The following is a 57671-nucleotide window of genomic DNA, read 5'->3' on the forward strand; positions in this document are numbered from 1 at the left end:
GATAGTCGGCGAAAAAGGCCAGGAAGGCAGCGCCGTCGTCGCGGCCGTTCGCCAGCGCCACCCATTCGCGCAGCAAGGGGCGCTGCTGCTCGTCCTGGGCGAACAGGCTGCCGACCGGGACCGCCAGTTCGCCCGGCGCGAGGCGGCTCCAGGGATTGTCGCGATAGAGCACCCCCAGATGCCGAGCGCGCTCGTCGTCCGCCGGCTGCGGCTGGTAATGCAGGCCGAGTCGCTCGGGAATGATGTCCAGCTGGCGATGCAGCTCGGGTTCGCGCAGCAGGATCTGCAGCAGCAATTCGCTGACCCGTGGCCCCATGCGTGCCGAGCGCGGTGAAACGGTGCGCTGCACGCTGGTCAGGCGCAGGGATACCGGCAGCTTCAACATAGGCGCCGTACGACTGGCCGCGGGCAGTACGGTGCGGAAGGACATGGTAGGCGCCGCTTCGCAGGCGGGGATATCGGTCAGGACCAGCAGGCGATCGGCGATCTCGTCGGCGAATTCCCGCGGCAGCACATCCTCGACCTGCCAGGGATGCACCGGCAGCGGCCAATAGTCGTCACTGTCGAGACCCCGTTCGACGAGATGCCGGCGCAGGCGGGCCGCGGCCTCGGGAAAGCGCTCTTCCCACCAGGTCTGGTAGTCGGGCGTACCGGGCAACCGCTGCACATGGGCGCACTGGCGATGCAAGGCGCACAGGCGGATCTCGATGCGGGCCGCGAATTCGGGCGCGTAGCTGATCAGGCGGGTGGTATCGAGGCCGAGCTTGGTCTTGTAGTTCGGGTGCCAGGGATGGCCCAGGGTGCCCCACTGTTCCAGCTGCAGCGTCGGATTGGCAGGGGCCCTGGCCGCGCGCATCCCGGCCAGCAGGCCCTGGCCGGGATGCTGCGCCTGCAGCCTCGCGCTCCAGTGAGCGTTGAAGGCCAGACAGAGAGTGTCGTTGACCAGGCTGTCGTCCAGCTCCTCGGCCAGACGCTGCAAGGCCTCGCGGCCAGGTGGCTGGGCCAGGTGCTCGCTGAGGCGGATCAACAGTTGCGAAGGCCAGAGGATTTCCTCGCTCGCCGCGCCGGGACGCTGCAGCCAGACCGCGCCGCGCAGGTCCCAGCTGTCCATCCGCCCGGGCACCAGATGCTCGACCCTCAGTCGGGCGCCGTCAGGCAGCAGCAGGCTCGCGGCTCCGGCTTCACCCGGCTGGAAGTCGGCCTCGATCAGCGCCTCCCTGAGCACGGCCTGTAGTAGGCGCTGCAGACTGCGTGCCCGCGCGGGCGCCAGGGTGGCTCGCAACTGTACGAGATCGATGCCCGCGTCCTGAAAGGCCGCGGAGGCGAGCGCCTGCTGCCAGCGCAGCTGCAGGCGATCTTCCTGATTGAGAGACGATAACGACATGCAAAGCTCCTCGGTACCCGGCTGAAAAGTCCGGCCTAGAGCTTATGCAGGTCATCCATCCATGTAAATGAGAATTTATATCAAACGAAATAAATTCACATACGAGATTATTTCCTTTCGACTGTCAGGCGTGCTGCCGCCCGCGCCACCAGTAGCCCAGGCCCAGCAGCAGGAACCACAGCGGACTGGCCAGCAGCGCCTGCCGGGTGTCGTCCTGCAGGGTCAGCAAGACCAGCACCGCGGCGAAGAAGGCCAGCACCCCGTAGCACACCCAGCGCCCGCCAGGCAGCCGAAAGGCCGAGGCGGCGTACTGCTCCGGCCGGTTGCGTCTATAGGCCAGCCAGGCCAGCAGGATCAGCGACCAGACGAACATGAACAGCACCGCCGCCAGGGTGGTGACCAGGGTGAAGGCGGTGACCAGGTTAGGGATCAGGTAGATCAGCACCGTGCCCAGCAACAGGCACAGGCAGGACAGCAGCAGCCCACGCGCCGGCACGGCCGCCCGGGAAAGACGAGTGAGGCCCCGGGGCGCATGGCCTTCGCGGGCCAGGCCATAGAGCATCCGGCTGGTGGAGAAGATACCGCTGTTGGCCGAGGAGGTGGCCGAGGTCAGCACCACGAAATTGATCAGGCTGGCGGCCATGGGTACGCCGGCCAGCACGAAGAGTTCGACGAAGGGACTCTTGTCCGGCACCACCTGGCGCCAGGGCGTCACCGCCATGATCACCACCAGCGCCAGCACATAGAAGACCAGGATGCGCACCGGAATGGAGTTGATGGCGCGGGGCAGGTTGCGCCGGGGATCGGCGGTCTCGGCGGCGGTGGTGCCCACCAGCTCGATGCCGACGAAGGCGAAGACGGCGATCTGGAAGCCAGCGAAGAAGCCACCCAGGCCCATGGGGAAGAAGCCGCCGTCGTTCCACAGATTGCTCAGGCTCGCCACGTTGCCCGAGGGCGACTGGAAACCCCAGAAGACCAGGCCGAAGCCGGTGACGATCAGCGCGCAGATGGCGACGATCTTGATCAGTGCGAACCAGAATTCCATTTCGCCGAAGAGTCGCACCGTGACCAGGTTGAGGCCCAGCAGGAGCAGCACGCAGAGCAGCGCCGGGATCCAGGGCGCGAGGCTTGGAAACCAGAACTGGGCATAGGCGGCGATGGCGATGACATCGGCGATGGCGGTGACGATCCAGCAGAACCAGTAGGTCCAGCCGCAGAAGAAACCGGCCCAGGGCCCGAGCAGGTCGGTGCAGAAATCGATGAAGGACTTGTATTCCAGGTTCGACAGCAGCAGCTCGCCCAGGGCGCGCATGACAAAAAACAGCGCACTGCCGATGATCAGATAGACCAGCAGGATCGACGGGCCGGCCAGGGCGATGGTCTTGCCGGAGCCCATGAACAGGCCGGTGCCGATGGCGCCGCCGATGGCGATCAGTTGCAGATGACGATTGGACAGGCTGCGTTGCAGCCCCTCGGGCGGGGTGGATGACGCGGACATGACGAGCGGATACCTGACGGCGACAGCGGGGGCCACAAGGTAAGAGATGCACGCCGCGGGTGCCAGTCGTTTCACCTGGACAGCATGCCGCAGGGCCGCTGCCGCTGGTGGACGGCGCCACGCCGTCGATCACCCGCAAGACTGGTAAGGTGCCTTTGAACCCGCCTATCATGAGCGTCTGGGCTCATTGCTGAGAGCCTGGGCGGCCACCAGATCCGTCAGCGCCTCTGCCAGTGAGTCGTCCTTTGTCCTACCTTGAAAGCTTTGCTTGGGAAACCACGCCACTGGGCCATCGCACCTGCTGGCCTGTTGCTCTCAGGACCACCTACGACCTGCTGATGGCTTCGCCCTTCGCCATGTGCGCGACCTGGGGGCCCGAGCAGACGTTGATCTACAACCAGGCCTATGCCCCCTTTCTCGGGGCCCGGCATCCCGCGGCGCTGGGGCAACCGATCCACGAGGTCTGGGTGGAGTTGTGGGCCGAGATCGCGCCGCTGATCGAGCGGACGCTGGCCGGCGAGGCGCTGCATTTCGTCGACAAGCACTTCGTGATGACCCGCAACGGCTATCCCGAGGACACCTACTGGAGCTTTTCCTACAGTCCGCTGCGTGACGGCGAGACCATCGTCGGGATGCTCAACATCACCACCGAGACCACCGCCAGCGTCCAGGCCCATCGTCAGCGCGACGTGGCCGAAGCCGCGCTGCGCCGCCATAACCTGACGCTCGAACAGGAGCTGTCAGCGCGCATCGACGAACGCGACAGCGCCCGTGCCGCGGAGAGCAGCGTGCTGGCGGCCGCCGAACGGGTGCAGCTGGCCCTGGCCGCCGGCGCCATCATCGGCACCTGGTACTGGGACCTGCCCACCGATAGATTCACCGTCGACGAAGCCTTCGCCACCCACTTCGGCCTCGATCCGGCGCTGGGCCGCGATGGCCTGAGCCTGGCCCAGGTGGTCGCCAATGTCCATCCCGATGACCAGGCAGGCCTCGCCGCCGCCATCGCCGACGTGCTCGAACGCGGCGGACGCTATGCCCATCAGTATCGCGTTTGTCATCGCGATGGTCGCTACTACTGGGTGGAAGCCAACGGCCATGTCGAACTGGCGCCGGACGGTACCCCGCTGCGCTTTCCCGGCGTGCTGCTGGACGTGGATGCCCGCCGCGCCCTGGCCGATGAACGCGATCGCGCCCTGGCCGAGCTGCGCGACCTGACCGCGACCCTGGAGCAGCGGGTCGAGGAGCGCACCGAGGAACTCCGGCGCTCGGAAGAGGCCCTGCGTCAGTCACAGAAGATGGAGGCCGTCGGCCAGCTCACCGGTGGCCTGGCTCACGATTTCAACAACCTGCTGGCGGGGATCTCCGGCAGCCTCGACCTCATGGGGCTGCGCATCGACCAGGGGCGCTTCACCGAGCTGGAGAAGTACCTGCTGGCAGCCCAGGGCAGTGCCAAGCGCGCCGCGGCCCTGACCCACCGGCTGCTGGCGTTCGCACGTCGCCAGACCCTGGCGCCGGAACCCACCGACGTCAACCAGCTGATAGGCGGCATGCTCGATCTGGTGCAGCGCACCGTGGGGCCGGCCATTCAGGTGCAGTTCATCAGCCTGCCGGACAACCAGCCGCTGCTGGTGGATCAGTCCCAGTTGGAAAACGCCCTGCTGAATCTGTGCATCAACGCCCGCGACGCCATGCCCGGCGGCGGACGCATCCTGATCGAGGCCGATCATCATCAGGTCGATACCCACAGCGCGCCCGATCCTGAATTGGCCGAAGGGGACTATCTGCATCTGAGCGTGACCGATACCGGCAGCGGCATGACCCCGGATGTCGCCGCCAAGGCCTTTGAGCCCTTCTTCACCACCAAACCCATGGGGCAGGGCACCGGTCTCGGGCTGTCGATGATCTACGGCTTCGCTCGTCAGTCGGGTGGCCAGCTACGGCTACGCTCGATCCCGGGCGAGGGCACCACCGTCTGCCTCTATCTGCCGCGGCGGCCGGCCGAGCGGTTGTGCGAGGTCGCCACGGAGGATGGCCGGCCCTGCACGCTGGAAGGCGCCAACGCCACCGTGCTGGTGGTCGATGACGAACCCACGGTGCGCATGCTGGTGACCGACCTGCTGCGCGAACTGGGCTACGTCATCATCGAAGCCGCCGACGGTGCCGGCGGGCTGGAAGTCCTGCACTCCGATGCCCGCATCGACCTGCTGGTCACCGACGTTGGCCTGCCCGGCGGCATGAACGGCCGCCAACTCGCCGACGCCGCCCGCGTCCACCGTCCCGCACTCAAGGTGCTGTTCATCACCGGCTTCGCCGAAACCTCGCTGCTCAGCGACGGCCACCTGGAACCCGGCATGGCGATCCTGACCAAGCCCTTCGCGGTGGAAGCCCTGGCGCAGCGGGTGAAGGGGTTGGTGGCGGGGTAGGAAGGATGCTCGCAAACCCCGCAGCAGGGCCCGGAAACGCAACGGCCCCCAATCAGCTGGTCCGCAAGGACTGATTGGAGGCCGTCTGGAATTTGGAGCGGGCGAAGGGAATCGAACCCTCGTCATGAGCTTGGGAAGCTCAGGTAATGCCATTATACGACGCCCGCGTGGGGTGCCTTTGTACCAGAAGCCTGCGTCCGGGTGAAGAGGCGGGAGCCGTCTGGTCGTTTCGTGGTCCAACGAACAGGACCGCATGCTGCGGTGATCGGGGGCTCTGTCCCCCACAGGAGGAGGGCGCGCATGTCTCGTAACCAGGGCACCTACCAGGGGGTTATTCCCCCCTACATTCTTGGCCGCATCATCGATCATGGCGACGAACACCAGCGTTCCTGCGCCCTGACTACCCTGAGTCATGTGCAGAGTCTGCTGCACAATCCCGGTCGGCCCGGGGTGCGCCAGGCACCGGTCGGCGCGCTGCCGCGGACCGACGATGCCAGTCCGCAACGCAGCATCTTCGATGCCGGCAATGCCATGCAGCTGCCCGGGCGCCTGGTGCGCCAGGAAGGGCAGGCGCCCGTCAGCGACGTGGCGGTGGACGAAGCCTACGATCACCTGGGCGCTACCTTCACCTTCTTCAATGAGGTGTTCGGTCGTAACTCCATCGACGGCCAGGGCCTGCCGCTGGCCGGTACCGTCCACTATGGCCAGGAATACCAGAACGCCTTCTGGAACGGCGAGCAGATGGTGTTCGGCGATGGCGACGGCGAGATATTCAACAGATTCACCATCGCCCTGGATGTCATCGCCCACGAACTGGCGCATGGGGTGACCGAGAGCGAAGCGGGCCTGGTGTACTTTAATCAGTCCGGCGCGCTCAATGAATCGGTATCCGACGTCTTCGGCATCCTGGTCAAGCAGTACCAGCTCAAGCAGACCGCCGCCGAGGCGGACTGGATCATCGGCGCCGGGCTGCTCACCGACCGCATCAAGGGCAAAGGCCTCAGGTCCATGGCCGAGCCGGGTACGGCGTACGACGACCCGACCCTGGGCAAGGATCCGCAACCCGGCCATATGCGCGACTACATCGAGACCCGCGAAGACAACGGCGGCGTTCACCTCAACTCGGGCATTCCCAACCGCGCCTTCTACCTCGCGGCCGTGGCCTTGGGTGGCTATGCCTGGGAAAAGGCCGGGCCTATCTGGTACGACACCCTGTGTGACAGTCGCCTGGCCAACGATGCGGACTTCGCCGCCTTCGCCCGGCTGACGGTTTCCAACGCTGGTCGCCGTTTTGGCGCCGAGTCGGCGGAGGTTGGCGCTGTCCAGGAGGGCTGGGCCGGCGTGGGCGTTACCCTTATCTAGAGGAGCATGGCGATGCGCGAACTTCCCCCGCTGGGCAAGGACACCGTGGTGCGGCTCTCGCGGCAGGGAGGCTTCGCGCCCCTGCATGCGTTGAGCAAGCCACGGGAGATCGAATTCGGCCAGTACGACAGCACCCAGCGTGGGCGCATCTGCTCGGTGCTGGAGCGCTGCCTGCCGGAATCCGGCGAACCGACCCAGGTCGGCCGTGGCGATCAGCGCTACTTCAAGGTGGAGCTGCGCTTTAGACCGCAGCCCGCCGAGCAGGAAGGCGAATTGACCCTGCTGATCCCCGAGGACCGGGCGCCCAGTGAGCTGGTACGCCTCTGGGACAAGGGGTTGGTGGAGTAAGCCCTAGGGCACCGACCAGGCCTCACCGGGTGCCAGCGTCCTGAACGCCTCATCCGCCAGGCCATGCAGCGCCCGGGCATGGGCCAGGTCGCGGGGCGGGGCGAATTGCGCTTCGTCGCTCAGTGGAAAGGTGCCGAAGTGGATACCCAGGCTGCTGCCTGCTCCGAGCGTCTGGTGCGCACGCACGGCGTCGTCGGGATTGAGGTGGCTGTCCTGCATGAACCAGCGCGGTTCATAGGCGCCAATGGGCAGGGCGGCAAAACGTGGCGCGCCTAGGCGTTCACGAATCTGCGCGAAATGCGGTCCCCAGCCGGTATCGCCGGCGAAATAGACCGGCCCGCTAGGCGCCTCCAGTACGAAGCCACCCCAGAGCCTGCGATTGGTGTCGAAGCGACTGCGCGCCGACCAGTGTTGGCCCGGCACCAGATGGAGGCGCACCCCGTCCTTGAGCGGCAGGCTTTGCCACCAGTCCAGTTCGCTGACCGTGACGAAACCGATCTCGCGGCGGATCAGCTCGGCGTTACCCAGGGGCGTTACCACCGGCGTCAGGGGCGCACGCTCGGCCAGGCGCCTCAGGGTGGCCAGGTCCATATGATCGTAATGGCTGTGGCTGATAAAGATCAGATCCAACGGCGGTAGATCATCCAGGGCCACGCCAGGCGCGTGGAAGCGCTTGGGGCCGATGAAGCTGAAGGGGCTGACCCGCTCCGACCAGACCGGATCGGTGAGGATGTTGAGGCCCTGATGCTGGATCAGCAGGGTGGCATGATTGACGAAGGTCACCTGCAGTTCGCCGCCCTCGACACGGGCTGGCGGGCGCGTCGGCACGGCGGGACCGTCTTGCCAGGTCCACTGGGGGCGTGTCCGGGTGAGCTGCCACTTGAGCAGTGTCCAGAGACTCTTGTCCTCGCGCGGCGCCAGGTTATGAAAGCGCTCGCCGTCGAAATGCTCGGAGCGTGGGCCTTCATAGGCGGAAGACGCGCAACCGGCCAAGGTGAGCAGGTGGATCAGCCACAGCGGACGAAAGATGCGCATGGGACCTCGGGCGAATAGACTAGGCGATCCAGCTTACCCTTTGGCTAGCCGCCGTCGATCCCCATGTCGCGAAATCCTCGCTTCACCCCCGGCCCCCGGCCTCGCCGTCAGGCCAAGGCGCCCCCGGCTACGCCGCGGCTGCTGCTGCTCAACAAGCCCTTCGATGTGCTCACCCAGTTCGCCGATGCCGACGGCCGTGCGACCCTGAAGGCCTTCGTCGAGGTGCCAGGCGTCTATCCCGCCGGCCGTCTGGATCGTGACAGCGAAGGTCTGCTGCTGCTCACCAACGATGGCCAGCTGCAGGCGCGCATCGCCGATCCCAGGCACAAGCTGCCCAAGACCTATTGGGCACAGGTGGAGGGCACGCCCAATGAAGAGCAGTTGCAGCGGCTGCGTCAGGGCGTCGAACTCAATGATGGTCCCACCCTGCCAGCCGAGGCGCGCCTGCTGGCCGAAGCGCCGGTGCTCTGGGAGCGCGATCCGCCGGTGCGCTTTCGCAAGAGCGTGCCGACCGCCTGGATCGAGCTGACCATCCGCGAAGGTCGCAATCGTCAGGTGCGCCGCATGACGGCCGCCGTGGGCCTGCCGACGCTGCGGCTGGTACGGGTGCGTATCGGGCCCTGGACGCTGGACGATCTGGCGCCGGGTCAGTGGCGCGAGGTGCCCACGTCCCTGTAGCGCTGGACGTCAGTCCTGGCGCTGGCTGGCGGCGTCCTGCAGATCGCCGGCGATGTCGGCGAGGCGGCGGCTGATGTCTTTCAGCACGTGCGGGTCTAGGTCCCGCGGTGCTTGACCTGGTTCGGTCAGGAGCTGATTGGCCAGCAGGGCGCTCAGGGCCCCGACCTCGGTCGCCTGATGGCGCAGGTCGTGGGTATGCTGGACGGCGGCGTCGCGCAGGATATTGGTGCTGTGGGTCAGTCGGCCCAGTTCGTCGTCACGGCCGCCGGGCAGGCGCTCGCCGAAGCGCCCGCGCGCCAGCAGGCCCAGTTGCCGGGCACAGGCCACCAGTGGATCGACCAGGCGACGCTCCACCAGCCGTACCCCCAGGAACAGCAGGCCACTGCCACAGAGCAGCAGCGCCAGGCCGGCGAGCAGGATGTCGCGTTGCGCCTCGGCGCGGATGGCGGCGATCTGCTCGGCGGTGCGCTCGTGCAGGTCGTCTACCAGGGCCGCGAAGCCCTCGGCCGTCTCACGATCGATACCCCGCACCTCGGCATCACCCCGCCGCGGATCGCGATCATGGGCGAGATAGGCGGCGTATCCGGCGCGATAGCGCTCGCCCAGGCGACCATGCTGGGCGCGCAGGGCCAGCAGCCGGGGCTGGAGATCGGGGTCGACGCGGGTGGCCAGCTGTTGCAGGCGCTGGTCGACCTCCGCCTCGCGGGTCTGGAAGGCCTGCCAGTAGCGCTCGGCGGTCGCGGCATCGCCGCCGCGCAGAAGGAAGTTCTTCCACTCCTGCACCTGGATCTTGAAGGTCAGGTGGGTGTCGTCGATCTCTACCAGTCGCTCCAGCGGGCCTTCGATCAGCTGCTGGTAGCGATGCAACTCGCGCGAGAGCAGGGCGAAGCCGGCCAGGGCGATCAGCAACATCAGCAGCAGACTGCCGCCGAACAGGAGCAGGCTCTGACTGCGGAGCGAGCGGGCGAAGGGCATGGGAGATCTCGACAGGGAACGCAGACCCGCAGCTTAGGGCGCTCGCTCGGCGAAGACCAGCCTCAGGTCGAGACCAGGAGCTGAGCCACGACGGCAAACATCACCAGGGCCACCAGCAGGTCGATCAGCCGCCATACCCCCGGGCGGGCCAGGTAGGGTGCGGCCCAGGCGGCGCCCAGGGCGAGGCCGAAGAACCACAGCATGGAAGCGGTGGCGGCGCCGAACACATAAGCCAGGGGCGCGGCCTGTTGACTGCCCAGGGAGCCTACCAGCAGCACCGTGTCCAGGTAGACGTGGGGATTGAGGAGGGAGACCGCGGCTGCGGCGAGCAGCGCCTGGCGCCGGCTGCGTGGGCTCGTGGTCTCCACCTTGTCCATGGCCGCCGGCTTCCAGGCCCGCCGCAGCGCCTGGGCGCCGTACCAGAGCAGAAAGGCCGCGCCACCCCAGCGCAGGATGTCCACCAGCAACGGGCTGTGCTGGATCAGCGCGGCCAGGCCCAGCACGCCGGCGGCCACCAGGATCACGTCGCAGGTCAGGCAGAAGGCGGCGATGGCCAGGTGGTGCTCGCGGCGCAGTCCCTGGGCCAGCAGATAGGTGTTCTGGGCACCGAGCGCCATGATGAGGCTGGCCATGGTCAGGAGGCCGGTGAAATAGCTGTTCATTGCGGGGTGATGCCCTGTCGTCCTGGAATGGCTGCCACCTTGCCGTCTCCAGGCGTATAAGAAAAACCAATATTCCTTATGCAGCATTAGCCAGATCGATGATCGATTACAAATTGCTGGAAGCCCTGACCGTGGTGGTGGAAGAGGGTGGCTTCGAACGTGCCGCGCGGCGATTGGGGCTGTCGCAGTCGGCGGTGTCCCAGCGCATCAAATTGCTCGAAGCCCGAGTCGGCCAGGCGGTGCTGGTCCGCGAGACACCGCCCCAGCCCACCGCGCCCGGCCTGCGCCTGCTCCGTCATATCCAGCAGGTGCGCCTGCTGGAGGCCGATCTCGGCAGTGAGGTACCGGGGCTGGCCGAGGAGGCGCCGCAGCGGCTGCGCATCGCCCTCAATGCCGACAGCCTGGCCAACTGGTGGCCTGCGGCGGTGGGGCCCTGGGTGAGGGAGCAGCGCGTGCTGCTGGATCTGGTCGTCGAGGACCAGGACGTGGTGCTGCGTCGGATGAGAGCCGGCGAGGTGGCGGCCTGTCTCTGCGCCAGCGGTCAGCCACTGGCCGGGGCCCGGGTCAGCGCCCTGGGCGCCATGCGCTATCGGGCCCTGGCCAGCCCGCTGTTCCGTGCCCAGCAGCTGGCCGATCTGCCGGATCCCCAGGCCCTGGCGCAGGCTCCGGCCATCGTGTTCGGGCCGGATGACCGGCTGCAGCATCGCTATCTGGAACAGCTCGGCGTCACCCAGTCCTTCGATTACCACCTCTGTCCCTCCGCCGAAGGCTTTCTGCAGATGACCCTGAGTGGGATCGGCTGGGGGCTGCTGCCGGATATCCAGAGCGCCACCGCCCGCGCCAGCGGCGCCCTGGTGGATCTGGCGCCTGGCCATTGGGTGGACGTGCCGCTGTTCTGGCATCACTGGCGCAACGGCGGCACTGCCCTGCAGGCCCTGACCCGGCATCTGCAGCAGGTCGCCGGCCAGTGGCTGGTGCGCGACTAGCGGCGTCTACGCGACGCTTTGGTTACACTGGTTGATCGGTCGCCACCGCCGTGACCGAGGTCTTTTCAGGGAATCCCAGCGATATGCGTATCTTGATCACCGGTGCCAGCGAGGCGCTCGGTGCAGGCCTGGCCTGCGATCTGCTCGACCGCGGCCAACTGGTGCGGGTGCATGGCCGTCCGGGGGCGACTCTGGATGCCCTGGTCGAGCGTGGCGCCGAGTACCGTCCCGCCCTGCTCGACCAGCCCGAGCAGGTGGTGGCGTTGTGCGACGACATCGACGCCATCGCCCACTGCACCGACGTGGCGGGTGTGCCCAGCGCAGCCGATCTGGACCATGGCCAGGTGCTGATCGAAGCCGCCCTGCAGCAGCAGGTCGCGCAATTCCTCTATGTTTCCTCCGCCCGGGTCTACGAGCGCGGGGGCGAGGCCCTCAAGGAAGACCAGGTACCAGCCAAACCCAAGGGCAGCGAAGCCCAGCGGCGGCTGCAACTGGAGCGTCTGGTGCTGGCCGCCGGCGAATTCGGTCCTCAGGTCACGGTGTTACGGCCAGCCCAGGTGCTGGGTCTGGCCGACCGCGAATGGGCACGCTGGTTGCTGGAAAGAGCCAAGGCCAAACAGCTGGCGCGCACCGGCAATGGCCTCAATCGCTGGGACTTCACCAGCGCCGGCAATTTGCGCCAGGCCCTGGTGACCCTGCTGCTGGCGCAGCCGGTCACGGCCAACGGCAAGGTCTTCAATCTCAGCGATGGCGAGCCGCTGGTGTGCTGGGATGCGATCAACTTCCTGCTGCGGCGTTTCGAGTTGCCGCCGGTGGCCGAGCAGCACGCCTTCGCACCTCGCCGGCTCTATGCGCGGCTGCGGACACCGCGCCATGACTCGCGCTGGCCCGAGCTGCTGGACAGGCCCTTCACCCTGGACATTCGCGCCGCCCAGGAGGCCTTCGGCTATCGCCCACGAGCCAGCTCCTGGAGTGCCCTGGAAGATTACCGGCCGCGTGCGCCCCTGGCCCGCAGCGGCCCGGTCTAGCGGGAAGCCGCGTGGCGCCCAGGGCATGCCATGCTGGCGCTTTGCTATCGACGCAGACTGCGTTTCGGCGCACGCTCCCAGGGCGAATCCGCGTGCGGGCTGCCTCGCGTCGGCGCTGACGGCCGTTATACTGGCCGCGATTTCGTCTTTCAGCCTTTGCTCACAGGTCTGCCATGCGCAACGATCTTCTCGATGAAATGGATAACGTCCCGAGTCTGACGCCGGAGCGCGACGATCGCCGTCCCGGTGGTCGTCGGCCGGTCGAAGCCGAAGAGGTCTATCGCGAACCCGCTGCCGGTCACGCCCGTCCGGTGCGCCGTGGTCCTTCCACCGCGCCGCTGTGGGTGCTGGTCGCCGCCCTGACCCTGGCGCTGGCCGGCGTCGCCTGGTGGAGCCATCAGCAGCTGGTGCTGATGCAGGAACAGGTGGTGGCCACCCAGGAAAACTTCGCGCGCATCAGCGAAGACGCCCAGGGGCGGCTGAGAGACATCTCCGGCAAGCTGGTGGAGAGCGAATCCTCCGGCACCACCAGCCGCGAGGCCTTGCTGCTGCAGGTCAAGACGCTGCAGACCAAGGTCGCCGAGCTGACTCGCCAGCAGCAGGGCGTGACGGACAACCAGCAGGCGCAGGACAACCGTCTGCAAAACCTCTCCAGCGCGGTGCAGACCGTGCAGAGCGGTAGCGGCGAGGTGGAGAGCCGTCTCAAGGCCCTGGCCGAGGAGCAGGCCGCGCTGAAGAACGGCCTGGCCCAGACCGGCAGCCTGGCCGAGCAGGTCGCCAGTCTCGGCGCACAGAGCAAGGCGTTGCAGGCCGACATCGCCGCGCTGAAGAAGCCCAGCGCCCAGAGCCAGGCGCTGGGTGAGATGCAGCAGGACTTGCTGGTGCTGCGCAGCGAGCTGGACGCCCGCCCGGTGGGGCCGGACAGCAAGGAGTTCGACTCCTTCCGCCTGCAGACCACCCGCAACATCACCACCCTGCAGACCCAGGTGCAGAATCTGCAGCAGCAGATCAGCGCCGGGGCGCGTTGATCGGATCGATCTCGCTGCGCTGCCATTCCTGCGGCCAGAGCTCGCCATCGAGTTGGGCGAGCCGGCGCTGCAGGACCTTCTGCTTGAAGACCTCGAGGATTTCCACCAGCACCTCGTCCAGGGCATTGTCCTGGGCGCCGCTGGGCAGGCTCTGATCGAAGCCGTGATCGGCCAGGCGACTGGCCAGGGCGCGGAAGTCACGGGTACGCAGGCTGGCCGCCGCCTCCCGCACCAGCCCATTGACGATGTCGGTAAGCACCCCGTCCAGGGTGTCGGCCAGCCGGTCGCCCATGGGCAGTCGCTTGAGTCGGGCCAGGTCGGGGTTCTCGTCAAGGGCGCGCTGCACCACGTCCCCTACCAGCCGTTCCAGGGTGGCGCGATTCTGGCTGTAGCCCTGTTCCACCATCGCCTGGATGCGCTGCGCCATGCCGTCGATCAAGCGCTGCTTGCGTGGGCGGATGACGCGATCGATCACGCTCTGGGAAAAGTCGTCGCGGGTGTTCAGCTCGTCCTGCAACTCACCGCAGATCTTGATCATCACCCGGTCCGACAGATCCTCCATGAGCAACTGGTAGTAATGGTCGAAGAGCTGGTAGGGCCGCCAGTGGCGCATGTCGATCAGGCCCAGGCGCTGCAGGCGCAGGAGCAGGGAGATGATGCGCAGGGCGCGCAGCAGGCGGAAGCCACCGAGGGGAATACAGCCAAGTACGTCGTACCAGTGGATGAAAGGGTAGTGGTACCAGCGTGAGTGACGGCGCTCGACCACCGCCACCAGCCAGCCGAGCAGCACGTCGGTGAGGAAGAAGGCGACGAACACCAGGTCGATGTGGGTGAAGTGGGCGTGGATGCGTTCGCCATAGAAGGCGTGGAAGCCGGGCAGCACGGCGGCCAGGGCCTGATTGAGCGGCCCCAGGGCATAGAGGCTGTCGAACAGGATCAGTGCCAGGTTCACGCAAACCAGGATCAGGATCAGGCCGTCCCAGAGGGCGAGCAGGCCTTCGTGGCGGCGCGCGGGTGGCGCTGCTGGCGCAGCCGGCGCGCTCATGGCCGCGCGGCCTGCCAGAGCACCTCGCTCACCCCCTGGCGCCGGGCGACGATGCGCGCCGCGACGAACAGCAGGTCGGACAGGCGATTGAGATAGGGCAGGCCCTGGCCCTCCAGCGGCTCTACCGCATGCAGGCTACGGCAGCGCCGCTCGGCGCTGCGCGCCAGGGTGCGGCAGACGTGGGCCTGGGCCACGGCGCGGGAGCCGCCGGGCAGGATGAAGTTCTCCAGGGGGCCCAGCTCAGTGTTCCAGTGATCGATGGCGCCTTCCAGGCGCTCGATCTCCACCGGTTGCAGGGCACGATAGCTGGGCATGGCCAGTTCACCGCCGAGATCGAACAGTCGGTGCTGGCAGGGCGCCAGGGCCTCGCTCACCTCGGCGAGGCGCGCATCCTCGGCCAGTTCGGCGAGCAAGAGCCCCAGGGCGCTGTTGAGTTCGTCCACCGCGCCGATGGCCTCGATGCGCGGATGGTCCTTGGGGACCCGGCTGCCGTCGGCAAGGCCGGTGTCGCCGGTGTCGCCCTGGCGGGTGTAGATCTCGGTGAGGCGAAAACCCATGGCGCGGCTCCTGGCAAGGTCTTAGACGGAATCAAAATCGGCCTGGACGAGGGGCAGGCGCAGGGTGAAGCAGGTCCCTACGCCGGGCGTGGAGTGCACCTCCATCTGCCCCTTGTGGTTGTTGGTGATGATGAAGTACGACACCGACAGGCCCAGGCCGGTGCCCTGGCCTACTTCCTTGGTGGTGAAGAAGGGCTCGAAGATGCGCTTGCAGATGTCCTCGGGGATGCCGATGCCATTGTCCTCCACCTGGATCTCGGCCCAGCCGCCACGCAGCCGGGTGCGCAAGGTGATGCGGCCGTATTCGCCTTCTTCCTCGTCGTCGCGCAGGTGGATGGCCTGGGCGGCGTTCTTCAGCAGGTTGAGCAGCACCTGCTCCAGCTCGTTGGCGATCACCGGCACCGGTCCCAGCGCGGGGTCGAATTCGCGGAGGATGGACAGGGTGCGGAAGTCGAAGCCCTCGGCCAGGTCGAAGTCGTTGCCGGCGATCTCGATGGCCTGGTCGATCAGCGGCGGCAGCTCACTGGCTTCCATCTTGCGATTGCTGCGGCGGCTGAAGGCGAGCATGTGGCTGACGATCTTGGCCGCACGGCTGCCGGCCTGGTGGATGCCGTCCAGCAGCCGCGGGATCTGGCGACTCTCCAGGTAGCAGTTCACCGCATTGAGCTCGACGCCCGATTCGGCGGCCTGTTCGAGATTCTTCGGCAGCTCCGGGGACAGCCGCCGACGGATGTTCTGCACGTTGTGCAGGATGGCGCCCAGGGGATTGTTGATCTCGTGGGCCATGCCGGCCGCCAGGCCACCGACCGAGAGCATCTTTTCCGACTGCACCATCATCTCTTCCATGTTCAGGCGCTGGGTGATGTCGTCGATGCGGATCACCACGCCGCGCCCGGCGCCGCCCATCAGCGGGTAGAAGGTGAGGGTGTAGTGACGCGGGGTGTCGGTCAGTGCCCAGGTCACCCGTTCCACCTTTTCCACCCGCAGCAGTTCGGCGGTGCGGCTCAGTTGCGGCAGGAAGGGTTTGAGCGAGGGAAAGGCAAGAAACACCGGCTGGTTCAGGGCTTCGTCCAATTGGGTGCCGGAGAGGTGGGTGGCCTCCTGGTTCCACTGGGTGACGTAGAACTGCTCGTCCACCGCGATCAGCGCCGAAGGCATGGAGTCGATGATGCTGTTGAGGTAGTTCTGGAAGCCGGTGAGCTTCTTCTCGATCTTGCCGCGGACCTGTACTTCCAGTTCCAGCTTGCGGTTGGAGCGCCGGGTCTCCTCGGCCAGGCTCTGGGCCTGCAGCACTGCGTACTGGGCGTCGTCGCGGGCGCGCTTGAGCTGCTGCTCGCGGCCCTGGATACGGCCGAGCATGGTGTTGAAGGATTCCGCCAGGCGCCCCAGCTCGTCCTCGCTGCCCTTGCTGGCGCGCAGCGAATAGTTTTCCTCCCGGGTCACCTGGCGCGACAGCTCTTCCAGTTCGCGGATCGGCAGGGTGATGAGCCGCTTGATCTGCCGCGCCACCACCAGCCAGAGCAGGATGCTGAAGGTCAGGATCGCTAGGCTGGCGGTGAGGGTGCCGCGATAGAAGGCTCCTGGCAGTTCGCTGCTGGCCACCAGCAGGAGATGCCCGGGTGCGCCTTCGGGACGGGGCAGCTCCACCAGCAGATTGGTGCGGAATTCACGCAGGCGCCAGGTCTGCAGGTCTTCGAAACGCGCGGGTACCTGCAGGCGATCGCCGTTGTGCAACTCGGCCAGGCGCTGGCCCTGGCTGTCGTAGACGGCCGCCAGACGCAGCGGTGCATAGCCCTCCAGCTGCCGCAGTTGCACCTCGGCCGCCGCCGGTGAGGCCAGCACTTCGCGGCTGAGTACCGGGCTGGCGAACAGCCGGCCAAGCGTCTGCAGGGCCTGGGGTGCCACGCTTTCCTGGGAGATCCAGTAGGCGGCGCTGATGAAGGTCACGTTGGCCACCACCAGCACCGCGATCATCATCACCAGCAGGGCGGCCAGCAATTTGCGACCGACCGGGAGATTCTTCAGGCGTTTGGCGAGGATCATGGGGCAGCCGCGGCAACAGGGAAGCGGGCAGGGTAGCCCGCAGCTAGTTCTCGGGCAATCCGCGCTCCGCGAGCCTGGCCTGGAGCCGCTGCTGCAGCTCGGCCAGATGCGGCACCGGCAGGCGCAGCCGTCCGGCGATCGGCAGGGCATGGCCAAGTAGGTAACTCACCTCGGTACGCTGGCCGCGCTCCACGTCCTGCAGCATCGAGGATCTGTTGTGGGCCGTGGCGGTGATCACCGCCTCGACCTCCTGCTGCAGTCCCTGGGCCGCCGGGGCGAGTCCCATGGCATCCAGCAGGGCGGTGAGTTCGTCGCAAAGCGCCGCCACCTCCGCCAGATGCTGGCGCAGTTCGCCGTTGCGGCAGCCGTGGAGCACGGTCAACGGATTGATGGCGCAGTTGATCGCCAGCTTGCGCCACAGCCGGGCATCGATGTCGTCGGTCCAGCGCACCGGAAAACCCAGCTGCGTGAGGGTGTCCAGCCAGGCCGGCGGGGTATGGCTGCCGAGCTGGTCGCCGATCCAGATCTGGCCGGCGCCGGCCGCCACCACATGGAAGTCGGTCTCGCGAAAGGCGCCCTCGGTGGTGCTGGCCCTCAGGCAGCGCGCCCGTGGTACGCGGGCTGCCACGGCGTCCTGACTGCCCAGGCCATTCTGCAGGAGCAGGACCTCGGCTTCCGGTTCCAGGCGCGCGGCGACACTGGCGATGGCGTCCTCGGCGTCATAGCTCTTGCAGGCCAGGATCAACCGGCGGATCGGATTGCCCGCCTCGGGCGTTTCGGCGGGCAGCGGATAGAGACTGGTCGTGTCGCCTTCGGTGAGGCGCAGTCCGCCACCGGCGCGATACTGCGCCAGGCGGGTGCGATCGCGCAGGATCAGGCGGACCGGTTCGCCGCCACGGAACAGGCGCGCTGCCCAGAGTCCGCCGAGACTGCCGGCGCCCAGCACGTGCCAGCTCACAGCTGTGACTCCAGGATGGGTTCGCGGGGCATGGTCGGATTCCTGCAGAAGAAGGCCAGTCGTTATAATGGTCGGTCAGGCTGCAGCGTCAAGGCTGCCCCATCGCAACCGAGGAGAAAATCCATGCCTTCCTTCGACGTGGTATCGGAGCTGGACAAGCACGAAGTCACCAACGCCGTCGACAACGCCATCAAGGACCTTGATCGTCGCTACGACTTGCGCGGCAAGGGCAGCTTCGAGGCCAAGGACCTGACCGTGACCCTCACTGCCGATGCCGACTTCCAGCTCGAGCAGATGCTGGAGATCCTCAAGGTCAACCTGGCCAAGCGCAAGATCGACGTCCAGTGCCTGGAGGTCAAGGATGCCTATGCCTCCGGCAAGACCGTGAAGCAGGAGACCACCCTGCGCGAGGGCATCGACAAGGAGCTGGCGAAGAAGATCGTCGCCCTGATCAAGGACAGCAAGATAAAGGTTCAGGCCGCCATCCAGGGCGAGCAGGTGCGCGTCACCGGCAAGAAGCGCGACGAATTGCAGGAGGTCATCACCCTGCTGCGTGGCCAGTCGTTGGGCATGCCGCTGCAATACCAGAACTTCCGTGATTGAGCTGACTCCCTTTAGGGTCGCCCCCGAGCGCGGCGACATCTGATCGAAGAGGTAACAGGAGACGCCGTTTGGATATCGAAAACCAATACAACCACCTGCTGGCGCTGACCGCGGGCTGGCTACCCATCGTCCTGCAGTATTCCGGCCGGGTACTGTTGGCGCTGCTGACTCTGGCCATCGGCTGGTGGCTGATCAACAAGGTCTCGAGCAAGGTCAGCAGCCTGGCGTCGCACCATGGCGCCGATCCGGCGCTGCTGAGTTTCCTTGGCAGCCTGGTCAGCATCATCCTCAAGATCCTGCTGGCGGTCAGCGCCGCGTCCATGATCGGCATCGCCACGACCTCCTTTGTCGCCATCATCGGTGCGGCTGGTCTGGCTGTGGGTCTGGCGTTGCAAGGCAGTCTGTCGAACTTCGCTGGCGGCGTGTTGATCCTGACCTTCCGCCCCTTCCGCGTCGGTGAATTCATCGAGGCCCAGGGCGTGCTCGGCACGGTGAATTCCATCCAGATCTTCCATACCATCCTGCTGACCGGTGACAACAAGACCGTCACCATTCCCAACGGCAATCTGTCCAACGGGATCATCACCAACTATTCGCGCCAGCCCAAGCGCAAGGTGATCTTCGATGTCGGTGTGGATTACGAGGCGGATCTGCAGAAGGGCCGTGAGGTGCTGCTGGCGCTGGCGGAAGACCCGCGGGTGCATCGGGATCCGGCTGCCGAGGTGGTGGTATCGGCCCTGGGCGACAGCGCCATCACCCTGTCGCTGCGTTTCTGGACCGCCAGCGGCGACTACTGGCCGATGATGTTCATGCTCAACGAGCAGGTCCGCGACCGCCTGGGCGCCGTGGGCATCGGCATCCCCTTCCCGCAGCGGGTGGTGCACTTCGCCAACACCGCTCCGGTCGCCGACGAGCGCGGCGAGTCCACCCCCGCCGCTTGAGTTTCCCGCTCAGTTCCCGCCGGTCTTGATGACGGCGGGATCGCGCCGCTGGCGCAGCCAGAGCACCGCGATCAGGAGCAGCGTCGGCACCCCCATCAGCGCGGTCAGCGAAAAGAACGAGCTGTAGCCGACGTGCTCCACCATGGCACCCGAATAGCCACCCAGCAGGCGCGGCAACAGCAGCATCAGCGAGCTGAGCATGGCGTACTGGGTTGCCGAGAACCTGAGGTTGGTCAGGCTCGACAGGTAGGCGACAAAGGCAGAGGTAGCCATGCCGCCGCTGACGTTGTCGGCGCAGATGGTGGCGATCAGCAGCGGCACGTTGGCGCCGGTGGAAGCGATCACCACGAACAGCAGGTTGGTCAGCGCCGAGGCGGCGCCGCCGAGGAAGAGGATCGGCAGAATCCCTACCCGGGTGATCAGCACGCCACCCAGCCCGGCGCCGAACAGGGTCATGAACACCCCGAAGATCTTGCTCACGCCGGCGATGGTTTCCTTGCTATAGCCCACGTCGATATAGAAGACGCTGGCCATCACGCCCATGACCGTGTCCGACAGGCGATAGGTGGAGATCAGGCCAAGCAGCAGCAGCGCCTGCCATTGGTAGCGCTGGATGAACTCGGTGATGGGCGTCAGCACCGGCGCCATCAGCCGGCGTCCGGGGGCGGTGAGGCAGAGCCAGACGATCAGGCCGTACATCAGGCCGCGCGGCCAGTAGCCGCCGGCCAGGGCGGACAGACCGCCAGTGGCGGCCACGATGAGCACGATCAACAGGATCACCGAGACCATCTGGTGCACGAAGTCGAAGCGCGGCAATTCCTCGGCATTGGCCGCATCACGCAGCCGCAGGGGCTCGCGCATGCGGCGCATGAGATCGCTCAGCGGCTTGGAGCAGTAGCGGCCCCAGGGCGACAGGCAGCCGACGATGAACAGGCTGTAGAGCAGGGCGCGCGGCCAGGCCTGGGCGATGGCGGCATTGATGGCGGCCGGGATGGAGATCAGCATCACCAGCAGCAGGGCCACCGCCACCAGCTGGTGGTTGAAGCCGAAGCGCGATTCCGCCATGGCCATGGGCGCGACCGGCTCCGGCTCGCGAATCAGGACGCTGGTGACCAGTCCCGGCAGGACCAGCAGGGCGAACAGCATGTAGGTGGTGGCCCAGGCGCTCTGGCTGTAATCGAGGCGGGACGAGCCCAGCTCCTCGGCGAGAAACAGGGCGCCGGCGCTGGCCAGCAGGGCGGCGATGCGATAGCCGGTCATGTAGCAGGCGGCGAGGGCGGCCTGGCGCTCGTCGTCGGCGATCTCCAGGCGGTAGGCGTCCACGGCGATGTCCTGGGTGGCCGAGGCGAAAGCCACCAGGACCGCCAGGGCGATCAGTTGCTCCAGGTGCTGCTGCGGATTGCACAGCGCCATGCCAACCAGCCCCAGGCCCACCAGGATCTGCGACAGCACCAGCCAGGAGCGTCGACGGCCGAGCTTGCCGATCAACGGCAGCTTCCAGAGATCGAGCATGGGCGACCACACCCACTTGAAGGCATAGGCCAGGCCGATCCAGCTGGCGTAGCCGATGGTCTCGCGACTCACCCCCGCTTCGCGCAACCAGACCGAGAGGGTGGAAAACACCAGCATGGCTGGCAGGCCCGCAGCGAAACCCAGCAGCAGCAGGGCCAGGCAGGCCTTGGATTTGTAGGTGGTGACGGCTTCGCGCCAGAAACGTGCAAACATGCCCTTGGGCTCGGAAAAAACGCGCACTCTACTCGACACTCTCAACTGGATTCCACCGGTACCGACGCATGTCCACCCGGTCCTCGTGCAACAGCACGCCCTCGGCCCGCAACCGCTCGCGCTGCGCCTGACCGGAAGGGCTGTCGCGGGTCAGGCTCGGCCGGCCATCCGCGGCGATGACGCGATGCCAGGGCAGGGCGCTGCCCTCCGGCAGCCGACCCAGCACCCAGCCCACCCAGCGTGCGCCTCGGCCCAGGCCGGCGAGCTCCGCCAGTTGGCCATAGCTGACCACCCGCCCCGCAGGAATGGCGGCCAGCGCCTGGAAAACCGCCTGGCGACGAGGATCGGGGGGAGGGGACGTGGTCATGATGCCCTGCTGCTCCGGGAGAGAGTGCCAGTGTGCCGAAAAGTTTGGTTACGGTGGTGCTGAAACGTGTCGAGCTGCTGCTTTCTCACAAGACGTCAGACCTTTGGGCGGTATTTCCGGAAACTTGCCTAACTTTTACCCAGTAACAGTTGCGCGGGCCTCTGGCACCCGGATAATCGCGCTCCTCTCGTTTCGTTACCTTTCCACCCAAGTCCACCCAAGGTGTCCTGGTGCCCATGCGTTTTCGATTCCTTTCCTCGCTCGCGCTGTTGTCACTCGCCTCCTTCGCCCATGCCGACACCGTCTGGCTCAAGAATGGCGATCGCCTGACCGGAACCATCAAGCTGCTCGACAGCAAGAAGCTGCTCCTGCAGACCGAATACGGCGGCAACATTCCCCTGTCCTGGGACAAGATCAAGACCCTGCAACGTGACAAGCCCGTCATCGTCCAGCGCGGCAAGTACGAACCCGATTTCCCGGTGGAAAGCCTCAAGCCGGCCGAAGACGGCCAGGTAGTGGTCAGCACCGCCGACGGCCAGCAGACCGTGCCGCTGGCGAGCATCACCCAGATCGTGCCGCCGCGTCCCTTCCTGCGCGACTTCGCCTGGAAAGGCAACATCGACGCCGGCCTGGACTACATCAGCTCGTCCCAGGACAGCGAGAAGTACGATATCGACTTCAAGACCCAGGCCCGGCACGGCATGTGGCGGCACAACGCCAACGGCAGCTACGACCGCTACAAGACCGACGACGTGGTCTCGACCAGCAAGTACGGCTTGCAGTACGCCCTGGATCGCTTCTTCGATGAGAAATTCTTCTGGCAGGGCCGCGCGGAATACAAGCGCGACTGGATCCAGGATCTGGCCAAGCAGCGCACCCTGGGTACCGGTCCCGGTTACCAGTTCTGGGATAACGAGCTGGGCTCCTTCTCCCTGACCGGCCTGCTCAACCACAACCGCTACGAGTACTCGGACGGCGGCTCCGACCAGTTCCTGTCGGCGAGCGTGAAGTGGGACTACAACCGGTATCTGTACGGACAGACCATCCAGTTCTTCACCAACGGTGAACTGGGTCGGCCGCTGGACAACACCGCCAACTTGACCTTCGACGGTGATGTCGGCCTGAGATACAAGGTGACCAACTGGGCATCGCTGAACCTCAAGGCGTCCAAGGAACTCACCAGTGGTGCCCAGGGCAACGTCAACCAGACCGAGTACACCGCGGGTGTCGGCGTCTCCTGGTAACGTCATGTTTCCCTAAGTGCCTGCCAGCCCGTCAAGGCCGCGATTTTCGCGGCCTTTGCATTTCTATGGGGCACCACATGCCCACCTTGAAATCGACGTGGCCGCCTCCATCTCCTGTCTTTCAACCGGTTTCCACCGTGAAGGACCTGAGATGCGCGTGACCGCCTTACTCTTCTTGCTGTTCCCCTTTGTGGAACTGGCCGTACTCATCAAGATCGGCAGCGAAATCGGCGTGCTCGCCACCTTCGCCCTGCTGCTGCTGAGCTTTCTGGTCGGCGTCGCCCTGCTGCGCGTCGCCGGTTTCACCACCCTCTGGCGCATCCGCATGCGCCTGGCCCAGGGGCAGATGCCCGAGCAGGAGGTCATCCAGGGCCTTACCCTGGCGATCGCCGGTGCCCTGCTGATCTTTCCGGGCTTCATCAGCGACATCCTGGCGCTCGTCTGCCTTCTGCCCGTGACTCGCAAGGCGCTGCTGGGCGCGGTGATCGGCCGCGTGACCCGGCGCAATCCCGGTGCCCAGGGCTATCAGCCGGGGCCCGGTCAGGGCGCCTCTCATCGCCCCGAGGTGATCGAGGGTGAAGTGGTCCACCGCGATGAGCAAAAGCGCTAAAAAAATTACCGTCCACCCTTGAAATGCCTGGCGACAACCTCATGTAGCGGACACCGCAAGGTTGTCGCCGCAAGGCGAGCAGGTTTCGCGCTCTGTCATGGATGGGGCGCACCCGGCGCAGCCGGTTAAAACAAACTGCCGATGCAGTCATCGGCGCTGGAAACACTCAGAACTTTGGGAGATACGACAATGGCGCTTCGTCCTCTGCATGATCGCGTTGTGATCCGTCGCAGCGAAGAAGAGACCAAATCCGCTGGCGGCATCGTGCTGCCGGGCTCGGCTGCCGAAAAGCCGAACCGCGGTGAAGTGGTTGCCGTAGGCACTGGACGCGTGCTGGACAACGGTGATGTCCGTGCTCCGGCAGTAAAAGTGGGTGACAAGGTGGTTTTCGGTCCCTATTCCGGCAGCAACGCCATCAAGGTCGATGGCGAAGAACTGCTGGTCATGGCCGAGTCCGAAATCCTGGCCGTCATCGAAGGCTGATCTCCACTCACTTTTCGAATTTCTTAGAGGAAACAGAACATGGCTGCAAAAGACGTCAAATTCGGTGACTCCGCGCGCAAGAAACTGCTGACCGGTGTCAACACCCTGGCCGACGCTGTCAAGGCTACCCTGGGCCCGAAAGGCCGCAACGTAGTTCTGGAGCGTAGCTTCGGTGCTCCCCTGATCACCAAGGACGGCGTTTCCGTCGCCAAGGAAATCGAGCTCAAGGATCGCATCGAGAACATCGGCGCCCAGCTGGTGAAAGATGTGGCCTCCAAGGCCAACGACGCTGCCGGTGACGGCACCACCACCGCCACCGTGCTGGCCCAGGCCATTGTGACCGAAGGCCTGAAGTCCGTGGCCGCTGGCCTGAACCCGATGGACCTGAAGCGCGGCATCGACAAGGCCACCGCGGCCGTCGTCGCCGAGCTGAAGAACCTGTCCAAGCCCTGCGCCGACAGCAAGGCCATCGCCCAGGTAGGTACCATCTCCGCCAACTCCGACGACAGCATCGGCAACATCATCGCCGAAGCCATGGAGAAGGTTGGTAAAGAAGGCGTCATCACCGTCGAAGAAGGCTCGGGCCTGGAAAACGAACTGTCCGTCGTCGAAGGCATGCAGTTCGACCGTGGCTACCTGTCGCCCTACTTCATCAACAAGCCCGACACCATGTCGGCCGAGCTGGACAGCCCGCTGCTGCTGCTGGTCGACAAGAAGATCTCCAACATCCGCGAACTGCTGCCGGTGCTGGAATCCGTTGCCAAGGCCGGTCGTCCGCTGCTGATCGTCGCCGAAGACGTCGAAGGCGAAGCCCTGGCCACCCTGGTGGTCAACAACATGCGCGGTATCGTCAAGGTCGCGGCCGTCAAGGCTCCGGGCTTCGGTGATCGTCGCAAGGCCATGCTGCAGGACATCGCCATCCTGACCGGCGGCACCGTCATCTCCGAAGAAGTCGGCCTGAGCCTGGAAAGCACCACCCTGGAGCACCTGGGTCAAGCCAAGCGTGTGGTCCTGAACAAGGAAAACACCACCGTCATCGACGGCGCTGGCGTCGAGGTCGACATCCAGGCCCGTATCAAGCAGATCCGTGCCCAGGTCGAAGAAACCTCTTCCGACTACGACAAAGAGAAGCTGCAAGAGCGTCTGGCCAAGCTGGCCGGCGGTGTTGCCGTGATCAAGGTTGGCGCTGCCACCGAAGTCGAGATGAAAGAGAAGAAAGCCCGCGTCGAAGACGCCCTGCACGCTACCCGCGCTGCTGTGGAAGAAGGCGTGGTGCCTGGCGGCGGTGTCGCTCTGGTCCGTGCCCTGGACGCGCTGAAGGATCTGAAAGGCATCAACGAAGAGCAGAACGCGGGTATCAACATCCTGCGCCGCGCTGTTGAAGCCCCCCTGCGCCAGATCGTGGCCAACGCCGGCGACGAAGCCTCCGTCGTGTTGGACAAGGTCAAGCAGGGCAGCGGCAACTACGGCTACAACGCCGCTACCGGCGAATACGGCGACATGCTGGAATTCGGCATCATCGACCCGGCCAAGGTAACCCGCAGCGCGCTGCAGGCTGCTTCGTCCATCGCTGGTCTGCTGATCACCACCGAAGCCATCGTGGCTGAGCTGCCGAAAGACGACGCAGCCCCGGCCATGCCCGACATGGGCGGCATGGGTGGTATGGGCGGCATGATGTAAGAGTCGCTCCGGCCCCAGGGCCGAGCCCGAACCCCGGTGATTCTCACGGACGCCGGGGTTTTTTGTGTCCGGCGTTTCCTGGCGGCTACCCTTTGGTGGTCAGTATCCAGGCGGCGCGCTGGTCGCGGTCCGCGGACGCGGTTAGGCTCTGTGCCCAACAGCAAGCATGCGGGCGCCCGAAGAGCTCGCAGAAGAGGTTAGCGACATGCGTATCCTGGTGGTGGAAGACAACCGCGACATTCTCAGCAACCTGCTGGATTACCTCAGCCTCAAGGGCTACAGCGTGGACTGTGCCCAGGACGGCCTGTCCGGGCTGCACCTGGCCGCGACCGAGCATTATGATCTGCTCATCCTCGACATCATGCTGCCCGGCATCGACGGCTACACCCTCTGCCAGCGGCTGCGCCAGGATGCCCGCCGCGATACCCCGGTGATCATGCTCACCGCGCGCGACCAGCTCGACGACCGCCTGGAGGGCTTTCGCTCCGGGGCCGACGACTATCTGGTCAAACCCTTCGCCCTGTCCGAACTGGCCGCGCGCGTCGAGGCGGTGATGCGCCGGACCAAGGGTGGCGGCCGTCGCCAGCTGCAGGTCGCCGATCTCAGCTACGACCTGGACACCCTGGAGGTGAGTCGCGCCGGCAAGTCGCTCAAGCTCAATCCCATCGGCTTGAAAATTCTCGCCCTGCTGATGCAGAAGAGTCCCCACGTGGTGCGTCGCGAGGTCCTGGAAGAGGCGGTCTGGGGGGAGGACTACCCTGACAGCGACAGCCTGCGCAGCCATGTCCACCAATTGCGGCAGGTGATCGACAAGCCTTTCGAGCAACCGTTGCTGCGCACCATCCATGGGGTGGGCTACAAGTTGGTCGAGCAGGATTAGCCATGGAATATCACCTGAGCCTGTCACGCCGGATCGTCATCGCCTTCGTGCTGATGACCTTTCTGGTCGGTGGCGTGTTTTCCCTGGGCATCGTCGCGGTGGTGCACACCGTCGAGGAGCGGCTGATCTCCACCGATCTGCACAACGAGCTGGAGCGCATGGTGCAACGCGACATGCGCCGGGGCGGCCAGCCGGTGCTGGATCCGGATATGCGCCTGTATTTCGTGCCCCTCGCCGAGACGGCGCAGTTGCCCGACCACCTGCGCGATCTGCCGCCAGGCTTCAGCGAGGTGCAAGAAGACCAGCAGTATTTCTATGCCTATGTGGCGGAGCTGGAGGGCAATCACTTCGTCCTGCTGCAGAACCAGAGCGATTTCGAGGCGCGTGAGCGACTGCTCTACAAGGTGGTGCTGGTGGGTTTCCTGATCAGCGTGGCGCTGGCCTGGCTACTCGGCTGGGCCCTGGCGCGGCGAGTGATCGCCCCGGTGGTGCGCCTTGCTCGTCAGGTGCGCCGCCGCGACCAGATTCTCGACGTCACCCCACCGCTGGCGCCGGACTACGCCAAGGACGAAGTGGGCGAGCTGGCCGCCGCCTTCGATGATGCCTTCGACCGCCTGCGTGCCGCCCTGGCACGGGAGCAGCTGTTCACCAGCGATGTCAGTCACGAATTGCGCACCCCGCTGATGGTGATCCAGTCTTCTTGCGAACTGCTGGCCGCTACCCCCGATCTGCCCCCCCGAGCGACGGGGCCACTGGAGCGCATGACCCGCGCCGGGCAGGAGATGCAGGAACTGGTACAGACCTTCCTGGCGCTCGCGCGTAACCAGGGCGACAACGACACCCAGGCGCCGCGTGCCAGCCTGGCCGCGGTGGCGCGCCGGCAGACGGCGGAGTGGCAGGCGCTGGTGGAGGCCAAGGGTCTGCAATGGCGCCTGAGCGTCGCGCCGGAGGCCGATCGCTATCTCTGGCACGAGCCCTTCCTGCGCTCGGTGATGAGCAATCTGTTGCGCAATGCACTGCACTACACCGAGCACGGCTATATCGCCCTCCAGGTCGGACCTACGGGCTTCGTGGTCGAAGACAGTGGGATCGGCATTCCCGAAGAGCAGCGCGAGGCGATGTTCCAGCCCTTTGTGCGCGGCGCTGGGGGGCGTGGCGAGGGCCTGGGGCTGGGTCTGTCGCTGGTCCGGCGAATCTGTCAGCTGCAGGGCTGGAGCGTGGCGTTGGGCGACAGCGACGTGGGCGGGTGCCGCTTCCAGATTTCTCTCGGCACTGACAGGATAGCGGCCTAGCATTACAGAATTTTCACAAAGGCTTGACCGGTGTTTGACAGCGGCCTGGGTAGGGTAGCGCCATCTCTTTACTCTCCAGGAGTCACCGCCGTGAAAGCGCCCATCGACCTGCCTTTTTCGCAAAAGTACGATGCCGACCACGCCCGCCAGTACTTCCTGAAGCATCAGGATGGCCTGGCTCGCCGCCTGTCCAACTGGCGTGACCAGCAACTGGCACGCCAGGCCCTGAGCATCGCCGGCCAACCCAACCTGGTGCTGGATCTGCCCAGCGGCGCCGGGCGCTTCTGGCCCCTGCTGGCAGAAAAGCGCAATCGCGTGATCATTGGCGCCGACTATTCGGAAAACATGCTGGCCACCGCCCGTGAACAGCAACCTCCGGAGGTCGTGGCCCGGGTAAAGGCGCTGCAGACGTCGGCTTTCGCTATCGACCTGTCCGACAATTCTGTAGATTGCATTTTCTGTATGCGTTTGTTTCACCATGTGGGCGAATCAGCGGACCGTCTGGCGCTGCTGCAGGAGTTTCACCGGGTGACCCGCGACAGCGTCATTCTGTCGCTATGGGTAGACGGCAACTTCAAGGCCTGGCGCCGCCAGGCGCTTGAGCGCCGTCGGCAGGCCCAGGGCCGCGATCGTGGCGGTTACCAGAACAGATTCATCGTCGAGCGCAGCCAGTTCGAGGCAGAAGTCGCCCAGGCCGGCTTTGTCGTCGACCGGGCCCTGGATTTCCTGCCGGGCTATGCCATGTGGCGGGTCTACGTCCTGCGCAAGGCCAATTGAGGTTATTCAGAATAAGAGAGGCAGCTGATGGGCGTCGTGACGCAAGGCGAACAGGGTTTCGATCGTTGGTGGAACACCGCGGGTGACTGGGTGGAAGCCCCCAACGTGCGTCGTGGCGGAGAAAGCGGCGTGCAGCGCCTGCAGCTGCCCGACGGGACTCTGGCTTACGTCAAGCGCCAGGTCGGCCATCTCTATCGCAGCTTGCGCCATCCGCTGGGGCGTCCTACCGCCCTGCGTGAGCGCGATGCGCTGATCGCCTTTCGCGACCTGGGCATCCAAGTCCCCGAATTGCTGTTCTGCGATGCCCAGCATGCTCAGGGCGGCTGGCGCGCGCTATTGGTGAGCGCCGCTCTGGAAGGCTATCAGGATCTCGATCACTGGTATGCCGAAGGCGCTGGCCAGCAGCTCAGCGAGGCCGAACACGAGCGCTTCCTGACTACCCTGGGCGAGGTGCTGGCGCGCATGCACCGGCACCGCTGGCAGCATGGTTGCCTCTATCCCAAGCATATCTTCGTAGCCGAGCGGCCCGGCCCTGAAGGCCGGGAGTTCGCCGTGGCACTGCTCGATCTGGAGAAATGCCGGCAGCGATTGTCACTAGACACGGCCGCTCGTCGGGATATGCTGCAATTACGTCGCCATTCGTCGTGGAACGCTGCGCAATGGCGAACTCTGCTCTACGGTTACCACCAAGCGCTGGGACGGAAAATCAGAGGGTTGGAGCCATGACTTCACAAATTACTCGAGGTTTGCTGGTGGCGGCCTTCTGTGGGGTCACTACGTTGGCCTATGCGAGCTGGTTGCGACCGGCGGCCGTGGTCGTGGGTAGCGAAGGCCTGGAATATTGTCAGACGCCAGTTGCTCGCACCCTCACTACCTCCAGCACCGGTAGCCAGGATCTGCTGCTGTTCCTCTTCGGCATGACCCAGACGCACAACCGCTAGGCCCCCAGGCGGTCAAGCGCCTTTCGCTTGTCTGGCAAGTTCGGCATGCTGTCGATTGACCAATTAGCTGCCGAGCCCCGCCAATGATGGCCGATAGTTTTTCCGAGCAGGCCGTGCAAAGCCTGCTGGACACCGATTTCTACAAGCTCACCATGATGCAGGCCGTCCTGCACAACTATCCCAATGCGGAAGTCGAGTGGGCCTTCCGCTGCCGCAACGACGAAGACCTGCGGCCCTATCATGCGGCTATCCAGGCCGAGATCGATGCCCTCGCCGATGTCGCCATCAGCGACAGCCAGCTGGCCTTTCTTGAGCGCATCCCCTTCATCACGCCCGACTTCATCCGCTTCCTGCGGCTGTTTCGTTTCAATCCCTCCTATGTATTCCTGGGGGAAGAAGAAGGGCGCTTCACCCTGACCCTGAAAGGCCCCTGGCTGCACCTGATCCTGTTCGAAGTGCCGATCCTGGCGCTGATCAGCGAGGTGCGCAATCGCCAGCGCCATGCCGACCTGCCGCTGCAGGTGGCCCAGGATCAGCTCTATCGCAAGTTCGACTGGCTGGCACGGGAGGCGGGCGCCGACGAGTTGGCCGAATTCAAGATGGCCGACTTCGGTACCCGGCGGCGTTTCTCCTATGGCGTACAGGAAATGGTAGTGCGCAGCCTGAGGGACGACTTTCCCGGGCGCTTCGTTGGCACCAGCAACGTCCACCTGGCGTGGAAGCTGGGCGTGGCGCCCCTGGGGACCATGGCTCATGAATGGCTGATGGCGCACCAGCAACTGGGGCCGCGCCTGATCGACAGCCAGATCGCCGCCCTTGATTGCTGGGTGCGCGAGTATCGCGGTCAGCTTGGCATCGCTCTGACCGATACCATCACCATGGAAGCCTTTCTGCGCGATTTCGATCTCTACTTCGCCAAGCTGTTCGACGGCCTGCGCCACGACAGCGGCGATCCTCTGCAGTGGGCGGAAAAGGCCATCGCCCACTACCAGCAGCTGGGCATAGATCCCTTGACCAAGACCCTGGTGTTCTCCGATTCACTCAATCTGGAAAAGGCCCTCGCCCTGTTTCGCGCCCTGCGCGAGCGGATCAACGTGAGCTTTGGCATCGGCACCCATTTCACCTGTGACATCCCCGGGGTGCAGCCGATGAACATGGTGCTCAAGATGAGCCGCTGCAATGGTCAGCCGGTGGCGAAGATCTCCGATGCCCCGGGCAAGGCCCAGGGCGGCGAGCCGGACTTCCTGCACTATCTGCGGCACGTCTTCCAGGTCAACGGCGCCTGAGGCACGGCGCCTGGCTGGAGCCGGACTTCAAGACGAGCAGCTGATTTCCAGGTGCTTGCCCCAGTCCGGTGGCCGCTGGGCGAAGCGCTCGCGTCCTGGCTGGGCCTCGAAGGGGCGCGACAGCACCTCGTGCAGCAGCCGCACCTCGCTGTAGTCTCCCGCTTCGGCTTTCTCGATGGCCTGCTGCGCCAGGTAGTTGCGCAGCACGTACAGCGGATTGACCGCGTTCATGCGGGCAGTCCGCTCCGCCGTCGTGCCGCCTTCGGCGTCCAGCCGGGCGCGATAGGCCTGGCTCCAGTCGTCGAAGCCACGCAGGTCGATGAAGTCTTCGCGCACCCGGGCGAGGGCGGCGGCAGGTTCGTCTTCGCCCAGGTGGCGGAAGAACAGGTGATAGTCCACACCGCCCTGCTGCATCAGGGCGAGCAGACGTTCGACCAGCTCCTGGTCTTCCTCCCGGCCTTCCTGCAGGCCCAGGCGGCGGCGCATCAGATCCAGGTAGTGCGCCTGATACAACGGCAGGAAGAGCGCGATGCTCTCCTGCAGCGTCTCAACCGCCACCTTGGGCGTCAGCGCCTGGGCCAGGGCCGCCAGATTCCAGTGGGCGATGGGCACCTGGTTGCTATAGGAGTAGCGCCCGGTGTGATCGGAATGGTTGCAGATGAACTGGGCGTCGAAGTCGTCGAGGAAGGCGAAGGGGCCGAAGTCGAAAGTGAGGCCCAGGATCGAGAAGTTGTCGGTGTTCATCACCCCATGGCAGAAGCCATAGGCCTGCCAATGGGCGATCAGCCGGGCGTTGCGTTCGACCACCTCGCGGAACATCGCCGCCCAGGGCTCGGGGGTGGCTAGCAGTTCGGGGAAGTGCGCGGCCAGGACATGCTCGCCCAGTTGTTCCAGCAACTGATGCTGGCGGGTGTAGTAGAAGTACTCGAAGTGGCCGAAGCGCACGTGGCTGGGGGCCATGCGCAGCAGGGTGGCGCCGGTTTCCAACCGCTCGCGCACCACCTGGGTGGAGGAGCCGATCACGCAGAGGGCGCGGGTCGTCGGGATCTGCAGGGCGTGCAGGGCTTCCGACGCCAGGAATTCGCGGATCGACGAGCGCAGCACGGCGCGGCCGTCGCCCATGCGCGAAAAGGGCGTGAGGCCGGCGCCCTTGAGGTGCAGGTCCCAGTGCTCGCCACGCGCGTTCACCACTTCGCCCAGCAGCAGGCCGCGACCGTCGCCCAGGCGCGGGTTGTAGGAACCGAACTGGTGGCCGGAATAGACCATGGCGCGGGGTTCGGCGCTGTCCCAGAGCTGGGCGCCAGCGAACACCTGGGTGAACTCGGGCGTCTCGGCCACCGCTGGATCCAGGTCCAGCAAGGCCAGGGCCGTGGGCGAGGCGACCACCAGCCGCGGATCGTCCAGCGGCCGGGGATCGATGCGGGTGGAGAAGTCATCGCCCAGGCGGGCGAATCTGTTGTCGAAGGTCAGGTCTAGCAGCTGTTTCATGGGTGTCCCGAGATGTCCGTGCAGGGGCCGTCAGGCCTTGGATGGCTTGGGATCCTCGGCCTCCTGCTGGGCATCCCCTTCAGGTAGGAGAGGCTTTTTGCCCAGTTGTTTCTCCGCGCCGTGACGATTCTTCAGGGTGATCTCCATTTGCGGCGTGGACAGCAGGTTGATGCCGGCCTCGCGCAACAGCTGGTCGACCCGGCGGATCAGCTCATCGGTGGCGGCGCTGCGATCGCCCAGTTCGCGCACATAGATGCGCAATTCGTGGTCCAGGGTGCTGGCGCCATAGTGGGTAACGTACAGCGAGGGCTCGGGGTCGTGCAGTACCCGCGGATTCTCCTTCACCGCCTGCATGATGAGGCGCTGCGCCTCGGCCAGGTCGCTGCCGCGATTGACGCCGAAGGTCAGCACGATGCGGGTGACGGTGTCGGTCAGCGTCCAGTTGATCAGCTGGCTGGTGACGAAGGTCTTGTTCGGTACCACTACCGACTTGCGATCGGCGTCGGTGATGTGGGTGGCGCGGATTCGGATCTTGTTTACCGTACCGGTCACGTTGCCGATGGTGATGAGGTCGCCGACGCGTACCGGGCGCTCGAAGAGAATGATCAGGCCGGAGATGAAGTTACCGAAGATCTCCTGCAAGCCGAAACCCAGACCGACCGAGAGGGCCGTGGCCAGCCACTGCAGCTTGTCCCAGCTCACCCCGAGGGTCGCCAGGGTGGTAACGGTGCCAAAGCCGACGATCACATAGGACAGCAGGGTGGTGGTGGCGTAGGCGCTGCCCTGGGCCAGGTTCAGGCGCGAGAGCACCAGCACCTCCAGCAGACCGGGCAGGTTGCGCGCCAGGGCGACGGTGAGACCGGCGATCACCAGGGCGATGATGAACACCCGCAGCGTCAGGGGCACCTGGGTGGCGGCGGCGCCGGTACCGCTGGTGTACTGGTAGAGGGTGACGTTGTCGAGGTAGGAGAACACCGCCACCACGTCGGCCCAGACCAGGTAGAGCACGCCGAGGAAGGCCAGCAGCAGGGTCAGGCGCAGCAGGCGCGAGGACTGCTGGTTGACCTGCTCCATGTCCAGGGTCGGCTCCTGCACCACCTCCAGGCCTTCGGCGTCCTCCTGCTGCGCCTGGCGCTTCTGGATGGCGCGTTGGTAGGCCAGGCGCCGTGCGGCCACGCTCAGGCCACGGGCCAGGGTCGCTTCGAGGATGATCCAGGCCATCAGCACATAGAGGGTGTCCACCAGGCGGTCAGTGAGCTTGAGCGCGGTGTAGTAGTAGCCGAACAGCACGGCGAAGAACAGCACGGCTGGGATGGCGGTGATCATCAGGCCGAGCAGCAGGCGGAAGAAGGGCAGGCGCTCGCGAGCCGTGGTATTGAGCAGGGAGCGACCCAGCATCCAGGCCAGGCTGGCATAGGCGACGAGGACGATGAGAATGCCCAGGACGTCGTCGGCCAGCCCCGCCAGCTGGCGCTCGGCGATGGCCACCACCGCCATGAGTGCCAGGGCCAGCAACCCCACGCGCCTGACCAGCCGGCGCAGGGACTGTGCCTGGGGGCGGGCCCAGCGGAAGTGGGTTTCGGCCACGCCGCCGGAGGCCAGCAGGCGATACACCGTATAGAACACCAGCCAGCCAGCGGCGATCTCCAGCAGCGCCGCGCCGATGGCGGCGTTGACCCCGCGTTGGTCACCTTCCAGGGTCACCCCGCCCAGCCAGAGCACCAGGCTCGCCGGCAGGCCCAGCAGGATGGTGAGCAGGATGGCCTGGGGCGTGTGCAGCTGGCTGTCGCGCTGATAGTGGCCGATGTCCTGATTGAGCTTGTTGACCTGTGCATAGAGCCGCGGGCGCTGCCAGATCAGGGTGGCGAAGGCCAGCACCAGCGGCAGCAGCAGCAGCGGCCGCTCGGCCAGGCCGACATAGAGTTCATGGACGCTGGAAGCCCAGGGAACGTCGCGCAGCTGCTGCATCAGCTTGCCCGGCGCGGTCTTCACCCAGTTCCAGTCCAGCGGCTTGTTGCTGGGAATCCAGAACATCTGCTCGTCGAGGGTGCTGCGCAGGCTGCTGATGGTGCCCTGCAACTGCCGCTGGTTCAGTTGCAGATCGATGGACTCGCTGAGCAGCGCATTGAGTTCGGTGTTGAGGCGCTCCTGCAGTTCGGTACGGGTCCGGAGCAATTCGAGCAGCTGTTGGCGCAGTTGTGGTGTGGCCTTTTCCGGCGGCTGCTGGGCCAGCAGGGTGGCGACGTAGCCTTCCGGATTGGCAATCTGGGCGCGTTGCTGATTGAGTTCGAACTGGTAGAGGCGCAGGTCGGCGATGTCGTCGGTGAGGTCTTTGTTGACCTTGACCGAAGGCAGGGCCGCGCGCTGCTGGTAGAGCAGCTTGGACAACAGTACGCTGCCCTTGAGCACGCCGATCTGCTGTTCCATGTTCTCGGAGGTTTGCTTGAGCTGGTCCAGCTGCTGGCGGGACTCGAGATTGCGCCGGTTGAGGTCGTTGAGTCGGTCGGTGACCCTCAGCAGGTAGTCGGACAGCTGCAGGTTGAGCCCGGTCTCCTGGGACAGCACATCGTCCCCGGCGGTCTCCTGCGACTCGCGGGAGGCCTCGGCCAGGGTCTTTTCCGACTGCTGGCGGCGCTTGCCACTGATCAGCGTCTGCAGGTCCAGGGTCTCCTGCTCGTAACGCTTGACCTGCTCGGTGAAGAGTTCGCGGCGAACGGCGCCCAGATCCTGCAGGACACTGTTGCCGGCCAGCTCCTGGCGCAGCAGCTGGACCTGGGCATTGGCAGCCGCCTGCTCCGCCAGCAATTGGCCGCGCCGTTCCGCGGTCAGGGGCTTGGCGTTCTCGCGGCCGCTCTTGAGTTGATCGGCGATCTGCTGCAGGCGGGTCTGCAGGTTGGCGATGTCGACCTGGGCGCGCTCGGGCCGGGTCTGGGCATTGATCACCAGGCTGTTGGCCGCGTTGAGGTCATCCTGCACGCTGTTGAGCGCCAGGCTGGTCTCGCTCAGTCGCTGTTCCAGAGCCTGGGGCGTGGCGCCGGCATAGCGTTGCTCGGCTGGCTTGATCGGCTCGGCGCGCAGCCGCGCCAGTTGCCGCTGGGCATCCTTGGTCTGCTGGGGTGCCTGCGCCAATTGCTGGCGCAGATCGGCCAGCTGCTTGACGTACTGATCCCGCTGATCGAGCAGCTTCAGCGTCTGCTGCAGATTGTCCTGGGCGGCGCTCTGCTCGGCAGCGGGCAGCTTGCGATCGGCCAGACCATTCAGGTTCTGCTGAACCTGCTGCGCATCGGGTGGCCCGGAATCCTGGGCCACGGCGGGAAGGGCGAACAGGCAGCCGCAGAGAGCAGCGGCGCGAAGCAGAGCGGGCAGGCGGTGCATGCGGCAGGCGTCGGGCAGTGGAAAGGCGCGAGGTTAAAGCCAGGCTGCCTGGGGTGCAAGACGGCGTCCGCCAAGCCGCGAACCCCGTTCATCCACCGTTAAAGAAAGAGCGCGGGCCCGCTGCTGCGACCTTCCGGAAACTTCACCCCGACCTTGCGCACGCGCTTGTTCTCGATGGCTGCGACGATCCACACCAGGCCGTTCCATTCCACCAGGTCGCCGACGATGGGTTCGCCGCCGATTTCGTGGGTGATGAAGCTGCCGAGGCGCTGATTGCCGTCCACGCTGCCAAGTTGCAGGCCATACAGGGCCGCCACTGCGCTGAGTTCGGCATCGGCTTCGAGGACGAAGTCGCCGAAGAATCTCTGGGTCTGTTGCGGCGCCTGACTGAACAGACGTCCTAGGGCCGGCAGGTCATGTTCATGACCGACCACGCAAAGGATGTCACCGGCTTCCAGGGTGGTACTACCGGACGGGTGCAGCAGCGTTTCGCCACGGAACAAGGCGGCGATACGGGTGCCTTCGGGCATCTTCAGCTCGCGCAGGGCGGCGCCGATGCACCATTTCTCGGCACCCAGGCGGTAGATGAAGAGCTCCCACTCGCTGGTGGGATGGACCTGCAGCCCGGCGCGGGAGAAGGGCGCCGGCTCCGGCGGTACCGTCACCTTGAGCAGCTTGGCTGCAAGCGGCAGGCTGGAACCCTGTACCAGCAGCGACACCAGCACGATGAAGAAGGCCACGTTGAAGAACAGCTGGGCCTGGGGCAGCCCGGCCATCATCGGGAACACCGCGAGGATGATGGGCACCGCACCGCGCAGGCCGACCCAGGCGATAAAGGCCTTCTCGCGATCATGGAAGGCGCGGAAGGGCAGCAGGCCGATGGCAACCGACAGCGGACGGGCGACCAGGATCATCCATAGCGCCAGGCCCAGGGCGGGCAGGGCGATGGGTAGCAGGTTGTGCGGCTCCACCAGCAGGCCCAGCACCAGGAACATGCCGATCTGCGCGAGCCAGGCCATGCCGTCGAGCATGTGCAGCATGCCGTGGCGGCTGCGGATCGGTCGATTGCCCATCAGCAGGCCCGCCAGGTACACCGCGAGGATGCCGCTGCCGTGAACGGTGTTGGTCAGGGCGAAGACCAGCAGGCCACCGCTGATGGCCAGCAGAGGATAGAGGCCGTCGGCGAGGTGGATACGGTTGATCAGCTGCAGCAGCAGCCAGCCACCGCCCAGGCCGATGATGCCGCCAATGGCGAATTCGCTGACGAAGTGGCCGAGCAGGCTCCAGGTGAAGCCGCTCTCGCCGCTGGCGAGCATCTCGATCAGGGTAACGGTGAGAAACACCGCCATGGGGTCATTGCTGCCGGATTCGATTTCCAGGGTCGCGGTGACCCGCTCGTTGAGGCCGCGCCCTCCGAGCAGGGAAAACACCGCCGCGGCATCGGTGGAGCCGACGATGGCACCGATCAGCAAGCCCTGCAGCAGGCTGAGGTCGAACAGCCAGGCCGCGGCCAAGCCGGTCAGGCCGGTGGTGATCATCACCCCCACCGTCGCCAGTGACAGCGCCGGCCAGAGCGCTACCCGGAAGCTTGACACCCGGGTGCGCATGCCGCCGTCGAGCAGGATCACCGCCAGCGCCAGGTTGCCCACCAGGTAGGCCATCGGGTAGTTGTCGAAGGCGATGTGACCGGGGCCATCTACGCCGGCGAACATGCCGACCACCAGGAAGATCACCAGGATCGGGATGCCGACGCGCGAGGAGATCGAGCTGACCAGAATCGACAGGCCGATCAGCACCGCACCGATCAAGAACAAGCTGTTGATGGTGACGGCGTCCAAGCGTGACTCCTAAGGCAAAGAATTGAACAACCTGGGGATTTAACCCGCTGGGCAGCCAGGGTGTCAAAGCGCAGCGCCGCCTGGGGCGAAGGAAGGCGGTACACTGTAGGGCTGACGCTGGAGTATCCCATGAATTACCGACACGCCTTCCATGCCGGCAACCATGCCGACGTCTTCAAGCACGCCACCCTGTTGCGCCTGGCCGCGCTGCTAGCTCGCAAGGAGACCCCTTTCGCCTATCTCGACAGCCATTCCGGTGTTGGTCGCTATGACCTGGCTGGCGATCAGGCCAGTCGTACCGACGAATGGCGCGAGGGCATCGGCCGGCTCTGGGCCTTGGAGTCCGTACCCGCAGCGTTCGTTGGCTATCGTGAGGCGGTGGCGGCGCTCAATACCGGTGACGCCTTGCGCTACTACCCCGGTTCGCCCGAGCTGATGCGTCAGGCCTTGAGACCCCAGGATCGTCTGCTGCTCAACGAGCTGCACCCCGAGGATGGTCAGCTGCTCAAGGAAAACATGGCGGGTGATCGCCGGGTGGCGGTGCATCAGAAGGATGGGTGGCTGCTGCCGCGGGCGCTGCTGCCGGTTCCCGAACGCCGGGCGCTGCTGTTGATCGATCCGCCCTTCGAGAAGGCCGATGAGCTGAAACGCTGCGTCAAGGCGGTGCAGGAGGCCATCGGCCGGATGCGCCAGACGGTAATCGCGCTCTGGTATCCGATCAAGGACCGCCGCCAGCTCAGGCGTTTCTATGCAGGGTTGCAAGCCAGCGGTGCGCCCAAGCTGTTGAGCGCCGAGTTGCTGATCCGCGCGGCGGACGATCCCACGCGGCTCAACGGTTCAGGATTGGCCATCGTCAATCCGCCCTGGGGCTTGGAAGAGGAGCTGCGCGAATTGCTGCCCTGGCTGGCTGAGCATCTGGCCCAGGGCGAAGGCAGCTGGCGGCTGGACTGGCTGATCGCGGAATAGCGAGGCCCGGCGCTGTTGGGCTTCGCTGCGCTCAGCCCAACCTACGAGAACAGCTTGGCGTAGGCTGGGTTGGGGCGGCTCTGCGCCGAAGCCCAACGGCATCGCCGAGCGTAGAGGGTTGGGCTTCGCTGCGCTCAGCCCAACCTACGAGAACAGCTTGGCGTAGGCTGGGTTGGGGCGACTCTGCGCCGAAGCCCAACGGCATCGCCGAGCGTAGAGGGTTGGGCTTCGCTGCGCTCAGCCCAACCCTCTACTACGAGAACAGCTTGGCGTAGGTTGGGTTGAGGCGGCTCTACCGCCGAAGCCTAACAGAGAGAGTCGCCGGAGCGGCTCGGGATCAGACCGCCAGGCTGGGCGGCAGGCAGACGCCGGTGCCGGCCAGGCCGCAGTAGCCGTTGGGGTTTTTCGCCAGATACTGCTGGTGATAGGCCTCGGCATAGTAGAAAGGCGGCAGCGGGGCGATCTCGGTGGTGATCTCGCCATAGCCGGCCTCGGCCAACTGGGCCTGGAAGGCGGCCTGGCTGGCTTCGAAGACTTCACGCTGGCTGTCGTCGGCGTAGTACAGCGCCGAACGATACTGGGTGCCGACATCGTTGCCCTGGCGCATGCCCTGGGTCGGATCATGGGCCTCCCAGAAGATCTTCAGCAGGGCTTCCAGCGAGGTCTGGGCCGAGTCGAACACCACCAGCACCACCTCGGTATGACCGGTCAGGCCGGAGCACACCTCTTCGTAGGTCGGGTTGGGGGTATGGCCGCCCGCGTAACCGGCCGCGGTGGTCCAGACACCCGGCTGTTGCCAGAAATGCCGCTCGACGCCCCAGAAGCAGCCCATGCCCACCACCAGGCTCTGCAGGCCGGCAGGGAAGGGGCCTTGCAGCGGATTGCCGTTGACGAAATGGGCCGCGGGGACGGTCATGGCCGTCGCCCGGCCAGGCAGCGCCTGCTCGGCGGCGGGCAGATGGGTCTTCTTGGTCAGAATTTCGGAACGCAGGACCATGGGATACCTCGTGGGAAAAGGCCAGGCGAAAAGCTCAGTGTACGCAAAATCGTCGCGGCAGGGTCTAGCCACCCGGCGACTCAGCGGGTCGGCAGATAACGCGCCAGGGCGGCGTCGAGCTGGTCGGCCGGAATAGGCTTGTCGAACAGGTAACCCTGGCCGATATCGCAACGATGATGGCGCAGGAAAGCCAGCTGTTCGGTCGTCTCGATGCCCTCGGCAACCACCTGCAGGCGCAGGTTGTGGGCCATGGCGATCACCGCGGAGGTGATTTCCATGTCGTCCTGGTTGTCCGGAATGTCCTTGATGAAACTCCTGTCGATCTTGATGATGTCGATGGGGAATTTTTTCAAGTAGCTGAGCGACGAATAACCGGTGCCGAAGTCGTCCATCGCCAGGCTCATGCCCAGGCGCTTGAGGGCTTCGAGGGTGTTGCGGGTGGCGTCGGTGGCGTCCAGCAGCAGGCTTTCGGTCAGCTCCAGCTCCAGGCGCTCGGGAGCGATGCCTTCCTCGTCGAGGATGGTGACGAAGGACTGCACCAGATCGGGATCGGTGAACTGCTTGGGCGACAGGTTGATGGCGATCTGCAGATCGTCGAAGCCGGCGGCGTCGAGACGATGCAGCTGGCGGCAGACTTCACGGATGATCCACTTGCCAATGGGCACGATGAGCCCGGTTTCCTCGGCGATGCTGATGAACTGATCGGGGCGGATCATGCCCTTTTCCGGGTGCTGCCAGCGAATCAGGGCTTCCAGGCCCAGCAGCTTGGCGCGCTTCAGGCAGACCTTGGGCTGGTAGTGCACCAGCAGCTCGTTCTGCTCCAGGGCGCGACGCAGGTTGTTCTGCACGAACAGCTTGTTGCTGGCCTCGGCGATCAGTGCCTCGGTGAACACCTGGACCTGATGGCCGCCTTTGGCCTTGGCGCGGTGCAGGGCGAGACCGGCATGCTTGATCAGGGTCTGCGGATCGGTCTCGTGCGGCCGTGCGGTGGTCAGGCCGATCGAGCAACTGATCAGGGTGGGATGGCCTTCCACATAGAGCGGCGGATCCAGGGCTACCAGGGTGTCGTGGGCCAGGCCGGTAGCGGCGACCGCATCCATGCCCTCGAGCAACACGGCGAACTCGTTGCTGGCGATGCGGGCGATCAGTGCGCCCTTGCCCAGGGCACTGCGCAGGCGCCGGGCCAGACCGACCAGCAGCTGATCGCCGATGCGATGGCCCAGGCTGTCGTTGACCCTCTTGAAGTTGTCGACGTCCACCAGCAGCAGCGAGTGCTCCTGACCTGGATTCGACTGCTCCAGGCGCGCCTCCAGCCGGGCGATGAAGTGGCTGCGATTGGCCAGGCCGGTGAGGCTGTCGCGAAACACCAGCTCGTCGTTGTGCTGCTGGGCGAAACGGGTCTTGCTGGTGTCCTGGAAGATGCCGAGATAGCCCTGCAGGTCGCCATTGGGCTGCTGGATCTTGGAAATCGACAGCTGGCCCCAGTAGGTCTCGCCGTCACGGCGATAGCAGCGCATTTCCCCTTGCCAGCTATCTTGGCGAGACAGGCGTTCCCAGGCTTCGTAGAGCAGTTCGCTCCAGTTTTCCAAGGCTGGCAGGGACTCGATGAGCAGGCCCTGGAGCTTGCCGATGGGATAGCCGGTGATGCGGGCGAAACTGTCCGTGGCATGCTCCAGGCGGCCTTCGGCATCCAGTAGCAGGAAGGCATCGGCGCTGGCCTGCATCACCCGGGTAAGCGGATGGAGGGTCTCGGGCGGGCTGTCCGGCTGCTGGATGAGGATCGCCAGGCACTCGGCCAGGCCGCGGGCGAAGGCGACATCCTCGGCCTCCCAGGTGGCCGGCCGATCTCGTCTCAGGCTGAGCAGCCCAACCAGCTGATCCTCCAGCAGCAAGGCCACATCCAGAGCCGTTCCGCCCGCGGTATGGGGCGCCTGCAAGACCTGGCTGGCGTCCTCGATCACGCCTTGCTCGCGCAGCCGGCGGCGGTGATCGCTGCACAGGGTTGGCAGGCGCCCTTCCTGGCACAGGGTGACCAGGCCATTGCCTTCGTAGCGCCACAGGCCGATCTCGTCGACGGCGAAGGCAGTCGGGCCCTCGCTGCGTAGCAGTTGCACGAGCTCGTCGTTGACCGCTTCCTGACGCAATGCCAGACGGGACAGGCCGAGCAGCAGGCGCTGGCGCGCCTGGGCCATCGCCAGGCGCTGCTGGCTGTGATCGTTACTTTCCTGCAGCAGCGACAGGGTCGAGCGCAGGGCCAGGGTATGGGCTTCCCATTCACCATTCACCGCATCATCGCTGACGACCCGCAGCAGGTAGCCGCGCAACAGCGGTCGGCCATGGCGCTGCAGGCTTTCGCCGACCTCGATGACCTCACAGGGCACGCTGGTGGAGTGGAACAGGTAACGCACCTGGTAGCTGCCGTGTTCGGCGAGCTGCAGCTGGATGTCTTCGTGCAGCCGATGGCGAACGCTGGGCTCCATCAGGCTGGCATAGGGAGATTCGATGAGCGAGCAGAGCGCCTGCGCGGGCAGGCCAAGGCTGGTTTCACAGCGGGGGTCGAGATAGAGCATCGCCCAGGAGGCTTCATTCAGACGCTCGAAACGCAGCAAGCCCAATCGGGCAGGAGCGCCGAGCGCGCCCGCCTGATCGGCTACCGCAGCATCGGCAGCATCGGAGTGAATACTCATGCGAGGGTCCGCGTCCTTGTGAAGACGGAAAGATGTCCTGGGTTTATCGGAAAGGACAGACAAATCATTAATCCTTTTCCTCTCCGCCTCGCCAGCGCTCTGGGATAGCTGACAAGGTTGCCCGATAGGGCCCGGCGCGTGCAAGGGGCGGCGCTACGAGGCGCTTATCCTACCTTTTTCCTGCATCTTTCGGTTGATCTGACAGCAGAAACCCCGCAAAAGCGGGGTTTCCGATCTACATCAGAGGACGGTAGCGGGATCCCGTTACCGTCCTGCGGCTTACAGCAGCAATCCGCGGATTTCCGCCAGCAGATCGCCCAGACGCTTGGTGAAGCGCGCTGCGGCGGCCCCGTTGATCACGCGGTGATCATAGGACAGCGACAGCGGCAGCATCAGGCGTGGCTGGAAGGCCTTGCCATCCCAGACCGGCTGCATGCTGGCCTTGGACACGCCGAGGATCGCCACTTCCGGGGCATTGACGATCGGCGTGAAGCCGGTGCCGCCGATGTGACCCAGGCTGGAGATGGTAAAGCAGGCACCCTGCATGTCGTCGCCGCTGAGCTTCTTGGTCCGCGCCTTTTCCGCCAGCTGGGCGGCTTCGGCAGCGAGTTGCAGGAGGCTCTTCTGGTCGACGTTGCGGATGACCGGGACCAGCAGGCCGTCCGGGGTGTCCACGGCGAAGCCGATATGCACGTACTTCTTGCGGATCACCGCCTTGCCGCTGGGGGCCAGGGAGGCGTTGAAGTCCGGCAGTTCCTTGAGCACATGGGCACAGGCCTTGAGCAGGAACGGCAGGATGGTCAGCTTGACGCCGGCCTTTTCCGCGACGGCTTTCTGGCCGACCCGGAAGGCTTCCAGATCGGTCACGTCGGACTGGTCGAACTGGGTCACGTGGGGCACGTTCAGCCAGCTGCGATGCAGGTTGTTGGCACCGACCTGCATGAGGCGCGTCATCGGCACCTCTTCGATCTCGCCGAACTTGCTGAAGTCCACGGTAGGGATCGGCGGGATGCCGGCACCACCGGTGGCGCCTGCAGCCACGGCCGGAGCCGCCTTGCTCTTCTGCAGCTGATCCTTGACGTAGGCCTGGACGTCTTCCTTGAGGATACGACCCTTGGGACCGGTCGGGGTCACCTCGCCCAGGTCGACGCCGAACTCGCGGGCGACCATGCGCACGGCTGGACCGGCATGGACCTTCTTGCCCTTGCCCGCAGCGGGTGCGCTGGCGGGTGCGTCGGCCTTGGCCGGAGCCTCGGCTTTCTTCTCGGCAGACGGCGCGCTGGCAGCGGTGTTGCCGGCAGCCGGCTTGGCCGCCTGCTTGGGCGCGGCGCCAGCCACCTTCAGGGTCAGGATCAGATCGCCGGTCTTGGCCTGGTCATTGACCTTGATGGCAACGCTTTCCACCACGCCCGCCTTGGGCGCCGGGATTTCCATGCTGGCCTTGTCGGACTCCAACACGATCAGCGATTGCTCGGCCTTGACCTGGTCACCGGCCTTGACCAGCACCTCGATGACGTTGGCACTGCCGGTGGAGCCGATGTCGGGGACCTTGATCTCCTCGACCGACTCACCGGCCGGCTCGGCGGCGGCTTCTTCGTGCAGCTCCGGCTCGGCGGCTTCCCTGGCGGGCGTGTCGCTGGCCTTGGATTCGACGCTCTTGCTCGGCTTGGCATTGGCGGCGCCCTTGAGTACCAGGATCAGATCGCCGGTGCCGACTTCGTCGCCGACCTTGACGGAAATGCTCTCCACCACGCCAGCGGCGGGGGAGGGGATTTCCATGCTGGCCTTGTCGGATTCCAGGGTGATCAGCGTCTGCTCGGCGGCGATGGTGTCGCCGGGCTTGACCGCCACCTCGATGATGCTGGCCTTGCCGCTGGAGCCGATGTCGGGGACATGGATCTCCTGGGCCTCGCCTTCGCCGGCGGACGCCGAAGCGTCCTCGTCGCCGGCCGGCGTCGGGGTTTCGCTTTCCTCGACCTGGGTCTGCTTGGACTCGGCCTTGGGCTCGGCGGCGGGCTCGCTGCCAGAGGCGGCGTCCTCGCCTTCCAGGTCGATCAGCAGATCACCGGTCTTGAGGGTATCGCCGACCTTGATGTGCAGGGCGGCGATCTTGCCGGCCTTGGGGGCCGGGATCTCCATGCTGGCCTTGTCGGACTCCAGCACCACCAGGCTCTGTTCGGCCTCGACGGTATCGCCGACCTTTACCAGCAGCTCGATGACTTCGCCGTCGCCACTGCCGATGTCGGGTACGCGGATGGTCTCGCTCACAGTTGTTTCCTCTTATCCGTGTGCCGCATCAGCAATCCAGGGGATTGCGCTTCTCGGTGTCGATGCCGAACTTGGTGATGGCATCAGCCACGACCTTGCGTTCGAGCTTGCCTTGGTTGGCCAGCGCCTGCAGAGCGGCGACGGCGACCCAGCGGCGGTCGACCTCGAAGTGATCACGCAGCTTCTTGCGGCTGTCGCTGCGACCGAAGCCGTCGGTACCCAGCACCTGGAATTCGGTGGGGACCCACTGGCGGATCTGGTCGGCGAACAGCTTCATGTAGTCGGTGGACGCGATGACCGGGCCCTGGCGCTCGCCCAGGCACTGCTCGACGTAGGTCAGGCGGCGCTCTTCCAGCGGGTGCAGGCGGTTCCAGCGATCCACGGCCAGGCCTTCACGGCGCAGTTCGTTGAAGCTGGTGACGCTCCAGATATCGGCGCCGACGCCCATCTCGCGCAGCAGGCTCGCGGCAGCGCGGACCTCGTTGAGGATGGTGCCCGAGCCCAGCAGCTGGACGCGGTGCTTGAAGTCGCCCTGCTCTTCTTCCAGCAGGTACATGCCCTTGATAATGCCGTCTTCGACACCCTGCGGCATGGCCGGCTGCTGGTAGTTCTCGTTCATCACGGTGATGTAGTAGAAGACGCTCTGCTGCAGTTCCATCATCTGATGGATGCCTTCGCGCATGATCACCGCCAGCTCGTAGGCGTAGGTGGGATCGTAGCTGCGGCAGTTGGGGATGGTGCCGGCCAGGATGTGGCTGTGACCGTCCTCGTGCTGCAGGCCTTCACCGTTGAGGGTGGTACGCCCGGAGGTGCCGCCCAGCAGGAAGCCACGGGTCTGGGCATCGCCTGCCGCCCAGGCCAGGTCGCCGATCCGCTGGAAGCCGAACATCGAATAGAAGATGTAGACCGGCAGCATGGGCTGGTTGTAGTTGCTGTAGGCGGTACCGGCGGCGATGAAGGAGGACATGGCGCCGGCCTCGTTGAGGCCTTCCTGGAGGATCTGGCCGTCCTTCTCTTCGCGGTAGTACATCACCTGGTCGCGGTCGACCGGCTCATAGAGCTGGCCGTGGGGCGAGTAGATGCCCAACTGGCGGAACATGCCTTCCATGCCGAAGGTACGGGCCTCGTCGGCGAGGATGGGCACGATGCGCTTGCCCAGGTCCTTGTCCTTGACCAGTTGCGACAGGATGCGGCCGAAAGCCATGGTGGTGGAGATCTCGCGATCGCCGGAACCGTCCAGTACCGCCTTCAGGGTTTCCAGGGGCGGGGTGGGGATGCTCAGGCTACGGGCGCGACGCTGGGGCAGGTGACCGCCCAGGGATTCGCGGCGACCCATCAGGTATTTCATCTCGGCGCTGTCGTCGGCCGGACGATAGAAGGGCAGCTCGCTGAGCTGGGAGTCGTTCAGCGGGATGTCGAAGCGATCGCGGAATTTCTTCAGCGACTCCACATCGACCTTCTTGGTGTTGTGCGCGGTGTTCTTGGCTTCGCCCGCACCGGTGCCGTAACCCTTGATGGTCTTGGCCAGGATGACGGTGGGCTGGCCCTTGTGGTTGACCGCCTGGTGGTAGGCCGCATAGACCTTGTAGGGGTCGTGACCGCCACGGTTGAGCTTCCAGATCTCGTCGTCGGACAGGTCCTCGACCATCTTGAGCAGCTCGGGATTGGCGCCGAAGAAGTGCTTGCGCACATAGGCGCCGTCCTTGGCCTTGTAGTTCTGGTATTCACCATCGACCACGGCGTCCATGCGTTGCTGCATGCGACCTTCGGTGTCGCGGGCGAACAGCGGATCCCACATGCGGCCCCAGAGGACCTTGGTGACGTTCCAGTCGGCGCCACGGAAGATGCCTTCCAGTTCCTGGACGATCTTGCCGTTGCCACGTACCGGGCCGTCGAGGCGCTGCAGGTTGCAGTTGATGACGAAGATCAGGTTGTCGAGGTTCTCGCGGCCGGCCAGGGAGATGGCACCCAGGGTTTCTGGCTCGTCGCACTCGCCGTCACCGATGAAGCACCAGACCTTCTGCTTGCCTGCGGGGATGTAGCCGCGGTTCTCCAGGTACTTCATGAAGCGGGCCTGGTAGATGGCGGTGATCGGACCCAGACCCATGGAGACGGTCGGGAACTGCCAGAAGTCGGGCATCAGATGCGGGTGCGGGTAGCTCGACAGGCCCTTGCCGTCCACTTCCTGACGGAAGTTGTTCATCTGGTCTTCGGAGAGGCGGCCTTCCAGGAAGGCACGGGCGTAGACGCCGGGGGAGGCATGGCCCTGGTAGTAGATCAGGTCGCCGCCGTGCTCTTCGTTGGGCGCCTTCCAGAAATAGTTGAAGCCGATGTCATAGAGGGTGGCACTGGAAGCGAAGGTGGAGATGTGGCCACCCAGATCCGGATCCTTGAGGTTGGCGCGCATGACCATCGCCAGGGCGTTCCAGCGAACCAGGGAGCGGATACGCCGCTCCATGAACAGGTCGCCCGGCATATGGGCTTCCTTGGTCACTGGAATGGTGTTGCGATAGGGGGTATTGATGGAGTAGGGCAGCTGAGTACCACTGCGGGTAGCCAGTTCGCCCATGCGGGTCATCAGATAATGAACACGCTCCTCGCCTTCGTGGTCGAGGACGGACTCAAGGGCGTCCAGCCATTCCTGGGTTTCGACGGGATCGAGATCTTGCATGGCTTGCTCCAGGGCGGAAAGGCTTCCAAAATCGGTCGCCTCAGGGTCGCCGCCGGCCTCTTGGGGGCAGCGAAAATTCTTGGATTTATGACCGGACGGTTCCGATCGGCGTGTAGTTTTACTACAAATTCAAATCCGTTTCAGCTCCGAGCTGTAATGCGATAAAAAACAATTCGACGTTTGTCGAACGCGCTGCTCAAGGGCTCGCGAACTCCGAACCACGGACGTGATAACGGTTCCCGCTCGGACCAGGTGGTCCGTCGGAATGTCCCTGGTAGGGGGTTCGTGGCAGGGCGGTGGGGTTCGACCGTCCCTGCGCAGGACTGCCCATGATACCCCTCCTTCGTCCCGATCTGCCTCCGACTCTCGTCGCATGTGCCGAGCTCGCCGACCGGCGTCTGGCCGACGCCCTGGTCGAGGCGCCCGCGGCGGCGGCCCGCCAGGCGAACTGGTCCGCAGAGCGGCGCGCCGACTGGCGGCGGGTCGCCGCCCTCAGCGATTTCGTCGTCGAGCAGTTCTGCCGCCTGCCGGAACCGTGCCTGGCGCTGGTCGACAGCGGTGACCTGGATAAAGCGCTGGCGGCGGGGGAGATGGCGCAACGGCTGCGCGAGGCGCTTGTCGATTGCCCGGACGAAGCCGAGCTGGGTCGCCGGCTGCGGCGCTTTCGCATGCTGCAGCAGGTACGCATCGTCTGGCGCGACCTGACCCGCCAGGCCGATCTGGTGGAGACCTGCCGCGACCTCAGCGAGCTGGCCGATGCCTGCATCGACCAGGCCTGCGCCTGGTTGTATGCCCAGCAGTGCGCCCAGTTCGGCGTGCCGACCGGGCGCTACAGCGGTGAGCCGCAGCAGCTGGTGGTGCTGGGCATGGGCAAGCTGGGCGCGGGCGAGCTGAACCTGTCTTCCGACATCGACCTGATCTTCGCCTACGGCGAGGCAGGGGAGACCCGCGGCGCACGGCGCGAGCAGGACAACCAGGAATTCTTCACCCGGCTCGGGCAGCGGCTGATCAAGGCGCTGGACGCCACCACCGTGGAGGGCTTCGTCTTTCGGGTCGACATGCGCTTGCGGCCCTATGGCAGCGCCGGCGCCCTGGTGCTGAGCTTTGCCGCCATGGAGCTCTATTACCAGGACCAGGGCCGCGACTGGGAGCGCTACGCCATGATCAAGGCGCGGGTGGTCGGTGGCGACCAGGCCAGCGGTGCCGACCTGCTGACCCTGCTACGACCCTTCGTCTACCGGCGCTACCTGGATTTCTCCGCCATCGAGGCCCTGCGCAGCATGAAGCAGCTGATCCGCCAGGAGGTGCGGCGGCGCGGCATGACCGACAACGTCAAGCTGGGCGCGGGCGGCATCCGCGAGGTGGAATTCATCGCCCAGGCCTACCAGCTTATCCACGGCGGTCGCGATCCGGCGCTGCAGCAGCGGCCGCTGCTCCAGGTGCTGACCAGCCTGCGTGAGCGGGACTATCTACCGGCGGCGGCCGAAGCCGAGCTCCGCGAGGGCTACTGCTTCCTGCGCTATGTCGAGCATGGGCTGCAGGCCATCGCCGACCAGCAGACCCAGACCCTGCCGGTGGATCCCCAGGGGCGGGCACGGGTGGCCTTCCTGATGGGTCATGCCGACTGGGATGAGTTCAGCGCGGCGCTCGACGGCTGGCGCAGCCGCATCGACTGGCACTTCCAGCAGACCATCGCCGATCCCGAGGAGGAGACCCAGAGCGCCGAGCTGGAGGACAGCTGGCTGCCGTTGTGGGAAGACCTGCTCGATCCCGAAGAGAGTGTGGCGCGACTGCGCGAGGCGGGCTTCCAGGGTCCGGAGCAGGCGCTGGAATTGCTGGCCAACCTGCGTACCAGCGGCCAGGTGCGCGCCATGCAGCGCGCCGGTCGCGAACGCCTGGATGCCTTCATGCCGCGGCTGCTGGATGCCGTCAGCGCCGACGAGCAGCCCGACCGCGCCCTGGAGCGGGTGCTGCCGCTAGTGGAGGCGGTGGCGCGGCGGTCCGCCTATCTGGTCCTGCTCAGCGAGAATCCGCCGGCCCTGGCGCGGCTGCTGGAACTCTGCGGCGCCAGTGCCTGGGTGGCCGAGCAGATCGCCCGCTATCCGGCGCTGCTCGACGAATTGCTCAACGAGGGGCGGCTCTATCACCCGCCGCAGAAGCCCGAGCTGGCCGCCGAATTGCGTGAGCGCCTGATGCGCCTGCCCGAAGAGGACCTGGAGCAGCAGATGGACGTGCTGCGCCATTTCAAGCGCGCCCACAGCCTGCGGGTGGCGGCGGCGGAGATCGCCGGCAGCCTGCCGCTGATGAAGGTCAGCGACTATCTCACCTGGCTCGCCGAAGTGATCCTCGAAGAGGTGTTCGGGCTGGCCTGGCGCCAGTTGGTGCAGCGCCATGGCACGCCGCTGCGGCGCGACGGTTCGCCCTGCCAGCCGGATTTCATCATCGTCGGCTACGGCAAGGTCGGCGGCATCGAGCTCGGCCATGGCTCGGACCTCGACCTGGTGTTCATCCACGACGCCGATCCCCTGGCCGAGACCGACGGCGCCAAGCCCATGGATGGCGCCCAGTTCTTCAACCGCCTGGGCCAGCGGATCATCCACCTGCTCACCACCACCACCCCGGTGGGCACCCTCTACGAGGTGGACATGCGGCTGCGGCCTTCCGGCGCGGCGGGATTGCTGGTCAGCTCGCTGGAGGCCTTCGAGCGCTATCAGCGCAGCGAGGCCTGGACCTGGGAACACCAGGCGCTGGTGCGAGCCCGGGTGGTGGCGGGCTGTGCGCACCTGGGCGAGCGCTTCGACGAGGTACGGGCACGAATACTCGGGCAGCGGCGAGAGCTGGCGGGGCTGCAGGCGGACGTGGCCGGGATGCGCGAGAAGATGCTCGACAACCTGGGCACCGCGGTGACCGCCGGCGGACTGGGGCCGAACGCGCGCCGGCCGGAGCAGCTGTTCGACCTCAAGCAGGATGCCGGCGGTATCGTCGATATCGAATTTATGGTCCAATACGCCGTTCTGGCCTGGTCGTGGCAGCATCCCGAATTGCTGCGTTTTCCCGACAACATCCGCATCCTGGAGTCCCTCGAGGCGGCTGGTCTGTTACCGGCCACGGACGCCATCGTCCTGCGCGAAGTCTACAAGACCTACCGCGCCGCGCTGCACCGCCTGGTCTTGCAGAAGCAGCCTGGCAAGGTGCCGGCCGACGGCTTTCTCGCCGAACGCGACGAAGTGCGGCGCATCTGGCATGGCCTGGGGCTGGACATGGCCTCTGGCAATCCGGCCACCTTTTAGGCCGCCATCAGTAAGGAGAGGCAAGATGTCGATGTCCGTGCGCGACCTTTCGATCAGGCATGGCCTGACGGAGCGGGAGTCGGCCACCCGCTAGGTGCCGATCACCTTCCAGCATGAATATTCTGATCATCGGACCCAGTTGGGTCGGCGACATGGTGATGGCGCAGACCCTTTTCGTCTGCCTCAAGCGCCAGCATCCCGACTGCCAGATCGACGTACTCGCCCCCGAGTGGAGTCGCCCGCTGCTCGAGCGCATGCCCGAGGTGCGCGCGGCCCTGAGTTTTCCGCTCGGCCATGGCGCCTTCGAACTGGCCACCCGCCGGCGCATCGGCCAGGAGCTGCGCGGTCGCTATGACCAGGCGATCCTCCTGCCCAATTCGCTGAAGTCGGCGCTGGTGCCCTATTTCGCCGGCATCCCCCAGCGCACCGGTTGGCGCGGCGAGATGAGATTCGGCCTGCTCAACGACATCCGCACCCTGGACAAGGCCCGCTATCCACTGATGATCGAGCGCTTCATGGCGCTGGCTTACCCACCGGGCGCCGAGCTGCCCAAGCCCTATCCCGAGCCGCGGCTGGCCATCGACCCGGCCAGCCGCGACGCCGCCCTGGAGCGCTTCGGCCTGACTCTGGACCGGCCGGTGCTGGCACTCTGCCCGGGCGCCGAGTTCGGCGAGGCCAAGCGCTGGCCGGCCGAGCACTACGCTGCCGTGGCCGATGCTCGCCTGCGCCAGGGCTGGCAGGTCTGGCTGTTCGGTTCGCAGAAGGATGCTCCGGGTGGCGAGGAGATCCGCGAATGGGTCACCCCCGGCTTCGAAGAGGATGTCTACAACCTCGCCGGGCGCACCTCCCTGGCCGAGGCCATCGACCTGCTCTCCTGCGCCAGTGCGGTGATCAGCAACGATTCCGGCCTGATGCACGTGGCCGCTGCCCTGGATCGCCCGCTGGTAGCGGTCTATGGCTCCACCTCGCCGGGCTTCACGCCGCCGCTGGCCAGCCAGGTCGAAGTGGTGCGCCTGGGTCTGGAATGCAGCCCCTGTTTCGACCGCACCTGCCGCTTCGGCCATTACGACTGCCTGCGCCTGTTGCAGCCGAGTCTGGTGCAGGAGGCCCTCGGCCGCCTGGTCGCCGATCCGGTCGAGGTGGGCTAGATGCGCGTGCTACTGATCAAGACCTCGTCCCTGGGCGATGTCATCCATACCCTGCCGGCGCTGACCGATGCGGCCCGGGCCATCCCAGGCATCTGCTTCGACTGGGTGGTGGAAGAGGGCTTCGCCGAGATTCCCGCCTGGCACCCGGCCGTGAGCCAGGTGATCCCGGTAGCCCTGCGCCGCTGGCGCAAGCAGCCCTTTTCCGCCTGGGCCAGTGGCGAGTGGGGCGAATTCAAGAATCGGGTGCGCGAGCAGCGCTATGACCGGGTGATCGATGCCCAGGGCCTGCTCAAGAGTGCCTGGCTGACCCGTTACGCCGAGGCACCGGTCGCCGGTCTCGACCGCAATTCCGCGCGCGAGCCGCTGGCCAGCCGCTTCTATGACGAGCGCTACCACGTCGCCAAGGGGCAACACGCCCTGGAGCGCATCCGCCAGCTGTTCGCCCAGGCGCTGGACTATCCGCTGCCGACGGGCGTAGGTGACTACGGTCTGGACCGGCAACGCCTGGCCGGTCCCAACGAGACGCCCTATGTGGTGTTCCTCCACGGCACCACCTGGGTCAGCAAGCACTGGCCCGAGGCCCACTGGCGCGAGCTGGCCGAGCGCATGAGCCAGCTGGACTGGCCGGTGCGACTGCTGTGGGGCAACGAAATGGAACATGCCCGTGCCGAGCGCATCGCCGATGGGCTCGACGGCGTCCAGGTGCTGCCGCGGCTGAATCTGGCGGGCGTGGCCAAGGTGCTGGCCGGTGCCCGTGCCTGCGTGGCGGTGGATACCGGTCTCGGCCATCTGGCGGCCGCCCTGGACGTGCCTACCGTCTCGCTCTATGGCCCGACCAGTCCGAAGAAGGTCGGTGCCTATGGCCGTTCCCAGGTGCATCTGAGCGCTGTGGGCCTGGACGGCACCGACGAGCCGCGTGACCAGCCCGCGGCCAGTCTCGCCGCCCTGACCCCGGAACGGGTCGAACTGGAACTGGAAACCCTGCTGTTGGAAGACCTCCCCGCATGACCCTGGCTTTCGTGCTCTACAAGTACTTTCCCTTTGGCGGCCTGCAGCGGGACTTTCTGCGCATCGCCCAGGAGTGTCAGCGCCGTGGCCACGCCATCCGCGTCTATACGCTGATCTGGGAAGGTCCGGTGCCGGAAGGCTTCGACGTGCGGGTGGCCCGGGTCAGCGCCCTGTTCAATCATCGCCGCAACGAGAAATTCCACGCCTGGCTGCAGGCGGACCTGGCCCGCGATCCGGTGGACCGGGTGATCGGCTTCAACAAGATGCCAGGGCTGGACGTCTATTACGCCGCCGACCCCTGCTTCGAGGACAAGGCCCAGACCTTGCGCAATCCGCTGTATCGCCAGTGGGGCCGCTATCGCCACTTCGCCGAGTACGAACGGGCAGTGTTCGCCCCCGAATCGCCGACCGAGATCCTGATGATCTCCGAGGTGCAGCAGCCGCTCTTCGTCAAGCACTACGGGACCCCGGCAAAGCGTTTCCATCTCTTGCCGCCGGGCATCGCCGCCGACCGGCGAGCGCCGGCCAATGCCGCCGAGATCCGCGCCGACTTCCGCCGTGAATTCGAGCTGGAAGAGGGCGAGCTGCTGCTGGTGCAGATCGGCTCCGGCTTCAAGACCAAGGGCCTGGATCGCAGCCTGCGGGCCCTGGCCTCCTTGCCCAAGGAGCTGCGCCGCCGCACCCGGTTGTTCGCCATTGGCCAGGACGATCCCAAGCCCTTCCTGCTCCAGGCCAAGGCCCTGGGCGTGAGCGACCGGGTCGACATCCTCAAGGGCCGCAGCGACATCCCGCGCTTCCTGCTCGGCGCCGATCTGCTGATCCATCCGGCCTACAACGAGAACACCGGCACCGTGCTCTTGGAGGCGCTGGTCGCCGGGCTGCCGGTGCTGGTGACCGACGTCTGCGGCTATGCGCATTACATCGACGAGGCCCGCGCTGGCGCGGTGGTGCCGTCGCCCTTCGCCCAGGAGACCCTGGACCGGATGCTCGCCGAGCTGCTGGCCGATCCCGAGCGCCGCGCGGTGCAGGGCCGCAATGGCCTGGCCTTCGCCGACAGCGCCGATCTCTATTCGCTGCCCGAACGTGCTGCCGACGTCATCCTGGGGGCGGCATGACCCTGGAGTTGCGTGAACCCTTCGCCAGCCTCTGGGCCGGCCAGGATCCCTTCGTCGCCGTGGAAGCCTTGCAGGGCCAGGTCTATCGCGAGCTGGACGGGCGCCGTACCCTGCGCACCGAGGTGGCCGGACGGGGCTATTTCGTCAAGATCCACCGCGGTATCGGCTGGGGCGAGATCGCCAAGAATCTGCTGCAGGCCAAGCAGCCGGTGCTGGGTGCGCGCCAGGAATGGCAGGCCATCGAGCGCCTGCACCAGGTCGGCGTGCCAACCATGACCGCCGTGGCCTTCGGCGAGCGCGGTGCCAATCCGGCGACCCAGCATTCCTTCATCATCACCGAAGAGCTGGCGCCCACCGTCAGCCTCGAAGACTTCAGTCTCGACTGGGTCCGCCAGCCCCCCGAACCGGGACTCAAGCGGGCGCTGATCGCCGAGGTGGCGCGCATGACCGGCACCATGCACCGCGCTGGCGTCAATCATCGTGACTGCTATATCTGCCATTTCCTGCTCGACACCGCCCAGCCGGTCACGGTGGCCAACCTGCGGCTGTGGCTGATCGACCTGCACCGCGCTCAGTGCCGCACCCAGGTGCCCCGGCGCTGGCGCGACAAGGACCTGGCCGGGCTGTATTTCTCCGCCTTGGGCATCGGCCTGACGCGGCGCGACTTTCTGCGCTTTCTGCGTGGTTACTTCCAGCGGCCGCTACGCGAGGTCCTGCGCGACGAGGCGCCCCTACTGGCCCGTCTCGAACGCAAGGCCGCCGCGCTGCTGGAGCGCAAGGAACGCTATGGGGATCGGCTCTGATGGCTGACTGGCGGATCGATTCCAGCGTCGCCCACCTGCCCGAATTCGCGACCCTCGAAGCGGTGTTCGCCCTCAGCGGCGAGCGCCTGACCAGCGATCCGCTGTCGGAAGTGGTGCGCATCGAGCGCGACGGCATCCGCTACTACGTCAAGCGCTACCACGGCGCCGGCAAGGGGCTGCGCCGCTATGTGGGGCGGCCGCGAGTCAAGGCCGAATGGCAGAATCTCAAGCGCTTCGCCAAATGGGGCATCGCCACCGCACCGGTGGTGGCCTGGGGCATGGAGCGCTCGCCACGGGGCTTCGCCCGGGGCGCCATGATCACCCGCGAGATTCCCAACACCCTGGATCTGGCCGAGCTCGCACGGCGCGAAGATCCACGGCTGCGCGACCGGGTCTGGGTGGACAACGTCAGTCGCCAGCTGGCCGCGGCGACCCGCACCCTGCACGACCACCATTTCGTCCACAACGATCTCAAGTGGCGCAATCTGCTGGTGGATGGCCAGGGCGTGCTCTATCTCATCGATTGCCCGGCCGGCGCCTTCTGGGTCGGCCACTGGCTGCGCTGGCGCATCGTCAAGGACCTGGCCTGCCTGGACAAGGTGGCCAAGTACCAGCTGTCGCGCACCCAACGCCTCAGGTTCTATCTGCAATACCGTGGCCGCGCGCGCCTCAGCGACAACGACAAGGGGCGCATCCGCGAGGTGCTGGACTATTTCAAGGGGCGGGAATGAACGAGGTATGGGCAGCCGAGGACAGGGCCGTGCTGGCCGGCCAGGGCCTGGACAGCTTCGAGGCGCTATGGGCGCTGGAACTGGCCGCGGTGGACGAGCCCAATCGGGGCCGTGGTGGCTTCAGCCAGGTGTTTCGCCTGGATGTGGCTGGGCACGGCTACTACCTCAAGCGCCAGCGCGACTACCTGACCCGCACCCTGGCCCGTCCCCTGGGCGAGCCGACCTTTGCCCGCGAGAGCCGCAACATCCGCCGCTACGCCGCGCGCGGCATCCCCGCGCTGGAGCTGACCTACTACGGCGAGCGCCGCGATGAGCAAGGCTGGCGCGCCATCCTGGTGACCCGTGCGCTGGACGACTGGCGCGACCTCGACAGCTGGCTGCGCCTCTGGCCGCACCTGGCCCCGGACGAGCGCCAGGCGGTGCTGGTCGCCGTGGGTGACCTGGCCCGGCGCCTGCACGGTGCTGGCCAGGTGCATGGCTGCTTCTATCCCAAGCACCTCTTCTTGCAACGCCAGGGCGAAGGCCTGGTCGCGCGGCTGATCGATCTGGAAAAGACCCGCCCGCTGCTGTTCGGCCGGCGTGATCGCCTGCGCGATCTCGAACCCCTGCTGCGCCGTGCGCCCGAGTGGAGCGAGCAGGACGTCGCGCGACTCCTGGCCAGCTACCTGCAACAACCCCAGGACAGCGCCGCGGTGCGTGACTGGAGTCGCCGCCTGGCGGGGCGGCGGCGTCACAAGGAGCGAAAGGCATGACCCTGGAACAGCTGGCCAAGGCCGGCCGTGCGCCGACGCTGCCACTGGGGATCGAGCTGCCCGGCGGTGAGCTGGAGCTGCTGTCGCTGCTGCGGGTGCTGCCCGGCCAGCGCTATGTCGGCGAAGCGCGTTGGCAGGGGCGGCGGGTGCTGGCCAAGCTGCTGGTGGGCGAGCGCGCCGCCCGGCAATTCGCCCGGGAGCGCGAGGGCTGTCGCCTGCTGGCCGCCGCCGGGGCGCCGACCCCAGCGCTGCTCGACAGCGGCGAGGCGAGCGGGCAGGGCGCCTGGCTGCTGTTCGACTTCATCGAGGCGGCGCCCAGCGTCGAGCACCTCTGGCAGCGGATCGCCGGCGAGCCGCCCCTGTCATCCGCGCAGAACGACCTGCTCGGCACGGCCCTCGCCACCCTGGCGCGGTTGCACGCCCAGGGCCTCTGGCAGGCCGATCTGCATCTCGACAACCTGCTGGTCAAGGATGGCGCGGCACTGGTCATAGACGCGGCGGACATCCAGGCCGAAACGGTCGGCCAGCCGCTGTCCCAGGCGCGGGTGCAGGAGAACCTGGCGGTGTTCTTCGCCCAGCTGCCTGCCGCCCTGGATGCCCAGCTGGAAGAGCTGCTGATCCACTACCTGCTGGTCAATGCCGAGCACGCCTTGCGCCTGGAGGCCTTGCTGGCGCGGACCGCCGAGATCCGTCGCTGGCGCCTGACCGATTACCTCAAGAAGAGCGGCCGGGAGTGCACCCTGTTCGCCGTCACCCGTAGCGCCTTTGGGCTAATCGCCGTGCGGCGCACCTGGCTTAGCCGCCTGGAAGGCCTGCTGACCGATCCCGATGCGGCCCTGGCCGGGCTGCCGACCTTCAAGGATGGCGGCGCCGCCACCGTGGCCCGGCTGCCCTGGCAGGGTCAGGACCTGGTGCTCAAGAGATACAACATCAAGGGCTTCGGCCACTGGCTGACGCGTTTCTGGCGACCGAGCCGGGCCTGGCACAGCTGGCGCGAAGGGCATCGGCTGCTGTTTCTCGGCATTCCCACGCCGGAACCCCTGGCCGTGCGCGAGCGCCGCTTCCTCGGCCTGCGCGGGCGGGCCTATCTGGTGACGCCCTTCGTCGACGGGCCCAATCTGCTGGAGCGCTTCGCGCCCTACGTGGATTCCGCACCGCCGACGGCCGAGCTGGACGCCCTGTTGGCGCTGGTCGACGCCCTGCGTCGGGAGCGCCTCGGCCATGGCGACTTCAAGGGCACCAACCTGATCTGGCACGACGGCCGCTGGCTGGTGATCGACCTCGACGCCCTGCAGGCCCATGACAGCGACCGGGCCTACGCTGGTGCCTATGCCCGCGATCGTGCCCGGTTGCTGCGCAACTGGCCGGCTGACAGTGCCCTGCATCGCCTGCTCGACGAGCGCCTGCCGCCGGCCTGACCGGCGTACCGTCATCTGTACCGAGGCTGAATCGCCGTGCGCTAAGCCCCGGTCCGGCGTGCGGCCATTACCCGTGGCCTGCCTGAACGGCTATAATTCGCCGTTTTTGAGGCGAGGCGGGCCTGCAGCGGCCTCGCGAAACCCCGGCGAACTCCCCTGGCTTCGCCCTGTACAGAGGCTTTACCTGTGTCCCTGACCGTCCTTGGCCTGTCCGGCGCCCTCAGCCACGATCCCTCCGCCGCGCTCTACATCGACGGTAAGCTGATCGCCGCGGTGG

Annotated in this window: 47 protein-coding genes and 1 tRNA gene (2 of these 48 running past the window's edge); 29 read left to right on the top strand and 19 right to left on the bottom strand. The window is 66.0% G+C overall.

The features are described from left to right. Both ACWPW1_RS04750 and cycA read right to left on the bottom strand, forming a co-directional pair. Positions 1-1384, bottom strand: the 5' portion of a protein-coding gene (locus ACWPW1_RS04750) for an IucA/IucC family protein (protein WP_454252455.1). It extends 530 nt beyond the left edge of the window; the window shows 1384 of its 1914 coding nt (coding positions 1-1384); its start codon is at positions 1382-1384; its stop codon lies beyond the left edge, outside the window. A 124-nt stretch (positions 1385-1508) separates the two neighbouring features. Continuing rightward, the gene (gene cycA / locus ACWPW1_RS04755) at positions 1509-2882 is read right to left on the bottom strand and encodes a D-serine/D-alanine/glycine transporter (protein WP_454252456.1); all 1374 of its coding nucleotides are present in this window, start codon (positions 2880-2882) and stop codon (positions 1509-1511) included. A gap of 356 nt (positions 2883-3238) precedes the next feature. Between cycA and ACWPW1_RS04760 the strand changes: the two genes are divergently transcribed. Continuing rightward, positions 3239-5305: an ATP-binding protein gene (locus ACWPW1_RS04760; protein WP_454253899.1), complete on the top strand. Its 2067-nt coding sequence runs from the start codon at positions 3239-3241 to the stop codon at positions 5303-5305. Between the two features lie 93 nt (positions 5306-5398). On the opposite strand, the gene ACWPW1_RS04765 is transcribed toward ACWPW1_RS04760, so the two are convergent. Next, a tRNA-Gly gene (locus ACWPW1_RS04765) sits at positions 5399-5472 on the bottom strand. A 133-nt stretch (positions 5473-5605) separates the two neighbouring features. On the opposite strand from ACWPW1_RS04765, the gene ACWPW1_RS04770 reads away from it, so the two are divergent. Both ACWPW1_RS04770 and ACWPW1_RS04775 read left to right on the top strand, forming a co-directional pair. Then, on the top strand, positions 5606-6667 hold the full coding sequence (locus ACWPW1_RS04770) for a M4 family metallopeptidase (RefSeq protein WP_454252457.1): 1062 nt from the start codon (positions 5606-5608) through the stop codon (positions 6665-6667). A 12-nt stretch (positions 6668-6679) separates the two neighbouring features. Continuing rightward, positions 6680-7015: a protealysin inhibitor emfourin gene (locus ACWPW1_RS04775; protein ID WP_059313680.1), complete on the top strand. Its 336-nt coding sequence runs from the start codon at positions 6680-6682 to the stop codon at positions 7013-7015. A gap of 3 nt (positions 7016-7018) precedes the next feature. Here ACWPW1_RS04775 and ACWPW1_RS04780 read toward each other — a convergent pair whose 3' ends face one another. After that, complete coding sequence (locus ACWPW1_RS04780) at positions 7019-8050, bottom strand: MBL fold metallo-hydrolase (RefSeq protein ID WP_454252458.1); 1032 nt, start codon at positions 8048-8050, stop codon at positions 7019-7021. Between the two features lie 63 nt (positions 8051-8113). On the opposite strand from ACWPW1_RS04780, the gene ACWPW1_RS04785 reads away from it, so the two are divergent. Then, a complete protein-coding gene (locus ACWPW1_RS04785) occupies positions 8114-8728 on the top strand; it encodes a pseudouridine synthase (protein ID WP_313647459.1) in 615 nt (204 codons plus the stop codon). 9 nt (positions 8729-8737) lie between these two features. Here the strand turns inward: ACWPW1_RS04785 and ACWPW1_RS04790 are convergent, their stop codons facing one another. Both ACWPW1_RS04790 and ACWPW1_RS04795 read right to left on the bottom strand, forming a co-directional pair. Next, positions 8738-9703, bottom strand: coding sequence for a hypothetical protein (locus tag ACWPW1_RS04790; RefSeq protein WP_313647458.1), 966 nt, complete (start codon positions 9701-9703; stop codon positions 8738-8740). Between the two features lie 62 nt (positions 9704-9765). Then, positions 9766-10365 carry a LysE family transporter gene (locus ACWPW1_RS04795; RefSeq protein WP_434775831.1) on the bottom strand — a complete coding sequence of 200 codons (600 nt, stop codon included), beginning with the start codon at positions 10363-10365 and terminating at the stop codon, positions 9766-9768. A 98-nt stretch (positions 10366-10463) separates the two neighbouring features. On the opposite strand from ACWPW1_RS04795, the gene ACWPW1_RS04800 reads away from it, so the two are divergent. The 3 genes from ACWPW1_RS04800 (at position 10464) to ACWPW1_RS04810 (ending at position 13407) form a co-directional block, all read left to right on the top strand. Then, entirely contained in the window at positions 10464-11351 is an 888-nt protein-coding gene (locus ACWPW1_RS04800; protein ID WP_434775832.1) for an ArgP/LysG family DNA-binding transcriptional regulator, read from the top strand. Between the two features lie 83 nt (positions 11352-11434). Continuing rightward, positions 11435-12379 carry an NAD-dependent epimerase/dehydratase family protein gene (locus ACWPW1_RS04805; RefSeq protein ID WP_434775833.1) on the top strand — a complete coding sequence of 315 codons (945 nt, stop codon included), beginning with the start codon at positions 11435-11437 and terminating at the stop codon, positions 12377-12379. Positions 12380-12552: 173 nt separating this feature from the next. After that, the gene (locus tag ACWPW1_RS04810; protein WP_454252459.1) at positions 12553-13407 is read left to right on the top strand and encodes an ATPase; all 855 of its coding nucleotides are present in this window, start codon (positions 12553-12555) and stop codon (positions 13405-13407) included. On the opposite strand, the gene ACWPW1_RS04815 is transcribed toward ACWPW1_RS04810, so the two are convergent. Genes ACWPW1_RS04815 through ACWPW1_RS04830 form a run of 4 tightly spaced genes read right to left on the bottom strand, consistent with a single transcriptional unit; the run spans position 13388 to position 18010 of the window. After that, positions 13388-14452 (bottom strand): ion transporter, encoded by a 1065-nt coding sequence (locus ACWPW1_RS04815; protein ID WP_434775835.1) that lies wholly within the window; start codon positions 14450-14452, stop codon positions 13388-13390. The genes ACWPW1_RS04810 and ACWPW1_RS04815 overlap by 20 nt on opposite strands. After that, the gene (locus ACWPW1_RS04820) at positions 14449-15009 is read right to left on the bottom strand and encodes a cob(I)yrinic acid a,c-diamide adenosyltransferase (protein WP_059313689.1); all 561 of its coding nucleotides are present in this window, start codon (positions 15007-15009) and stop codon (positions 14449-14451) included. The genes ACWPW1_RS04815 and ACWPW1_RS04820 overlap by 4 nt, the downstream gene beginning before the upstream one ends. A 21-nt stretch (positions 15010-15030) precedes the next feature. After that, positions 15031-17052, bottom strand: coding sequence for a sensor histidine kinase (locus ACWPW1_RS04825; RefSeq protein ID WP_059313690.1), 2022 nt, complete (start codon positions 17050-17052; stop codon positions 15031-15033). A 43-nt stretch (positions 17053-17095) separates the two neighbouring features. Then, entirely contained in the window at positions 17096-18010 is a 915-nt protein-coding gene (locus ACWPW1_RS04830; protein WP_434775836.1) for a putative 2-dehydropantoate 2-reductase, read from the bottom strand. Positions 18011-18133: 123 nt separating this feature from the next. Between ACWPW1_RS04830 and ACWPW1_RS04835 the strand changes: the two genes are divergently transcribed. Both ACWPW1_RS04835 and ACWPW1_RS04840 read left to right on the top strand, forming a co-directional pair. After that, positions 18134-18613, top strand: coding sequence for a YajQ family cyclic di-GMP-binding protein (locus ACWPW1_RS04835; protein WP_271653967.1), 480 nt, complete (start codon positions 18134-18136; stop codon positions 18611-18613). A gap of 95 nt (positions 18614-18708) precedes the next feature. Beyond that, entirely contained in the window at positions 18709-19554 is an 846-nt protein-coding gene (locus ACWPW1_RS04840; RefSeq protein WP_434776589.1) for a mechanosensitive ion channel domain-containing protein, read from the top strand. 9 nt (positions 19555-19563) lie between these two features. Here ACWPW1_RS04840 and ACWPW1_RS04845 read toward each other — a convergent pair whose 3' ends face one another. Together ACWPW1_RS04845 and ACWPW1_RS04850 are read right to left on the bottom strand one after the other, a co-directional pair. Next, positions 19564-21279, bottom strand: a complete 1716-nt coding sequence (locus tag ACWPW1_RS04845) for an AmpG family muropeptide MFS transporter (RefSeq protein ID WP_271653969.1) — start codon at positions 21277-21279, stop codon at positions 19564-19566. Positions 21280-21307: 28 nt separating this feature from the next. Continuing rightward, positions 21308-21646 carry an MGMT family protein gene (locus tag ACWPW1_RS04850; protein ID WP_059313694.1) on the bottom strand — a complete coding sequence of 113 codons (339 nt, stop codon included), beginning with the start codon at positions 21644-21646 and terminating at the stop codon, positions 21308-21310. A 236-nt stretch (positions 21647-21882) separates the two neighbouring features. On the opposite strand from ACWPW1_RS04850, the gene ACWPW1_RS04855 reads away from it, so the two are divergent. From ACWPW1_RS04855 to pncB, 10 genes are all read left to right on the top strand, one after another. Further along, the gene (locus tag ACWPW1_RS04855) at positions 21883-22890 is read left to right on the top strand and encodes a DUF481 domain-containing protein (protein WP_059313695.1); all 1008 of its coding nucleotides are present in this window, start codon (positions 21883-21885) and stop codon (positions 22888-22890) included. A gap of 151 nt (positions 22891-23041) precedes the next feature. Beyond that, a complete protein-coding gene (locus ACWPW1_RS04860; RefSeq protein WP_059313696.1) occupies positions 23042-23500 on the top strand; it encodes an FxsA family protein in 459 nt (152 codons plus the stop codon). Positions 23501-23689: 189 nt separating this feature from the next. Next, positions 23690-23983, top strand: a complete 294-nt coding sequence (locus tag ACWPW1_RS04865; RefSeq protein ID WP_007161933.1) for a co-chaperone GroES — start codon at positions 23690-23692, stop codon at positions 23981-23983. A gap of 39 nt (positions 23984-24022) precedes the next feature. After that, complete coding sequence (groL, locus tag ACWPW1_RS04870; protein ID WP_059313697.1) at positions 24023-25663, top strand: chaperonin GroEL; 1641 nt, start codon at positions 24023-24025, stop codon at positions 25661-25663. A 205-nt stretch (positions 25664-25868) separates the two neighbouring features. Then, positions 25869-26543, top strand: coding sequence for a response regulator (locus tag ACWPW1_RS04875; protein ID WP_434775838.1), 675 nt, complete (start codon positions 25869-25871; stop codon positions 26541-26543). 2 nt (positions 26544-26545) lie between these two features. Next, the gene (locus ACWPW1_RS04880) at positions 26546-27835 is read left to right on the top strand and encodes an ATP-binding protein (RefSeq protein ID WP_434775839.1); all 1290 of its coding nucleotides are present in this window, start codon (positions 26546-26548) and stop codon (positions 27833-27835) included. 90 nt (positions 27836-27925) lie between these two features. Beyond that, positions 27926-28612, top strand: a complete 687-nt coding sequence (locus ACWPW1_RS04885) for a class I SAM-dependent methyltransferase (RefSeq protein WP_059313700.1) — start codon at positions 27926-27928, stop codon at positions 28610-28612. Between the two features lie 27 nt (positions 28613-28639). After that, a complete protein-coding gene (locus ACWPW1_RS04890; protein WP_313647450.1) occupies positions 28640-29338 on the top strand; it encodes a lipopolysaccharide kinase InaA family protein in 699 nt (232 codons plus the stop codon). Continuing rightward, on the top strand, positions 29335-29553 hold the full coding sequence (locus tag ACWPW1_RS04895; protein WP_271653972.1) for a hypothetical protein: 219 nt from the start codon (positions 29335-29337) through the stop codon (positions 29551-29553). The genes ACWPW1_RS04890 and ACWPW1_RS04895 overlap by 4 nt, the downstream gene beginning before the upstream one ends. A gap of 83 nt (positions 29554-29636) precedes the next feature. Then, positions 29637-30839: a nicotinate phosphoribosyltransferase gene (pncB, locus tag ACWPW1_RS04900; protein WP_059313703.1), complete on the top strand. Its 1203-nt coding sequence runs from the start codon at positions 29637-29639 to the stop codon at positions 30837-30839. A 27-nt stretch (positions 30840-30866) separates the two neighbouring features. On the opposite strand, the gene selO is transcribed toward pncB, so the two are convergent. From selO to ACWPW1_RS04915, 3 genes are all read right to left on the bottom strand, one after another. Further along, the gene (gene selO, locus ACWPW1_RS04905; RefSeq protein ID WP_454252460.1) at positions 30867-32327 is read right to left on the bottom strand and encodes a protein adenylyltransferase SelO; all 1461 of its coding nucleotides are present in this window, start codon (positions 32325-32327) and stop codon (positions 30867-30869) included. A 30-nt stretch (positions 32328-32357) separates the two neighbouring features. Continuing rightward, on the bottom strand, positions 32358-35702 hold the full coding sequence (gene mscK / locus ACWPW1_RS04910; RefSeq protein WP_454252461.1) for a mechanosensitive channel MscK: 3345 nt from the start codon (positions 35700-35702) through the stop codon (positions 32358-32360). A 98-nt stretch (positions 35703-35800) separates the two neighbouring features. Continuing rightward, entirely contained in the window at positions 35801-37540 is a 1740-nt protein-coding gene (locus tag ACWPW1_RS04915; RefSeq protein ID WP_313647447.1) for a potassium/proton antiporter, read from the bottom strand. Positions 37541-37669: 129 nt separating this feature from the next. Here ACWPW1_RS04915 and ACWPW1_RS04920 point away from each other — a divergent pair, with 129 nt between their 5' ends. Continuing rightward, entirely contained in the window at positions 37670-38506 is an 837-nt protein-coding gene (locus ACWPW1_RS04920; RefSeq protein ID WP_454252462.1) for a 23S rRNA (adenine(2030)-N(6))-methyltransferase RlmJ, read from the top strand. Between the two features lie 337 nt (positions 38507-38843). On the opposite strand, the gene msrA is transcribed toward ACWPW1_RS04920, so the two are convergent. The 4 genes from msrA to aceE form a co-directional block, all read right to left on the bottom strand. Beyond that, positions 38844-39503 carry a peptide-methionine (S)-S-oxide reductase MsrA gene (gene msrA / locus ACWPW1_RS04925; RefSeq protein ID WP_454252463.1) on the bottom strand — a complete coding sequence of 220 codons (660 nt, stop codon included), beginning with the start codon at positions 39501-39503 and terminating at the stop codon, positions 38844-38846. Positions 39504-39583: 80 nt separating this feature from the next. Beyond that, complete coding sequence (locus ACWPW1_RS04930) at positions 39584-42190, bottom strand: putative bifunctional diguanylate cyclase/phosphodiesterase (protein ID WP_454252464.1); 2607 nt, start codon at positions 42188-42190, stop codon at positions 39584-39586. Between the two features lie 279 nt (positions 42191-42469). Continuing rightward, on the bottom strand, positions 42470-44458 hold the full coding sequence (gene aceF, locus ACWPW1_RS04935) for a dihydrolipoyllysine-residue acetyltransferase (protein WP_454252465.1): 1989 nt from the start codon (positions 44456-44458) through the stop codon (positions 42470-42472). Between the two features lie 28 nt (positions 44459-44486). Further along, positions 44487-47129, bottom strand: coding sequence for a pyruvate dehydrogenase (acetyl-transferring), homodimeric type (gene aceE, locus ACWPW1_RS04940; RefSeq protein WP_059313711.1), 2643 nt, complete (start codon positions 47127-47129; stop codon positions 44487-44489). A 329-nt stretch (positions 47130-47458) separates the two neighbouring features. On the opposite strand from aceE, the gene glnE reads away from it, so the two are divergent. From glnE to ACWPW1_RS04985, 9 genes are all read left to right on the top strand, one after another. Continuing rightward, positions 47459-50419, top strand: coding sequence for a bifunctional [glutamate--ammonia ligase]-adenylyl-L-tyrosine phosphorylase/[glutamate--ammonia-ligase] adenylyltransferase (gene glnE, locus ACWPW1_RS04945; RefSeq protein ID WP_454252466.1), 2961 nt, complete (start codon positions 47459-47461; stop codon positions 50417-50419). Positions 50420-50532: 113 nt separating this feature from the next. After that, positions 50533-51567, top strand: a complete 1035-nt coding sequence (waaF, locus tag ACWPW1_RS04950) for a lipopolysaccharide heptosyltransferase II (protein ID WP_313647443.1) — start codon at positions 50533-50535, stop codon at positions 51565-51567. After that, positions 51568-52575 carry a lipopolysaccharide heptosyltransferase I gene (waaC, locus tag ACWPW1_RS04955; protein WP_059313714.1) on the top strand — a complete coding sequence of 336 codons (1008 nt, stop codon included), beginning with the start codon at positions 51568-51570 and terminating at the stop codon, positions 52573-52575. Then, on the top strand, positions 52572-53690 hold the full coding sequence (locus ACWPW1_RS04960) for a glycosyltransferase family 4 protein (protein WP_454252467.1): 1119 nt from the start codon (positions 52572-52574) through the stop codon (positions 53688-53690). The genes waaC and ACWPW1_RS04960 overlap by 4 nt, the downstream gene beginning before the upstream one ends. Further along, entirely contained in the window at positions 53687-54493 is an 807-nt protein-coding gene (rfaP, locus tag ACWPW1_RS04965; RefSeq protein WP_434775847.1) for a lipopolysaccharide core heptose(I) kinase RfaP, read from the top strand. Before ACWPW1_RS04960 ends, rfaP begins: the two co-directional genes overlap by 4 nt. Next, the gene (locus tag ACWPW1_RS04970) at positions 54493-55224 is read left to right on the top strand and encodes a lipopolysaccharide kinase InaA family protein (RefSeq protein ID WP_059313717.1); all 732 of its coding nucleotides are present in this window, start codon (positions 54493-54495) and stop codon (positions 55222-55224) included. The genes rfaP and ACWPW1_RS04970 overlap by 1 nt, the downstream gene beginning before the upstream one ends. Next, positions 55221-55976, top strand: a complete 756-nt coding sequence (locus ACWPW1_RS04975) for a lipopolysaccharide kinase InaA family protein (RefSeq protein ID WP_454252468.1) — start codon at positions 55221-55223, stop codon at positions 55974-55976. Before ACWPW1_RS04970 ends, ACWPW1_RS04975 begins: the two co-directional genes overlap by 4 nt. Then, complete coding sequence (locus ACWPW1_RS04980; RefSeq protein ID WP_454252469.1) at positions 55973-57394, top strand: phosphotransferase; 1422 nt, start codon at positions 55973-55975, stop codon at positions 57392-57394. The genes ACWPW1_RS04975 and ACWPW1_RS04980 overlap by 4 nt, the downstream gene beginning before the upstream one ends. Positions 57395-57580: 186 nt before the next feature. Beyond that, positions 57581-57671, top strand: partial view of a carbamoyltransferase family protein gene (locus tag ACWPW1_RS04985; protein WP_454252470.1) — the 5' portion only. The gene runs 1652 nt beyond the window's last position; only the first 91 of its 1743 coding nucleotides appear in the window; its start codon is at positions 57581-57583; its stop codon lies beyond the right edge, outside the window.

It is taken from the genome of Pseudomonas sp. Marseille-Q7302 (genome assembly GCF_965111925.1).

Coding starts and splice junctions, on each gene's coding strand:
- cycA (WP_454252456.1), bottom strand. CDS start 2,882: ATGTCCGCGTCATCCACCCCGCCCGAGGGGCTGCAACGCAGCCTGTCC.
- ACWPW1_RS04760 (WP_454253899.1), top strand. CDS start 3,239: ATGTGCGCGACCTGGGGGCCCGAGCAGACGTTGATCTACAACCAGGCC.
- ACWPW1_RS04770 (WP_454252457.1), top strand. CDS start 5,606: ATGTCTCGTAACCAGGGCACCTACCAGGGGGTTATTCCCCCCTACATT.
- ACWPW1_RS04775 (WP_059313680.1), top strand. CDS start 6,680: ATGCGCGAACTTCCCCCGCTGGGCAAGGACACCGTGGTGCGGCTCTCG.
- ACWPW1_RS04780 (WP_454252458.1), bottom strand. CDS start 8,050: ATGCGCATCTTTCGTCCGCTGTGGCTGATCCACCTGCTCACCTTGGCC.
- ACWPW1_RS04785 (WP_313647459.1), top strand. CDS start 8,114: ATGTCGCGAAATCCTCGCTTCACCCCCGGCCCCCGGCCTCGCCGTCAG.
- ACWPW1_RS04790 (WP_313647458.1), bottom strand. CDS start 9,703: ATGCCCTTCGCCCGCTCGCTCCGCAGTCAGAGCCTGCTCCTGTTCGGC.
- ACWPW1_RS04795 (WP_434775831.1), bottom strand. CDS start 10,365: ATGAACAGCTATTTCACCGGCCTCCTGACCATGGCCAGCCTCATCATG.
- ACWPW1_RS04800 (WP_434775832.1), top strand. CDS start 10,464: ATGATCGATTACAAATTGCTGGAAGCCCTGACCGTGGTGGTGGAAGAG.
- ACWPW1_RS04805 (WP_434775833.1), top strand. CDS start 11,435: ATGCGTATCTTGATCACCGGTGCCAGCGAGGCGCTCGGTGCAGGCCTG.
- ACWPW1_RS04810 (WP_454252459.1), top strand. CDS start 12,553: ATGCGCAACGATCTTCTCGATGAAATGGATAACGTCCCGAGTCTGACG.
- ACWPW1_RS04815 (WP_434775835.1), bottom strand. CDS start 14,452: ATGAGCGCGCCGGCTGCGCCAGCAGCGCCACCCGCGCGCCGCCACGAA.
- ACWPW1_RS04820 (WP_059313689.1), bottom strand. CDS start 15,009: ATGGGTTTTCGCCTCACCGAGATCTACACCCGCCAGGGCGACACCGGC.
- ACWPW1_RS04825 (WP_059313690.1), bottom strand. CDS start 17,052: ATGATCCTCGCCAAACGCCTGAAGAATCTCCCGGTCGGTCGCAAATTG.
- ACWPW1_RS04835 (WP_271653967.1), top strand. CDS start 18,134: ATGCCTTCCTTCGACGTGGTATCGGAGCTGGACAAGCACGAAGTCACC.
- ACWPW1_RS04845 (WP_271653969.1), bottom strand. CDS start 21,279: ATGTTTGCACGTTTCTGGCGCGAAGCCGTCACCACCTACAAATCCAAG.
- ACWPW1_RS04850 (WP_059313694.1), bottom strand. CDS start 21,646: ATGACCACGTCCCCTCCCCCCGATCCTCGTCGCCAGGCGGTTTTCCAG.
- ACWPW1_RS04855 (WP_059313695.1), top strand. CDS start 21,883: ATGCGTTTTCGATTCCTTTCCTCGCTCGCGCTGTTGTCACTCGCCTCC.
- ACWPW1_RS04860 (WP_059313696.1), top strand. CDS start 23,042: ATGCGCGTGACCGCCTTACTCTTCTTGCTGTTCCCCTTTGTGGAACTG.
- ACWPW1_RS04865 (WP_007161933.1), top strand. CDS start 23,690: ATGGCGCTTCGTCCTCTGCATGATCGCGTTGTGATCCGTCGCAGCGAA.
- groL (WP_059313697.1), top strand. CDS start 24,023: ATGGCTGCAAAAGACGTCAAATTCGGTGACTCCGCGCGCAAGAAACTG.
- ACWPW1_RS04875 (WP_434775838.1), top strand. CDS start 25,869: ATGCGTATCCTGGTGGTGGAAGACAACCGCGACATTCTCAGCAACCTG.
- ACWPW1_RS04880 (WP_434775839.1), top strand. CDS start 26,546: ATGGAATATCACCTGAGCCTGTCACGCCGGATCGTCATCGCCTTCGTG.
- ACWPW1_RS04890 (WP_313647450.1), top strand. CDS start 28,640: ATGGGCGTCGTGACGCAAGGCGAACAGGGTTTCGATCGTTGGTGGAAC.
- ACWPW1_RS04895 (WP_271653972.1), top strand. CDS start 29,335: ATGACTTCACAAATTACTCGAGGTTTGCTGGTGGCGGCCTTCTGTGGG.
- pncB (WP_059313703.1), top strand. CDS start 29,637: ATGATGGCCGATAGTTTTTCCGAGCAGGCCGTGCAAAGCCTGCTGGAC.
- selO (WP_454252460.1), bottom strand. CDS start 32,327: ATGAAACAGCTGCTAGACCTGACCTTCGACAACAGATTCGCCCGCCTG.
- mscK (WP_454252461.1), bottom strand. CDS start 35,702: ATGCACCGCCTGCCCGCTCTGCTTCGCGCCGCTGCTCTCTGCGGCTGC.
- ACWPW1_RS04920 (WP_454252462.1), top strand. CDS start 37,670: ATGAATTACCGACACGCCTTCCATGCCGGCAACCATGCCGACGTCTTC.
- msrA (WP_454252463.1), bottom strand. CDS start 39,503: ATGGTCCTGCGTTCCGAAATTCTGACCAAGAAGACCCATCTGCCCGCC.
- ACWPW1_RS04930 (WP_454252464.1), bottom strand. CDS start 42,190: ATGAGTATTCACTCCGATGCTGCCGATGCTGCGGTAGCCGATCAGGCG.
- aceE (WP_059313711.1), bottom strand. CDS start 47,129: ATGCAAGATCTCGATCCCGTCGAAACCCAGGAATGGCTGGACGCCCTT.
- glnE (WP_454252466.1), top strand. CDS start 47,459: ATGATACCCCTCCTTCGTCCCGATCTGCCTCCGACTCTCGTCGCATGT.
- waaF (WP_313647443.1), top strand. CDS start 50,533: ATGAATATTCTGATCATCGGACCCAGTTGGGTCGGCGACATGGTGATG.
- waaC (WP_059313714.1), top strand. CDS start 51,568: ATGCGCGTGCTACTGATCAAGACCTCGTCCCTGGGCGATGTCATCCAT.
- ACWPW1_RS04960 (WP_454252467.1), top strand. CDS start 52,572: ATGACCCTGGCTTTCGTGCTCTACAAGTACTTTCCCTTTGGCGGCCTG.
- rfaP (WP_434775847.1), top strand. CDS start 53,687: ATGACCCTGGAGTTGCGTGAACCCTTCGCCAGCCTCTGGGCCGGCCAG.
- ACWPW1_RS04970 (WP_059313717.1), top strand. CDS start 54,493: ATGGCTGACTGGCGGATCGATTCCAGCGTCGCCCACCTGCCCGAATTC.
- ACWPW1_RS04975 (WP_454252468.1), top strand. CDS start 55,221: ATGAACGAGGTATGGGCAGCCGAGGACAGGGCCGTGCTGGCCGGCCAG.
- ACWPW1_RS04980 (WP_454252469.1), top strand. CDS start 55,973: ATGACCCTGGAACAGCTGGCCAAGGCCGGCCGTGCGCCGACGCTGCCA.